We start from the raw sequence: 54,632 nt of genomic DNA, 5'->3' as shown, positions 1-54,632 counted from the left end.
ATCAGCCCCGGGGCGAGGCCAGCGAGCGTGTGGGGTTCCGCCGCATCCGACAGCAGCCAGTCCCGCAAGCCGCCGACGGTGAGATGAGCGATGGCCGCGAAGACCGCCGCGTCGTGCCCGTCCTGGATCAGCCGCGTCACCTCGTCCGCCTCGTATGGAACGACGGCTTCCGAGAGGAAGGTCTTGAGCGGCAGATCGGCGAGCGCAGATTGCGCGGCAGTCCGCTCCGCCATGCTGCGGGCGGCGACCCCGGCCAGGACATCGCCGGAGCGGAGCGGCGTCGCCGCGGCCAGCAGCCGCTTGAGATCGGGAAAGGCATAGCGCGTCCCGCCAATCGCATGCGCATACATGGCAGTTCTCCTCTGTCAGCCCGCCGGCCGCATCACCCGCCGCATCATTTCCTACCGGCGCGGCATAAGGCAACAGCGAGGGCGTTACCGGCCGCTCGGGATCATGCTATGCGGGCGTCCCGACTTCCTAAAGGCTTTCGTTAGCGCGCATGGCCAAGCCACGGCGGACACCGTCTCTTTCCCCCGCCGGGGCTCGGCCGAGCCCGAGCCGCGTGCCGATGGTCCGCCGCAGGCGGCACAGCCCGGCCGCCAACCGGCTGGCAATCGCAGCGACAATCTCCGCCGCCCTGCACGCCATGGCGATCGCCGCGCTGATCATCACCTTTCCGAACAAGACCCCACCGGAGGCGGCGAGCCCCACCGGCGTGCAGGTGGTCTTCGAGCCGGGCAGCCAGAAGGCGACCGGCGGCAGGATCAAGACCCCCTTCACGCAAAAGGCGCGTGAGGCTGCACCGCGCGGCCAACGGAGCCCGACGCCGGTGCATCAGGCGGAAGCGCAGCCGAGGCCGAATACCTCGCCGCATCCCGCAACGTCCAAGCCGCCCGAGCCACCGAGGCTGCCGCATCCGCCTCTGCCGCCGCACCCCAAACCCGTGCCGACACCGCCCAAGCCCGCGCTGCCGAGGGCAGCGGCGCCCACCCCCAGGCTGGTGCCCGCGAAGCCGCCGGCTCCCCGCCCGCCCGCGCCGAAGCCCACCCCGCCGCTGCCCCTGGTGCATCTGCCGCCACCACCGCCCAAGGCACCCAGCCTGCCGAAGGCCCCACCCGCGCCGCCCGCGGCGCCGCCCGCCGCCATCACCGAGACCAGCCCAGCCGAGGTCAATCTCAACCTGCCGCCGATGCCCGAATTCGCGCCGATCCAACTGCCGCCACCGCCGCCCCTGCCGCCTGCGCCGCCCTCACCGCGCCACGCCGGCGGCGCCTCCGGCCATGGGCGGAGCAACGCCTTCCGCCATGCGCTCAGCATGAACGGCATGTCCTATACCGGCGGTGGCGGCACGGGCGGCCAGAGCCGCGGCCTCAACCTCGCCTTGCCCTCCTCATCCACGCCCGCGAGCGGCAGCGATGTCTCGATCAAGGGCAATCCGGGCAAGGATTGGGGCGCGGAACTGCAGCAATGGGTCGATCAGCGGGCGGAATATCCGGAAATGGCCGGGGAGCAGGGGCAGCAAGGCTCGGTGACGGTTCGCTTCTCGGTGGACCGCGCCGGCCACGTCTCGCATCTCGAGATGGTCACGCCGACCGGCTATGTCCTGCTCGACCAGGCCTGGCTTGGGCTGTTCCGCGATGCCGACCTGCCGCCGCTCGGCCCCGACGCGACATCGAAGAGCGTGACGGTCACGGCGACGATGCATTACCAGATCGTCCGCTGAAGCGGCTATGCGCGGGCGCCTACGTGCGCCATCCGGCGGCGAGGGTGCCGCCCCGCTTCAGCTCTTGGCGGCGGCAGGCTCGCTGGGCGCGGAAATGGCCGGCGCGCCATAAATATCCCGCGCGCGCTTGAGGAAGGCATAGACCATCCGCCGCACCGCCTCGGCAAAGACGGAGCCGATGGCGATCTGCAGGACTTTGCTGCGAAACTCGAAATCGACGAAGAAATCGATCATGCAACCTTGCGGATCGGGCTTGAAGATCCAGCGGTTGTTCAGATACTTGAAAGGACCGTTTTCGTAATGAACGATGATCGTGTCCGGCTTTTGCAGCTTCACGCGACTGGTGAAGCTTTCGCGGAACGGCCCGAAGCCGATCGTCAGATCCGCGACCAGTTCCGTTTCGGTGGCGGTGCGGATGCGCGCGCCAACGCACCAGGGGAGGAACTGGGGGTATTTCCCGACATCGGCCACCAGATCGAACATCTGGCCCGGCTGGTAGGGAACCCGCTTCTTTTCCGCATAGCGCGGCATCAATCGGCCGCGGCGATCTGGGCCAGCTGCGCATCGCGCGCCGCCCGCAGTTGCGCGAAATCCGCGTCGGCATGATAGGAGCTGCGGGTCAGCGGGGTCGCCGAGACCATCAGGAAGCCTTTGGCCCGCGCCATGGAGGCGTAATCGGCGAATTCATCCGGCGTCACGAACTGCGCGACCGCGGCGTGCTTCGCCGTTGGCTGCAGATATTGGCCGAGGGTGATGAAATCCACATCGGCGATGCGCAGATCGTCCATCACCTGCCCCACTTCCGGGCGTGCCTCGCCCAAACCCACCATGAGGCCGGACTTGGTGAAGATCGCCGGGTTCAGCATCTTTACCTGATCGAGCAGGCGGAGAGACTGGTAGTAGCGCGCGCCGGGCCGGATGCTCGGATAGAGGCGCGGCACGGTTTCGAGATTGTGGTTGAAGACATCGGGGGCCGCTTCCGCGACGATCTCGACGGCGCCTGGCTTGCGCAGAAAATCGGGCGTCAGCACCTCGATCGTGGTCCCCGGCGCCGCGCCCCGGATGGCGCCGATCACGGCAGCGAAATGCCGTGCCCCGCCATCAGCCAGATCGTCCCGATCGACCGAGGTGATGACGACGTGCTGGAGGCCGAGCTTGGCGACCGCATCGGCCACACGGTTCGGCTCGTCGCTATCGAGCGCATCGGGCAGCCCCGTCCGCACATTGCAGAAGGAACAGGCCCGCGTGCAGGTATCGCCCATGATCATCATGGTGGCGTGGCGCTGAGACCAGCACTCCCCGATATTCGGGCAGGCGGCTTCCTCGCAGACGGTCACCAGCTTGTGGTCGCGCATCAGCGCCCGCGTCTCGTGGTAGACGGGGTGCTGCGGCGCGCGCACCCGGATCCAGTCCGGCTTGCCGCGCACGACCGGATTATCGGGCCGGTGGGCCTTTTCGGGATGACGGTGGTCGATAACCAGTCGGGTGGCCATGATCCCTATCCATGACGAGAAGGCAGGCGCCGGGCAACGGCTCCGGCCGCAGCCCAGACGGCTAATGTGCTGGGATTTAAAGTTCGCATATCTTTCGCGGCACCCCCAGAGCGAACTTCAAATCCTAAAAGCACATTAGAATCATATATTTGCTAGTGCGGCTTTGATTTGGAAATTCGCGCCCCATGCGCCGCATGCAATGGCGAATTTCCAAATCGCCACACTAGAAGTGTATGGCGCGGCCGTAAGCGTCAAGCACCGCCTCGTGCATGGTCTCGCTCACCGTCGGATGGGGGAAGACGGTCTCCATGAGTTCGGCCTCCGTCGTCTCCAGCGTCCGGCCGATGACATAGCCCTGGATCATCTCCGTCACCTCCGCGCCCACCATATGCGCGCCGAGCAGTTCGCCGGTCTTGGCGTCAAAGACGGTCTTCACCATCCCCTCGGGCTCGCCCATGGCGATCGCCTTGCCATTGCCGATGAAGGGGAAGCGGCCGACCTTGACCTCGTGCCCGGCAGCCTTGGCCTTGGCCTCGGTGAGGCCGACGGAGGCGACCTGCGGCCGGCAATAGGTGCAGCCCGGGATATTGCCGGTATCGAGCGGATGCGGGTTCTTGCCCGCAATCGCCTCGACGCAGACGATCCCCTCATGGCTCGCCTTATGCGCGAGCCAGGGCGCGCCCGCGAGATCGCCGATGGCGTAGATCCCTTCGACGCCGGTACGGCCATAGCCATCGACCACGACATGCGTCCGCTCGACCTTCACGCCCGCTTCTTCCAGGCCGAGATTCTCGACATTGCCGACGATGCCGACCGCGGAGATGACCCGATCGACTGTGATCTCCTGCGCCTTACCCGCGACCTCGATGGTGACGGTGACATTATCCGCCCCCTTCTTGAGCCCCTTCACCGCGACGCCGGTATGGATGACCATGCCCTGCTTCTCGAACTGCTTGCGGGCGAAGGCGCTGATCTCCTCATCCTCCACCGGCAGCACTCGGTCCATCACTTCGACGACCGTCACCTTGGCGCCCATGTTGAGGTAGAAGCTCGCAAACTCGATGCCGATCGCGCCCGAGCCGATGACGAGCAGGCTCTTCGGCATCATCGTCGGCACCATGGCGTGCTTGTAGTTCCAGACGAGCTTGCCGTCCGCCTCCATGCCCGGCAGGTCGCGCGCCCGCGCGCCAGTCGCGAGGATGATGTGCGGGGCTTTGAGCGTCGTGACCGGCTTGCCGTCCTTCTCGACGCTCAGCGTGTTCTTGCCGGCGAGCTTGGCCTGCCCGTCGATCACCGTCACCTTGTTCTTCTTGAGCAGGAAGCCGACGCCGGTCGCCAACTGCTTGGCAACGCCCCGCGAACGCTTGACGACCTTCTCCAGATCGAAGCGGATATTGTCCGCCGCGAAGCCGAACTCATCGAGATGGGCGAGGAGATGCGAAATCTCGGCGCTCCGCAGCAGCGCCTTGGTCGGGATGCAGCCCCAGTTGAGGCAGATGCCGCCGAGATGCTCGCGCTCCACCACCGCGGTCTTCATCCCGAGCTGGGCCGCGCGGATGGCCGCGACGTAGCCGCCCGGCCCCCCGCCCACGACCACGAGATCGAAAGATTGCTCGGCCATGACCTTGCTCCTCCTCGGAAAGACCCTTCTTTCTCCGGGGAAAAAGAAGAAAAAAAGTGGAAACCCGTCGTCTCAGCCCTCGGCGAGGGCGTGCAGCGCCGGCCCCGCCAAGCGGTGGCGCGTCCATCCATCGCGCGGCACCGAGCCCAGGGAGCGATAGAAGGCAACCGCCTTGCTGTTCCAGTTCAGTACCTCCCAATCCATGCGCGCGCAGCCTTGCGCGACCGCGTGGCGGGCGAGGAAGTGAAAGATCGCCCGCCCGAGGCCCGCGCCGCGATGGGCGGGATCGATGTAGATATCTTCGAGGTAGAGGCCGTGCCGCCCCTCGAAGGTGCTGAAATTATAGAACCAGAGCGCGAAGCCCGCCGGCACGCCGGCCACCTCGGCGATCAGCGCCTCCGCGCGCGGCGCCGGCCCGAAGAGGGAGCGCGCGAAATCCTCCTCCGTCGCCGCCACCTCGTCGCTCAGATGCTCGAAGGCGGCCAGCGCCTTCACATAGCCGAGGATCGTCGGCACATCCGCCACTGTCGCGAGGCGCAGGAGATGCTCGGCCATGCGCTGCCTCCTGCCCTCAGAGCATCAGGTTGAGCGGTTCCTGAATGATCGCCTTGAAGGCTTGCAGCCATTCCGCGCCGAGCGCGCCATCCACCACGCGGTGATCGACGCTGAGGGTCGCGCTCATCACCGTCGCCACCGCCAGCTGCCCATCCTTGACCACCGGCCGCTGCTCGCCCGCGCCAATCGCCAGGATGGCGGCCTGCGGCGGGTTGATGATGGCCTGGAAGTCCTTCACCCCGAACATGCCGAGGTTGGAGATGGAGAAGCCGCCACCCTGGAATTCCTCGGGCTTCAGCTTGCCGGCCTTGGCGCGGGCGGCGAGATCCTTCATTTCGTTGGAAATCGTCGCCAGGCCCTTCTGGTCCGCCCGGCGGATGATGGGCGTGATGAGCCCATCGGGGATAGCGACGGCGACCGAGATATCGACATCCTTGTAGAGCGCCACCCCCTCGTCGAGGAAGCTCGCATTGACCTTGGGCACGCGCCGCAAGGCCACTGCCGCCGCCTTGATGATCATATCGTTGACGGAAAGCTTGAACGCGCCCGCGCCCTCCTTGGCGGAGCGGGCGTTCAGCTCGCCCCGCAGCTTGAGCAGCGCATCAAGCTCGATATCCATCGTCAGGTAGAAATGCGGCACGCTCTGCTTGCTCTCGGTCAGCCGCTTGGCGATGACCTTGCGCATGGTGCTGTGCGGAATGAGCTCGTGCGGCGCGGTGATCGTCGCGGCCTTGGGCGCGGCAGCCGCAGGGGCGGCCGCCGGCGCCATGGCGGCAGCGCTCGGCGATGCCGCGGCAGAAGGCGCCGCGGCAGGCGCTGCCTTGGCGCCTTCGAGATCGGCGCGCACGATCCGGCCATTCGGGCCGGAGCCCTTGATGGCGGCGAGGTCGATCCCGTTTTCCGTCGCGATGCGGCGGGCGAGGGGCGAGGCGAAGATGCGGCCGGCCGCGCCCGTGGCCGGTGCGCCAGCCGGAGCGGCCGGTGCCTTCTGCGGAGCTGTGGCCGGCTGAGGCGCGGCCGGCTGGGGTGCAGCCGGCTGAGCTGCGGCCGGCTGAGGTGCTGCTGCGGCGGCGGGCACTGCCTCGCCTTCCGCCACCAGAATGGCGATCGGCGCATTCACCGCCACCGCCTCGGTGCCCTCGGCCACCAGGATCTTGCCCAACAGGCCCTCATCCACGGCTTCCACTTCCATGGTCGCCTTATCGGTCTCGATCTCGGCGATCACGTCGCCGGCCTTGACCGCCTCGCCTTCCTTCTTCAGCCAGCGCGCGAGCTTGCCCTCCGTCATGGTGGGGGAGAGCGCGGGCATCAGGATATTGGTGGCCATGGCCTCTCTCCCTCAGACGATCTTGCGAACCGCGTCCACAACCCAGGCCGGCTGCGGCAAAGCCAATTTCTCGAGATTGGCGGCATAGGGCAGCGGCACATCGAGCCCATGGACCCGCACCGGCGGCGCATCGAGCCAATCGAAGCAGTTTTCCATGATCTGCATGGCGACTTCGGCGCCGATCCCGGCGAAGGGCCAGCCCTCTTCCACCGTCACCAGCCGGCTCGTCTTCTTCACGCTCTCCACGATCGTCGCGGTATCGAGCGGGCGGAGCGAGCGGAGATTGATGACCTCAGCGCTGATCCCCTGCTCGGCGAGCGCTTCCGCCGCCTGAAGTGCCACGCCCACCATGATCGAGAAGGCGACGATGGTGACATGCTCGCCCTGCCGCTCCACCTTGGCGCGGCCGATGGGCAGGATGAAATCCTCATCCGTCGGGCATTCGAAGGTGTGGCCGTAGAGGATTTCGTTTTCGAGCACGATGACCGGGTTGGGGTCGCGGATCGCGGCGCGCAGCAGGCCCTTGGCATCGGCCGCCGAATAGGGCGCCACCACCTTCAGGCCCGGGCAATGCGCATACCAGGAGGCGTAGCACTGGCTATGCTGGGCAGCGACGCGGCTGGCCGCGCCGTTCGGCCCACGGAAGGTGATGGGCGCGCCCATCTGGCCGCCCGACATATAGAGCGTCTTGGCCGCCGAATTGATGATCTGGTCGATCGCCTGCATGGCGAAGTTGAAGGTCATGAACTCGACGATGGGCTTCAGCCCGCTCATCGCCGCGCCCACCGCCATGCCGGTGAAGCCGTGCTCGGTAATCGGCGTGTCGATCACCCGGCGGGGCCCGAACTCGTCGAGCAGGCCCTGGCTGATCTTGTAGGCGCCCTGATATTGGGCGACTTCCTCGCCCATCAGGAAAACATCCGCATCCGCCCGCATCTCGGCCGCCATCGCATCGCGCAGCGCCTCGCGCACGGTGATCGGCTTGGTCGGGCCCCATTCCTTCTCCGCCGCGGGGGCCGCGGCCGCCGGGGCGGCGCCCGGCTGCGGCGCGACCGCTGCCGGCTGCGGCTGGGGTGCCACCGCCTCGGGCGCCTTGGCCGCGGCGGGAGCCGGCGCCTCCGCAGCGCCGCCGCCGATCTCGGCGATCGGGGTATTCACGGCCACGCCCTCGGTGCCTTCCGGCACCAGGATGGAGGAGAGCTTGCCCTCGTCCACCGCTTCCACTTCCATCGTCGCCTTGTCGGTCTCGATCTCGGCAATCACGTCGCCCGCCTTGATCTCGTCGCCCACGCCCTTCAGCCAGCGCGCGAGCTTGCCCTCCGTCATCGTCGGCGAAAGGGCAGGCATCAGAATCTGGGTCGCCATAAGGCTCAAGCCTCCACCAGGATATCGGTCCAGAGTTCTTTCGGGTCCGGCTCCGGGCTCGATTGCGCGAAATCCGCCGCATCCTGGACCACGGCCTTCACCGCCTCGTCGATCTTCTTGATCTCGGCTTCGTCCACCCCCTGCTCGGTCAGCAGGTGATGCACGGCCTCGATGCAGTCGCGCTCGCTGCGCATTTTCTGCACCTCCTCGCGCGTACGGTATTTCGCCGGATCGGACATCGAGTGACCGCGATAGCGATAGGTCTTCATCTCGAGCAGGAAGGGCCCGTTGCCCGCGCGGCAATGGGCGATCGCCTTCTCCGCCGCTTCCTTCACGGCGATGACGTTCATGCCGTCCACCTGCATGCCCGGAATGCCCCAGGGCGCGCCGTTCTTGGAAAGATCGCGCGAGGCGGACGCGCGTTCCACGCTGGTGCCCATGCCGTAGCGGTTGTTCTCGATGACGAAGACGACCGGCAGCTTCATGAGCGCGGCGAGGTTGAAGCTCTCATAGACCTGGCCTTGGTTGGAGGCGCCTTCGCCGAAATAGGTGACCGACACATGGTCGTTGCCGCGATACCAGTTGGCAAAGCCGAGGCCGGCGCCGATCGAGACCTGGGCGCCGACGATGCCGTGGCCGCCGTAGAAGCCCTTCGCCTTGCTGAACATGTGCATCGAGCCGCCCTTGCCGCGGGAATAGCCCGTGGCGCGGCCGGTGAGTTCGGCCATCACGCCGCGCGCTTCCATGCCGGTCGCCAGCATATGGCCATGGTCGCGATAGCTGGTGATGACCTGATCGCCCGGCTTGAGCGCCGCCTGCACGCCCACGACCACCGCTTCCTGGCCGATGTAGAGGTGGCAGAAGCCACCGATCAGCCCCATGCCATAGAGCTGCCCCGCCTTTTCCTCGAAGCGCCGTATCAGCAGCATATCGTGGTAGAAGCGGAGGAGGTCGTCTTTGCCCATTGATCCCTCGGTTGTCTTGGTCCGTTTGCGGGTCGCCGCTGCCTGGGCCATGCCATGCTCCGTGTCGGCGGCATCTGAGCCGCTGCATCGAAAAACAACTCTGCCGCACACCTAGCGACTTCGCCCCTTCCGGGCAAGCCGAGGGGGAAAAAACCCTTCTGTTGCAACGCAATATCAGATGTTAACCGGATATCGGTTAAGTTGCTGATTGGCTTGGCGGTAGGCCGGCTGCCGCGCGGCCCCATTGCCGAGGCTCGCGTGACTTCGATCGGTTATTGCGGCAAGCGCCCGGGTCGCTTCACAACTCTTGCGCCCGGGGCTGGGTGGAGGCCGAGCCGGACGACCCGGGCAGCCGGGCACAGGCCAAACGCAAGGAGATCGTTGCTATCCTCGCTGCAATTAGTTAGTTTTACTAACCACATGCCAGGCGCCAACTGATGCCCCCCATCCTGCCCGCCCCGCTTCAGCTACCGGCCGCGACAGCGCCGGAACTCACGCTTCCCTTCGTCTTCGTGCCGCAGGGTGCGACCGCGCCGTCCGACTGGCTGGCCGCGCATCCGCATTATCTGCGTCTCCCCGCGCAGCTTCGCCTGAACGAAGCGGCCGAACCGGCCGAAGCCGGCGGGCAAGAGGACGTGCCACGGCCTTGAGACCCCCAGGCTGCCGAGGCTGCCGGGCAGGCGAAGGCCGCGGCGCGCTGCCTCTTAATACATCCGCACGACCTCGAAGCTCGCCACGTCGATCATGAAGCTGCCATCCGGCTCGATCGCGAAATGGCGACGCACGGGTTCCGAAACCGCGCCCTGCAGCGCGCGGATGGCGGAAGCCATCACCTCGGGCGTGCGCATCCGCGCGATCCAGCTCGCGAATTCCATGCGCAGCCGATGGCGGCGGGTCGCATGCACCAGGAAGCCGGCGCCGGCGAGCGCGGCCTCCCACTCCCCGGGGGTATAATCCCGCACATGGGAGGTATCGCGCAGCACCTCGACCGTTTGCAGGTAGGTGTCGAGCAAGCCGAGCGCGGGAGAGACAACATCGATGAACAGGCCGCGCCCGCCGGGGCGGAGCACACGATGCGCCTCCTGCAGGCCAAGCCGCCAATCGGCCCAATGATGGGCGCTGAAGCGGGAGACCACCCACTCGAAGCTCTGATCCTCGAAGGGCAGCGCCTCCGCCTCCCCCTGCTCGGTCAGCAGATTGACAAGGCCGCGATCGCCGGCCGCGCGGGCCACCACCGCCAGCATCTCCGGCGACAGATCATAGGCGACGACCTCGCGCACCAGCGGCGCGGCGGTAAAGGACATGTGCCCGCCGCCGCAGCCGAGATCGAGCAGCCGCGCCCCCTGGCCTTCTTCCGCCAGCAGGGCTGCGAAATGGGCGAGATCCTCGCCCTGGGCATGCACCGCGCTGGCGAGGTAGGATTCGGCACGCGGCCCGAACTGGCTTTCCACGCTTTCAGCCTGGCTGATCTTGCTCATTTCACCACTCCCGCGCCTGACAGCGCATTGTTCGCGCAGCTGAGAACCGCGCGGATCGACGCCTCCCCGCTATCGACATCGATCCCGACCCCGAAGACCGAAACCCCGCCCGGCTGGACGCATTCCACATAGGCCGCCGCCTGGGTGCCCGATCCGGTGCCGATCGCATGCTCGTCGTAATTGACGATATCGAGGGCGAGCCCGAATTCCTTGTTGAGCGCATCAACGAAGCTCGACATCGGACCATTGCCCTCGCCCCGGATGGTCCGGCTCTGCCCGTCCAGTTCGACGCGGCCGACGAAGCTGCGCGGCGCGCCGGAGCGGTCCGCGCCCGAGACGCTGTAATCCACGAGGGCGAGGCGGCCGGAACCATCGAGCCCATAGGTCTGGCGGAAGCTCTGCACGATATCCGCCGTCGTCGTCTCCCGCCCGGTGCGATCGGCAATTTCCTGCACCACGCGGCTGAAGGCGATCTGCAGCCGGCGCGGCAGCCGCAGGCCCTGATCCTGCTCCAGCACCCAGGCGACGCCGCCCTTGCCGGACTGGCTATTGACGCGGATCACCGCCTCGTAGGAACAGCCGATGTCGCGCGGGTCGATCGGCAGATAGGGCACTTCCCAGATATCGTCGTTCTGCTTCTGCCGCGCGGCGAAGCCCTTCTTGATCGCATCCTGATGCGAGCCAGAGAAGGCTGTGAAAACCAGCTCCCCCGCATAAGGGTGGCGCGGATGCACAGGGATCTGGTTGCAGTGCTCGACCGTGCCGACGATCTTCTTCAGATCGGAGAAATCAAGGCCCGGATTGATGCCCTGGGTATAGAGGTTGAGCGCCATCGTCACGATATCGACATTGCCGGTGCGCTCCCCATTGCCGAAGAGGCAGCCCTCCACCCGATCGGCGCCGGCCATCAGCCCAAGCTCGGCGGCGGCGATGCCGGTTCCACGATCATTATGCGGATGCAAGGAGATGATCGCCGAGGAGCGGCGGCTCAACTTGCGGCAGAACCACTCGATCTGATCGGCATGGACATTGGGCGGCGCCACTTCCACGGTTGCCGGCAGGTTCAGGATGATCGGACGCTCCGGCGTCGGCTGCCAGACATCCATCACCGCCTCGCAGACCTCGAGCGCGAATTCCGGCTCGGTGAAGGAGAAGGTTTCGGGTGAATACTGGTAGGTCCAGATCGTCTCGGGGTGCTCGTCGGTCAACTGCTTGATGAGGCGCGTGCCGGAGACGGCGAGCGCGATGGTGCCCGCGCGGTCCTGGTTGAAGACCAGGCGGCGGAACACTTCGGATGTCGCGTTATAGAGATGGACGATGGCGCGATGCGCCCCGGCCAGGCTTTCGATCGTCCGCCGGATCAGTTCCTCCCGGCTCTGCGTCAGCACCTGAATTGCCACATCCTCGGGGATGCGCCCCCCCTCGATGAGGCTGCGCACGAAATCGTAGTCGGTCTGCGAAGCGGAGGGAAAGGCGACCTCGATCTCCTTGAAGCCGCTGCGGATCAGGAGGTCGAAGAAGCGGCGTTTGCGCTCGCCATCCATCGGATCGATGAGGGACTGGTTGCCGTCTCGCAGATCGACGGAGCACCAACGTGGCGGCTCGGTCACGCGCCGGTTCGGCCATTGCCGGTCCGGCAGGTCGACCGCCGCATAGGGGCGATATTTGGTCTCGGGCGCGCTCAACATCATGGGGCCGCTCTCACAATCAAAGGTCGTCACATGGGGGGATGCGTTTGGGGCGGCGCGTTACGGCCGAGGGCTCGCCGCAAGCCCCCGGCCGCCGCGAAGTCGTGCAAGCCAGAGCGGGCGCCAGGGGTGATACGGGCGGGGCATGAAGCGGGAGATCATCGGAGATACTCGGTGACGGGCGGGAAGCACGGTGCGCCGATTGGGCGCACGAAAGGCGGCACGGCCTCTTTCAGAGAGCCGTGGTGGTAAGTCGCCGCCCAAGCGCCGCGAGGCGCGCATTGTTGCCCTGGATCTTCATCGCGAAAGGAGCCTGCCCGCATCGGCCCCCCGCCGCAACCGGAAGCGGCGCAACCCGCCCATGCCGGCACCGCGGCCTCAGCGCTTCGGGTTCGGCAAGCTCTCCGCCATGCGGGAGAGGGCTTCTTCCTCGCTATCGAGTTCCGCGATGAGGATCCGCACCGCCTCGTCGTTGATGGCGTGGCGCTGGCGCAAGGCGCGCATCTCCGCCCGCTCCGCCCGCAGAGCGCGCAGCCGCAGCGCGAGTTCGCTGCGCTGGTCCTCGCGCGCACGCTCGTGGTTTTCGGCATCGCCGTCCCGGCCCTCGAGCTTGAGACGGTAATCGGCGAGAACCTTGACCGCCGCCTGCTCATAAGCGTTGCGCTGCGCCGCGGTCTGCCGGCGGCGAGCGCCGGTATCGACCCGCTCCTCGAGATCGCGGATGGCGCTTTCCGCCATCTGGCGGCGCGCGGCGGCAAGCTCTCCCTCGAACTCGTCCATCACTGGCAGGCGCATGCGGGGCAGCAGCAGCGGCAGGCCGATCACGGCGATGAGCAGCGACAGGACGATGACGCCGGAGGCGAGGCTGATGAGGAGCCCGCGCGTCGGCACCGGCTCGCCGTTGGGCAGGTAGAGCGGAAGCGAGAGGATGCCTGCGAGCGTCACCGCGCCGCGCACGCCTGCGATCGCCGTCACCATGAGCGGGACCACGCCGAGGAACGGCAGGCCGGAGCGCTGGCCGCGGGCACGCCGCAGCCCGCTTCGCAGCAAGAGCGCGAGCAATACCCAGACGAAGCGCAGTGCGATTAGCGCGACGGTGACGATGACCATCAGCATCAGCAGGGACCAGGGCGAGTAGCCAGCGCGGATGGTGCGCTGCACACCATCGCCCAGAATGCCCGGCAGTTGCAGGCCGAGCAGCAGGAAGATGAGGCCGTTGAAGGTGAATTCGAGGATCTGCCAGAGGGCGAAGGTCTGCCGCCGCAAGGCGCCATGGCTGCCGCCGAAGGGATCGAGCAGGTTGAGGCTGAGGCCGGCGGCGACGGCGGCGAGGATTCCCGAAACGCCGAGATGATCGGCCGCCAGATAGGCGGCGAAGGGCACCAGCAGCAGCATGACGCCGTAGATTGACGCCTCTTCCGGCCGCTTCGACAGGACGCGCTGATCGAGCAGAAAGAAGCCCCAGCCGAGCGCACCGCCAACCGCCACCCCGCCGAGCGCGACGACGGCGAAATTCACCGTCGCCGCAGCGAGCGAAAAGGAGCCGGCGACCATCGCGAGCACGGCGAATTTGAAGGAAACGAGGCCGGAGGCATCGTTCAGCAGCGCCTCGCCTTGCAGGATATGCAGGAAGCGGCGCGGCAGGGCGCGGCCGTTGAGAATGCCGGCGAGCGCCACCGCATCGGTCGGCGAAAGCACCGCCGCCAGCGCGAAGGCGGCGGCGAGCGGCACGAAGGGCAGCAGTCCATGGATGAAGAAGCCGATGCTGACCACCGTGAAGATGACGAGGCCGAAGGCCAGCGCCAGCACCGGAACGCCCGATTCGCTCAGCTCCCGCTTCGGGATGCGATAGGCATCGGCGAAGAGCAGCGGCGGGATGAAGAGCAGGAGGAAGAGATCCGGATCGAAGCTGACGTGAAAACCCACGACATCGCAGAGCGCGCCGACCGCGATCTGCAGCAGCGGCAGCGGCACGCGCACGATGGTCACGACGAGATTGGTCAGCGCCGTGATCAGCAGCAGGAGGAGGATCGTCGTCGTCAGATGCATGCGCGCCGCCTTGAGGGATGGCCGGAAGCAAGGGAAGGGCGAGAGCGGAGGCAGAGCGCCAACTGTCGGCAACCCCGGCATTCGCTCGGGCCCTGCCCCGCGAAGCCGGGGCCGTCAAAGGGCCGTCGCGGACGCCGGGGCAAGGGGGATGGACCGGCGCCGGCCGCGGAGCCGGGATCGCTCCGTCAGCCGCGCCGCGCCACTCCTGCTTCCTTCAGCCGGCGGAGAGCATGCGCCCGGCCACCGCATCGAGCTTGGCGAGCACCGCCGGATCCCGCGCCGCGGGTGCGGTGATGAGGCTATGCGTCAAAGCCCGGTCGCACCCGGCCACGCAAAGGCCGCGCTGCTGCCCGACGACCGGCAGGATCGCCTTGACCAGGGCGCGCGCGTGGTCGGCATTGGCGAGCAGAACCTTCACCACCTGATCGACGGTGACATGGCCATGATCCTCGTGCCAGCAGTCGTAATCCGTCACCATCGCCACGGTCGCGTAGCAAAGCTCAGCCTCGCGGGCGAGTTTCGCCTCCGGCATATTGGTCATCCCGATCACGCTGCATCCCCAGGAACGATAGAGGACGCTCTCGGCATAGGTGGAGAATTGCGGGCCTTCCATGGTGAGGTAGGTGCCCCCGCGCGTGACGGAGAGGCCGATGTCCCGCGCCGCCGTCTCAAGCGCTGCGCCAAGGCGCGAGCAGACGGGATGCGCCATCGAGACATGCGCCACGCAGCCGGTGCCGAAGAAGGACTTCTGGCGCGCGAAGGTGCGATCGATGAATTGATCAACGATGACGAAATGCCCCGGCGGCAGTTCCTCCTTGAGGCTGCCGACGGCGGAGAGCGAGAGCACATCGGTGCAGCCGACACGCTTCAGCGCATCGATATTGGCGCGGTAGTTCAGTTCCGAGGGCGGGATCTTATGCCCGCGCCCGTGGCGGGGAAGGAAGACGCAGCGCAGCCCGTGCAGCCGCCCGAACAGCAACTCGTCCGAAGGCATGCCCCAGGGCGTCTCGACCCGGCGCCATTCCTTTTCCTCAAGCCCATCGATGTCGTACAAGCCGGAGCCGCCGATGATGCCGACCAGCGGTTCCACGCTCTCCATTGTGCCCTCTGGCATGATCAACTTCCTTCACTGTGATGCCCGGCTGGGCGACGAGGATAAGGGCATCAACAACAACCCACGGGGACAAGCAAGTTAAGCCCTTGATAAAGAGCAATGCCCGCGCCGTCTCTTCGCGGCAAGACGCGCAGGCTCTATCGCGGCAGGCGGCATGGCCGCCGCCCTCGCCGCCCCCCGACCGCGAAAGGATGACAGACGATGCCCAACCCCGCCATGACCGACCTGACCGGCGCACCGGATGCGGCGGCCGCGCATCTGGCGCTCTGCAATACGGCGGAAGCCTGGTTCCATTCCCTGCGGGACCGTATCTGCGCCGCCTTCGAGGCGATCGAGGATGCGCAGGACGCCGGCCCCCTCGCCGACCGGCCCGCCGGCCGTTTCGAGCGCCGCGAATGGGAGCGCCCGGGCGGCGGCGGCGGGTTAATGAGCGTGATGCGCGGCCGCGTATTCGAGAAGGTCGGGGTCAACTGCTCCACTGTGCATGGCGAATTCAGCCCCGAATTCCGGCGCGCGATCCCGGGAGCCGAGGAGGATCCGCGCTTCTGGGCCTCGGGCATCAGCCTCGTCGCTCATATGCAGAGCCCGCTGGTGCCCGCCGTCCATATGAACACCCGTATGATCGTGACGAGCCACGGCTGGTTCGCGGGCGGCGCCGATCTCACGCCCATGCGGCTCGAAACCCCGCAAGCCCAGGAGGACGCAGCCGATTTCCATGCCGCGCTGAAAACCGCCTGCGATGCGCATGGCGCGGATTTCTACCCCCGCTTCAAGGCTTGGTGCGACGAGTATTTCTACCTCCCGCACCGCGACGAGCCGCGCGGCGCCGGCGGCATCTTCTACGATCAGCATCGCTCGGGCGATGTCGATGCCGATTTCGCCTTCACCCGCGCCGTGGGGCTTGCCTTCCTCGATGTCTATCCGCGGATCGTCCGCCGCCGCATGGCCGAGCCCTGGAGCGAAGCCGAGCGCGAGCATCAGCTGATCCGTCGCGGACGCTACGTGGAGTTCAACCTGCTCTACGACCGCGGCACGCTGTTCGGCCTCAAGACCGGCGGCAATACCGAGGCGATCCTCATGAGCATGCCGCCTGAGGTGCGCTGGCCGTAAGCCGCTCTCAGAGGATCTTGCCGTCGAAGGGCGGCAGCAGATCGGGCGCGTCGAATTCGATGACCCAGAGATCCGGATCGAAGCGAAGCTGACGATCCACATAGGCATCGGCGCGCGCCTGATCCACCGGTTCCGCGCCGGTGCCACGCAGCCAGGCGAGTTCTCCGCCTTCGGTGCGTGTCTGCGACAGCACGACGACGGCGCCCTCCCGGTTGCGCAGGGCGACGAGGATGCCCCCCGCATCGGCATCGCCCCGGCGCAGCACCATGCCGGGCCGGCCGTCCCGGTCTCCCAGACGGAGTGCCATCTGCACCCAGAGCTGGGCCTTCACCCGCGGTTCCATGCCGCTCTCCTTCATCCGCCACTCGACTCCGGCCGCGTCCCCTGCCAGATGAGCGCGGAGACGAGGAGGAGTTCGATGGATCGTAAATTGACCGAATCGCAGCGCGCCTACGAAGCCAAGCGCGCTGCCAAGGCGGGCATGAGCCTCGATAAATGGCTCGCTGCCAAGGAGCAGGAAAAGAAGGCGGCGAGCGTCGCCAAGCAGCCGCCGGCAGCGGCCAAGCCGCCGGGCTTCTTTAGCAAATTGCTCGATCGCGCGCATAAGCCGCTGAAATCGAAATCCGGCTGAGCGGCCGGCGGCTCACTCCTCGCCATTGTCCTGCGCGGCGACCTTGAGCAGGCATTCCAGTACCTCCGGCTCCTGAGCCCCGGCAATGGCATGGCGGCGCCCAAGGATGAAGCAGGGCGCACCGTTGATGCCGAGGCGATGCGCCCGCAGGTTCTCGGCATAGACATGATCCACCCCCCGGTCCCCGGCCAGCAACTCCCGCAGTTCGAGCAGCGGGAGGCCGATCTGACGGCCGAGATCGAGAAGCTCGCCACGATGGCCGAGATCCCGCCCTTCGACGAAATGCGCGGTGAAGAGCACGTCCGCCATCTGATCGGCGCAGCCGAATTCCGCGGCGAAAGCCACCAGGCGGTGGGCGTCCACGCTGCTCGGCATGGTGAGGATGCGGTCGAAACGGAAGGCGATGCCTTCCAACCGGCCGATTTCGGTGATCGAGGCCTGCAGCCGCCGGGCGCGCTCATGCGAGCCGAATTTGCGGAGCACGTAATCAGCCCATGGCATGCCGGCGCGCGGCATGTCCGGATTGAGGAGGAACGGCCGCCACTGCGTTGCCAAGCTCAGCTCCGGGCGGCGGCGGCCAGCGCGCAACAGGCGGCGCGTGCCGATGAAGCACCACGGGCACACGATGTCATAGACGATTTCGACGGAGATCGGCGGCCGTGAAAAAGCCAGCATGTTCATTGCGCTTACGCCCGATCTGCCTTGTGCCGGCTGCTTCTGCCTTTTAGACGCTGCTGCATTCACGGAAGATTAGCATGGCGCGCGTCGCCGATCATCCATCGCTTGCGCTAGATAGCGGTGTAGTCCGAGACCATCGGGTCTAGGCGGAACTCGTTGACGAAAAAGTCAATCACCGCCCGCACACGCGGCGCGAGATGGCGGCGGGAGGGGTAGACCGCGTGGATCGGCACCCGCGGCTGCTGCCAGCCCTTGAGGATGACGCGCACCCGCCCGGCGGCGAGATCGTCGTTGAACATCCAGGTCGGCGCCCGGGTGATGCCGAGGCCGGCCCGCACCGCCTCGCAAATTCCTTCGATGCTGTCGGAGCGGAAGCGCCCCTGCACGGCGACGGAGATCTGCCCCTCCGGCCCCTCGAAGTCCCAGAGATGCGCGGAGGCGCGGGAGGCGCCCCCGGTATAGACAAGGCAGGCATGATCGGCGAGTTCGGCCGGCGTCTTAGGTTCGCCATGCTTTTCGAGATAATCCGTCGAGGCGAGCATGCCGCGGCTGGTGGAGCCGAGATGACGGGCGACGAGCGAGGAATCCGCGATCTGCCCGGCGCGGATGGCAATGTCGATATTTTCGGCGACAAGATCCTGCACCTGCTCCGAAATACTGACATCGACTTCGAGTTGCGGATAGCGGTTCATTAGGCGCGGCAGCCGCGGAATGATGTGGATGCGGGCGATGGAGGAAGAGGAGGCGATGCGGATCATGCCAGTTGGCGAGGCGCGACGCTTACCGAGCACTTCCTCCGTCTCATCCACGGTATCGAGGATGCGGCGGGCATGCGCCAGAAGATCCTGGCCGTCTTGGGTGAAGGTCAGGCTGCGCGTCGTGCGGTGGATGAGGCGGACGTCGAAATGCGCCTCCAAGGCCGCGATCTGCCGGGAGATCGCCGGCTGCGTCGACCCGACCTCGCGCGCGACGGCGGAGAAGGATCCCGTCTCGGCGACGCGGACGAAACAGCGAAATGCAGCCAGCAGATCCATAGCCCATACTCGGTTGTATGAATGTTATCTTAGCCCTGGTGGTTTCATGTCAGCAAGACATGAACCATTTATCGGAACAGCGATGGACAATTACGCCCCAGCCCTGCAATAAATGCAGGGAATGAGAGTTTGCGGATCATCAAATGAAGTCACTGAACGCTCAGCTCTTGGCTTTTAAGTCCTCGGCCTTCGACCGGGCGGATGCTCAGACCGTGAGCGCCCTCCGGCAGGCAGAGGCGGATGCGCGCAGCGATGCGCTCAAGGCATCGCCCCTTAGCGTCGGGCAGAAGGCGCCGGACTTCACGCTCAAGGATGCCGAGGGCAAGAGCCATACGCTCTCGCAGATGATCGCGGACGGCCCCGTCCTGCTGCTGTTTTTCAAGGGCGGCTGGTGCCCCTACAGCATGCTCACCTTGCGTGCATGGGAAGATGTGGCGGCCGAGATCAGGGCAGCCGGCGGCCGTCTGATTGCGCTTTCACCGCAGAAGGCCTCGCGTGCCGAACAGGTGCGGGACAATAACGGCGTGAGCTTCCCGATCTTGAGCGACAGCCACAACCACGTGGCCCGCGCCTTCGGCGTGTTGGGCGAATGCCGGCAGCTGACGCGGGAGATCCTCACCAAGCTCGGCTGCGATCTGACCGAGGAGAATGACGACGGCAGCTGGTCCCTCCCCCGGGCCGCCGAGTTTCTCATCGGCACTGACGGCATCATCCGCCTTGCCCACGTATCCCCCGTGCATTTCGAGCGATTGGAACCGAAAGAGGGCCTGGCCGCGATGCGGGCACTGACCGCAGCGCTCACTGAAGCCTGAGCGCGGCGGCGGCCGGCGCAAGACGGCGAGAGTGGATCGCGGCCGGAAAAGATCATTCTCCGGCCGCGCCGCGCAAGCCTCAGGCAAAGACCGATCGTGGGAAGTAGAGGGATACCAGCCAGTTCGGCTGATCCACGATGCAGCTGATGCGTAAGTCAGCCGCCACCGAGCACAGCATATAGGCATCGATCGCGGTGAGCCCGTGCTCGCGGCCCAGCAGATCGATCATGCGGGAAACCGCGCCCCGCGCCCCTTCCATCAGATCGGGGCCGATCCCGGTCGTCACCTCGTAGCCCGCCGCGTCGAGATGCCGGGTGACGGGGCCGGGCGTGGTGAAGCGGGGGGTTGCGAGCGGCGTCTGCTTGATGAGATCGAGCGTCAGCACCACCGACATGGGGCTTTCGATGGCCGTGCCGCATACCTCGCCATCACCCTGGGCGGCATGGGTATCGCCGATCGAAAAGAGCGCGCCTTTCACCTCGACCGGCAGGTAGAGCGTCGTGCCGGCGGCGAGATCGCGGATATCCATGTTGCCGCCGACCCGCCGGGGCGGAACGATCGAATGCAGGCCAGCCTCGGCGAGTGCCACGCCGATGGTGCCGGCAAAAGGTTTCAGCGGTACGCGCGCGGTATCGGAGAAGAGCGCCGGGGCGAGACTTCCCCGATCATAGGACCAGAGCTTGAGCGCGGGCTCAGTGAACTGGTCCGCGAGCAGGCCGAAGCCCGGGATATTCGCCGTCCATCCGAAGCCCGAGGCGGCAAATTCGTGCAGGCTGATCTTCAGGACGTCGCCCGGCTCGGCCCCCTCGACATAGACCGGCCCCGAGACGGGGTTGATGCGGCTGAAATCGAGCCCCGCCACATCCGCGACGCTGCTTTCCGGGCCGAGCTGTCCGGCGGAAGCGTCGTTGCATTCGAAGCCGATCGTGGCGCCGGGCTCGGCCCGCAGGACGGGCGGGAGGCTGTTATCCCAGCCGAAATGGTGCTGGGCCGCGTGGATCGTAAAACCGCAGGTGACGCACATGGGAAGGCTGCCTTTCTCGTGATCGTCGGGCCGAGGACACGCCGGAGGGACGCGGACCCGCGCCGGCCGGGAACTTGCCCGCGCTGCGTCCTTCCAGTAAGGGGTAGAGGCTATGTCCGCGTAGCTCAGCAGGATAGAGCACAGGATTCCTTGTTGCAGAACTGGGCGTCGCGAGGGGAAACCGCGCGGCGGAACCGCTCAAAGTCGGGGAAAGCTTGGCGGCCATACGCGGCAGCCGTGCCGATCCCGAGCCAAGCCCGGGGAAACCCTCCGGGAAGGTGTAGAGACTGGATGGGTGGCACCTAAGGGTCTTGGCCTAAGGTGAAGGGACAGTCCAGACCACGAACCGCCGGCCTTGCGGGGCCGCCGGGCGGCGAAAGCCGAAGTGGTATGAATCCTGGGGCCGTGGGTTCGAATCCCGCCGCGGACATGCCTCCCCCTCCCTGAGCAATTCGCGCAGGGCGCCTTCGCGATCGCCGCTTGATGCGGCCGCCCAAAAATTAATTTTTCCTTGCTGGACAGAATTCCCAGCACGACCGTATTTCGTTGCTATCATGAAATGACTATGCCCGCCGGCCTCGCCGCGCGGGCTTTTTGTTTTTGATGGCCACGAGCCTCGCGCCCGCCTCTCCAGCCCGCGCGCTGGCCAGGCCCGGCACCGCCGCCGCCCTTCCCGATCCCCAAGCCCCCTCCCCGCCGCATAGAGAAGGATACCCGACGCCGATGCGCGCCGACCTTTTGCACGTGATCACCGTCATCGCCAATCCGATCCGCTGGCAAAGCCGCGACCTGCTCTACGAGGCTTTCGAGCAGCATATGCTGGAAAGCGGCGTTCACCTGACCGTCGCCGAACTCGCCTATGGCGAGCGGCCCTTCCGCCTCGCCAACCGGCCGGGGGTCAACCATGTCGGCCTCCGCGCCCGCACGCTCACCTGGAGCAAGGAGAATCTGATCAACCTGGCGCTCGCCCGCCTGCCCGATGATTGGCGCTACGTCGCCTGGATCGATGCCGACATCCGGTTCCGCCGGGCGGATTGGGCTGCCGAAACGGTCCACGCCCTGCAGCAATATGATGTCGTGCAGCCCTGGTCCGATTGCTATGACCTTGGCCCGAAGGACGACCACCTGCAGGCGCATCGCAGCTTCTGCCGGCTATGGCATGACGGCAGGCCGATCCATCCGGGCGGCGGGCCGTACGAATTCGCCCATCCCGGCTATGCCTGGGCGGCGAGACGGCAGGCGCTGGAGCAAACCGGCGGCCTGATCGAAACGGCCATGCTCGGGGCGGCGGATCACCACATGGCGCTCGGTCTCGTTGGGCGGGTGCGTGAAAGCGTCCATAAGGATATCGGCCCTGGCTACCTCAAGCCGCTGCTGGCCTGGCAGGAGCGGGCAAGCGCCTTCGGCGGCAACATCTCCTATGTCCCCGGCACGATCGAACATACCTGGCACGGGGCGAAGAACAAGCGCGCCTATGTCGATCGGTGGTCGATCCTGACGCGGCATGCCTTCGATCCGGAGCGGGATATCAAGCGCAACACCTGGGGTGTGTGGGAGTTGGCCGGCAACAAGCCGCAGCTCGCGATCGATATCGACCGCTACTTCAGAAGCAGGGATGAGGATAGCAACAGCCTCGGCTGAACTGAGACCGGCAGCGCGGGGCGAAGGCGCCCTACGCTGCCGGTCTCAGCCTACTCGGATGCCGCGATGAGACGGCGGCGCTGTCAGATAAGATCCGCGCTGCCTGCCGTATCGCTCATCCGCGCCATGACGCGCGCCGTCTCTTCGGCGACGAGCGCGCAGCGAAGCGCGATCACGATGACGATAAGGCTCCACACCACGGTGAGGATGACGGCTGGCCAGAAGGATAGCCAGCCGAGCCCACCGCCGACATTGGAGAGCGCCGAAATCACCCACATGCCGCCGAACCAAGGCAGCAGCCAGAGGATTTCACGCCAGCCAAAATCCCCGGCGGGGCGGCGCAGCACGAAGTGGTACCACCCCGCATAGACCAAGAAGCCGATGCCGACGATCAGCATCAGCACCGTATTCGTCATGAAGCCTGTCCAGAGCACGATGAGGTTGCTGCAGACGAACGCCGCCCGGGCGATGATGCCGGCCGCCGGCAGGTAGAACTTGCGATTCGCCCCCGGCATGTTTCGCCGCAGAACCAAGAGCGTCACCGGGCCGAGGCCGTAGGTCAGCACGGTGATCGAGGTGATGTAGTTGACGAGCAACTGCCAGGCGGGAAAGGGCAGCAGGAAGATCACACCCACTACCCACATGACACCGACCGCGAGCCAAGGCACGCCGGCACTGTTGAGGTAGGTGAGCCAGGCGGGGCCGCCCCGCATCTCGCCCAAGGCATAAAGGATGCGCGAGCCGCCGGTGACATACATGAGCCCCGTGCCACCCGGTGAGACATAGGCATCGACATAGAGAATGAAGGCAAGCCAGGACATGCCGAGCACCGCCGCGAGACCCGCGAAAGGTCCCATTGAACCAGGGAAGTTCAGATTGGCCCAGCCATGGGCGAGATCGGAGGGACGAAGCGCGGCCAGGAAGCCGACCTGCAACAGGATATAGACGATGGCAGCCAGCACGACCGAGCCTATGACGGCAAGCGGAATGTGCCGCCCGGGATTGCTGCTTTCCCCGCCGAGATCGATCGCCGTGCGGAAGCCGAGATAGCTGAATACGATACCTGCCGCGGGGAGAGCGAGAAAGATGCCGCTCGCTCGGTAGCCCGTCGGATCCGCGCCCATGGCGCTCGGATGCCCACTCGCCGAGAAGATCAGCACCACCGCGGTAACGAGCGGGACCGCGATCTTCCACCACGTCACCGTCGAATTCACGCGCAGCAGCAGCCGGATGGCAAGCAGGTTGAGCGCCACCATGACGAGCAGCAGCATGGCGCAGACAACGAAGCCCATCGGGGTGAGCACACCACTGCCGCCTTTGGCAATGAGGCCGGGAATGTAGTTGTTCGCGTAAGTCACGATGCCTTCCGCCTCGACCGGGGGCACCGGAACATAGGCCAGAAACAGCATCCAACCCCAGATGCGGCCGAGCCCGTCACCATGGCTTGCATGGCTCATATGGACAAGCGCGCCGCTCTTGGGGAAAAGCGAAGCGAGCTCCGCGAAGCAGAGCGCGATGAGCATGATGATCACCGCGCCGACCACCCAACTCCAAATCGCGAGGGGGCCGGCGATTTTCGCCGCATGGAAACTTCCGAACAGCCAGCCTGATCCGATCATGCTGGTGACGCTCGCGAAGAGAAGGCCGATGATCTTGGCGTCCCTTCGCAACGTTGATGATGCCGCAGATGCAGCACCGGATGAGGAATGATCCATCATGTAAATCCCGTCATCTGAATGCAATATGGCAGCTATGAGCCAGTTACCCTTCAGTTGCAAGATCTTGCCGGAAACCTCGCTTGCGCACAATTTTCGCTCACGCGAACAAGCGCCTGGAGAAGATACTCATCCAACGGGCCGATCTGATCAAGTTAAGACGTTCTACAAAAACAACCAGCGAGAGTGGCGCACGCCCCGACGGCCGACGCCCCCGCCCTAGCCCGTTCCGCGCCGCAGCAAGGAGCAGAGAGCCGAGACGATGACGCCGGTGAGAGCCCCGATAGCGACCCCCGCGAGGCGGGCGAAGGCCGTTTGCTCGGCTGACCCGGCATGTGGCACAAGCAGGATGATGGTGGCCGTTATCCCGGCGAGTTGCCCTGAATCGCTGCGGCCGATGAGCGCGCAAACCGCGATCGCCACCAAAACCGCGGCGGCATAAACCCAGAGGCCGGTGCCGAAGAGCAGCACGGCCAGGATGCCGGCGCAGCCGCCCACCGCGGCGCCGATCAACTGCCTCTGGCCGAGTTGCTCCGAATCGTGAAAGCGCGTCTGCGTCACGGCGATCGCGGTGATGCTCGACCAAAACCCGTCCACGAGATGCAGCTGAGCCGCCACCTCATAGGCGATGACCGCCGCAGCGACGGAGACGGCCGCTTGGGCGATACCGGTACCGGCGCGGCCTATCCAGCCCGGGGGATGGTCCGCCTCGGCCATGGGGTCAGGTCAGCGCTCTCTGCGACGATGTTGCAGCGCCAAAACGCACCAGCCAAAAGCCGGAATAGCGATATCCATATAGAAGATGACCCCGGCATTGCCGGCGGCGAAATCATGCATGACGATCATCTGCCGGATATGGCCGATCGCGGCGCCGAGCGTGAAGATCCCTGGCCCGGTGACGGCAGCCAGCCGCAGATCGAAACTGCGAAAGGCGGCCAGGAAGCCCACCGCCGCGAAGCCGAGGCTCGCGGTGCCAACCTCGAATTGAAAGGGGCTGTCGGCCCAGCCGATGAAGGCCGCCGCCATGCGGCCGAAGGCGATGTGGACGACGGCATTATAGAGAAACGAAACGCCGATGGCCCAAAAGACATGCCAGGCAATAAGCTTTTCGAGAACCATCCCGCCGTCCGGCCGGCCGGCGCGCCACAAGCCAATGACGGCGGCGAGCAGCCCGATCACAAAGAAGGTGAGCGGGAAATTAGACAAGACAAACACGAGAATTGCCTTGATCAAGAGCGCCATCGGCCTCTACCTCGCCCGTTGTCTTCAGACGCCCGCTCAGTGAGCGATCAGGACTGCACCTTTGTCAAAGCAAGAGAAGGCGGACAGGGCGATGCGGGCCCAAAGGGTGGTCGAGCCGGGCCCGGCCACCCCTGCTGGCCTGTCCTGCCAGGAAGCGCGTGAGGCCAAAGCGCGCTAGGCAACCGATGCCTGGTAGATCTCATCGATCGCAGCGGCGATCGCGGCGTTGAACACCGCATCCGGCATGTCTTTCGTGAGCCCCTCCGTCAAGGCGCGCGAAAAGCTCGCGATCATGCCGTGATTCTGCGCAAGCAGCTGGCAGGCCTCGCTCCGCGAATAGCCGCCGGAGAGGGCAACGACACGCTCGACCTTCGGGTGTTCGATGAGCGGCCGGTAGAGACCGGCCTCACTCGGGATGGTGAGTTTGAGCATGACCTTGCGGTCTGCCGGCAGTTGATCGAGCGCACCGAGGATCTGGCTCCGGAGCTGCGTTTCAGCCCCCGGCTTGTCGGGGCTCTTGATGAGCACCTCAGGCTCGATGATCGGCATCAGGCCATGGGCGGCGATCTGGTCGGCGATCTGGAATTGCTGGCGCACGATGGCGGCGATCCCGCTTTCCGAAGCGAGCCGGATCGTCGAGCGCATCTTGGTGCCGTAAACGCCGAGCTTGGCTGCCCGTTCCAAGAGCGCATCGAGCCCCGGAATGGGCTTCATGAGGCTGACGCCATCTTCCTCGCTTTCGAGCCCCTTATCGACCTTGAGGAAAGGGACGACGCCGCGCTCCTCCCAAAGGAAACTCGGGACTGGCCGCCCTTCGGCCTGCCCATCCATCGTCTTCTCGAAGAGGATGGCGCCGATCACCTTCTCGCCGGTGAAAGCCGGGGCGCTCATGATGCGCACGCGCATCTCGTGCATCAGCTGGAACATCTCCGCCTCGCCGCTATAAGCGGTCTCCGGAATGCCATATTGGCGAAGCGCGCCGGGGGTGGATCCGCCGCTTTGATCGAGCGCGGCGATGAACCCTCCCCTCTCAGACATCTGCGCATTCATCTGAGCCTTCATCGTCTCACTGGCCATGGTCAGTTTCCTTGACAGCCGGTCAATCCTGGCGCGCCCCTGCGCAACACGAGCGGAACGACCGAGTTTTTGCATGAGCCCCTGGGCAAAGCAATCGAGACCCGAAGCCTCGCCGCGGCGGGCCGGGTGACGATAACGCGCGGCCGCGCGGCATGAGAGCCGTTGCGCAGGGATTTGCGCGACAACACGGCGATTTGTGCAGAGCAAAAACTCACCACCCGCTCAGACGTTCAGCGCACCCTGGGGGCAAGAGCGAGCAGATACCGCCATCATCCGCCGTTTTTCTTGGAAATAAGCGCTCCGCGGCCGTTCCGCCGGGCTTCTTCACCCATGCAAACCCCACTATTGGATCTTTAGCTCTGCGCATGTGCTCCACATAGTTGACATTTGCGCGACCCTGCAGGATGATCCGGTGCAACGAACAGCACGCATTGGCTGCCAGGGAGGTTTCACCATGCACCCGCATCATCGCCGGCGAGCGGAGCCGCGGCTGTGAATTCCAGCGTCAGCCAGGAACAAGCGGCGCCGATCCTGTTCGATCTCGTCGCCATCATCGTGCAGGAGCAGGGACGCTTGAGCGAGATCGACGGGCAGACCGGCGATGGCGACCACGGCGTCAACATGGGCAAGGGCTTTCGTCTCGCGGGCGAAAAGCTCCGCACCGCCGGCTCCTTCACCTTCGCTGAGGGGCTCAAAATCCTTGGCGACACCTTGCTGAGCGACATCGGCGGCTCGATGGGCCCGCTCTACGGCACTTTCTTTACGGATATGGGCGAGGCCGCCGAAAGCAGCGCCACGATCGACGGGCCGCGCTTCTCCGCCATGCTGCACGCGGGCCTTGCCGCAGTGCAGGGCCTCGGCGACGCCAAACCCGGCGACAAAACCCTGGTCGATGTGCTCGTGCCGGCACAGCAAAACTTCGATGCGGCGCAGCGCGCGGGCAAAAGCTTCGCCGAATCGCTCGCCGCGCTGCGCGAGGCATCCGCCGCCGGGCTTGAGGCGACGCGCCTGATGGTCGCCCGGATCGGGCGGGCGAGCCGGCTCGGCGAGCGTTCACGCGGGACGCTCGATGCCGGCGCCGCCTCCTGCGAGATGATCCTGCGAACCATCGCGCATGGGCTGGAGAGCCGGTTGGCGGGGTGAACCCCCGCCCCGCGCCGGCGACGGACTTGGGCGAGGATGCAGCCGCTCCGCGCTTCGGGGAGCGATGCAGGCGCGGGTTTCTTTGTTCTATTCCCTTTTCACGATGGGTCGCCTCATGAGTGCCAGCTTAGCCAAACGCTCTCCTGCTTCCGCACGGCGGCTTCGGCGCGGGCTCATCGGCGGCGGCGCCTTGATCGTGCTGCTCGTCGCGATGGGCTTGAATGTGAGGGTCGTCAGAATCGGCTCGCAGGCAGCGGCGACGCCAGGCGCCTTCAACCCAGCGGCCTATGGCGCGCGGGAATTCCCCAAGATCCGCGCCGAGATCGAGAAGCGCGCGGTGGATGCCGCGACGCTGGCCGCCGCGATCGCCAAGAACCCGGATGATGCAGCCAAGCGCTATGGCGTGCCGGGCATGATCGGCCCCGAATATGCCGTCAAATTCACGGGCGTGGCCGGGCAGGATACCTACGGCGTCTATACCGTCTCCATCCCGGGCGTGCCGCCATCGCTGACCGTGCGGGTGCAGATGGGCCCGGCGATCAACGGCACCGCGGTGCGCGATGCGACCGGCACCATCACCTTCGGCCAGTTCACCAATCAGATCGACTACCAGAATGCCGGTTCCGCGCTGAACAACGAGATCAAGAAGCAGGTTCTGGCCAAAATCGCCACGCAGAAGCTGACAGGCAAGACTATCTCGATCGTCGGCGCCTTTCAGTATGTCGTGCCGAACAGCTGGCTGATCACCCCGGTCGCAGCGGAAGTCCATTGAGATGAGCGGAGGCTGGGCCATCCCGCCGGATGCCATCCTGTCGGCACGCGGGGTCTCCAAATCCTACGGCAATACCCACGCGCTGAAAGCGGTGAATTTCGACATCCACCGCGGCAAGGTGACGACCCTCTTCGGGGAGAATGGGGCCGGCAAATCGACTCTCATGAAAATCCTCTCGGGGATCGTGCCGCCGAGTGCTGGGACCATCCTGCTGGACGGCGAGGAGGTGCGCTTCACCGATACCAACCACGCTCGGGACTGCGGCATTTCCATCATCCATCAGGAATTAAGCCTCGCACCCAATCTCTCCGTGCGGGACAATATCTTCATGGGCCGCGAGATCATGACCCGCACCGGGGTCGATTTCGCCGAGGAGGCGCGACAGGCGCAGGTCCTGATGCGGGAACTGGAAGAGGATATCGACCCGCTGACCCCGGTTGAGGATCTCCGCCTCGGCCAGCAGCAGATCGTGGAAATCGCCCGCGCGCTCTCAGTCAATTCGCGCATCCTGATCATGGATGAGCCGACATCGGCGCTCAGCGCCAGTGAAGTCGAGGTGCTCTTCAAGGTCATCCGCGATCTGACGAGCCGCGGCGTCTCGATCGTCTATATCTCCCACCATCTCGAAGAGGCCTTGCAGATCACCGATTACGCCGTGGTGCTGCGCGATGGGCATCTGACTGCGACCGCCGAACGGCGCGATATCGACCTCGAATGGATCGTCCGCAACATGGTGGGCGAGAATTTCGACCTCGGCTCGCCGCCCGCCGGCTATGCCTTCGGCGAGGTGGCGCTCTCCATCCGCAACCTCAGCGTGCCGGGATCGACCGGCGATGGCGGGCTCGCCGTGGATCACCTCTCGCTCGATCTGCGTGCGGGCGAAATCGTTTGTATCTATGGGCTGATGGGCGCCGGGCGCACCGAGCTTCTGGAATGCGTCGCCGGCCGCGTGCCGCCGGCGGAGGGCGCAATCCTGCTCAGGGGCGAGGATGTCTCGCATCTCACCATCGCCGAACGGATCGCCGCCGGCCTCGCCCTCGTGCCTGAGGACAGGCAGCGCGACGGCCTGGTGCAGACCATGTCGGTCGGCGAAAACCTCTCGCTCGCCAGCATCGCGCGCTTCGCCCGCGGGCTGTTCCTGTCCACGCCTGCCGAACGGCGGATCATCCAGCAGTCGATCAACACGGTCACCATCAAGACCGCCGGCGGCGAGGCGCCGATCGGCTCCCTTTCGGGCGGCAATCAGCAGAAGGTGGTGATCGGCAAGATGCTGGCGACCGAGCCGCAGGTGATCATGCTGGACGAGCCGAGCCGCGGCATCGACATCGGCGCCAAGGCAGAGGTCTTCCGCCTCTTGGCGGAGCGGGCGAAGGCCGGCCTCGCCGTCCTCTATTCCACGTCGGAAGTCGGCGAATGTCTGAGCATCGCCCATCGGATCATCGTCATGAGCCGGGGCCGCATCGCCGCCGAATTCGGCGCCGACGCCACCAAGGAAGAGATCATGGCCGCCTCCGGCGAAGCCGTGGTCGCCTGATCGCAGAGGAAGCGAAACGCCATTATGACGCAATCCAGCCAGACGCTTCAGCGCAGCCGTTCGAGCCTCCTTGGCGAGAAGCCCGATCTCGTCCAGATGCTGCTGAAGGGGCGCGCCTTCTTCGCCCTCATCGCGATCATCGTCGTGTTCTCCTTCCTGTCGCCCTACTATTTCTCGGTGAGCAATTTCCTCACCATGGCCTCGCATGTGGCGATTTTTGGCATCCTCGCCCTCGGCATGCTGCTCGTCATCCTCAATGGCGGGATCGACCTGTCGGTCGGCTCGACACTCGGCCTCTCGGGTATCGTCGCTGGCTTCCTGATGCAGGGCGTGCCGCTGCACATGCTCGGGGTCAAGCTCTATCCGGCGGTCTGGGTCGTGGTCGTCATCGCCTGCGCGGTCGGCGCTTTCATCGGCTTCATCAACGGCATTCTCATCGCCCGCTTCAAGGTTCCGGCCTTCGTCGCCACACTCGGCATGATGTATGTGGTGCGCGGCATCGCGCTGCTCATCACCAATGGCCTCACCTACAACAACCTCAGTGGCGAGGCCGATCTCGGTAATACCGGGTTCAACTGGCTCGGCTTCAACCACCTGCTCGGCGTGCCCATCGGCGTGCTGGTGATGGTGGTTCTCGCCGTGCTCGGCAGCCTGATGCTGAACCGCACCGCTTTTGGCCGCTGGCTCTATGCGTCCGGCGGGAACGAGCGGGCGGCCGAGCTTTCCGGCGTCCCCACCAAGCGCGTGCAGATCACCGTCTATGTGCTGGCAGGCATCTGCGCCGCGATCGCCGGGCTGATCCTGACCTCGCAATTGACCTCCGCCGGCCCGACCGCCGGGACGTCCTATGAGCTGACGGCGATCGCCGCCGTCGTCATCGGTGGCGCGGCGCTGACGGGCGGCCGCGGGACGATCCGCGGCACGCTGCTCGGCGCCTTCGTCATCGGCTTTCTCTCCGATGGTCTCGTCATCATCGGCATCTCTTCCTACTGGCAGACGGTCTTCACCGGCGGGGTCATCGTCCTCGCGGTGCTGCTGAACGCCGTGCAATACCGGCGGCGGGTCAAGCCTCAACCAGCAGCCGGCACCGCAACGCCTCAGCCGACCGGCAAGGCGGCCTGAGGCGCGCATATCTCCCCCGTCGGGGATCACAACCCGGCATTCACAAAAGAGAGAAGGAAACGACCATGTCCAAATTTCGCAAGACCCTGATGGCGGGCGCTTTCGCGCTGGCAGCCCCGATGATCGCCGGGGCGGTGATGGCGCCGACCGCCGCGGAGGCCGCCGGCGGCCTCATCTCCATCATCGTCAACAATCCGGCGAACCCGTACTGGCTCACCGAAGGCAAGGTTGCCGCCGCCGAAGCCCAGCATCTCGGCTATTCGGCCAATGTCTCGGCCTCGATGGGTGATACTAACACCGAGAGCAAGCTCATCGACACGGCGATCACCAACAAGTCGGTCGCCATCATCCTCGACCCCGCCAATGCCTCGGGCTCGATCGGCGCCGTGAAGAAGGCGGTAGCGGCGCATATCCCGGTCTTTCTGGTCAACGCCGAGATTAACCAGCAAGGGCTCGCCAAGGCGCAGCTCGTTTCCAATAACGCCCAAGGGGCGGCCCTCGGCGCGATGGAGTGGGTGAAGGACGTCGGCCAGAAGGGAGATTACGTCGAACTGCTCGGCAACCCGGCGGATAACAACGCGGCCACGCGCTCCAACGGCTACGAGACGGTGCTCAGCCAGTATCCCGGCCTCGTCAAGGTCGGCCAGCAGGTAGCGAACTGGGACCGTACGCAAGGCTTCAACGCGATGCAGAGCCTGCTGCAGGCGCATCCGGAAATCATCGGCGTCATCAGCGGCAATGATGAAATGGCGCTCGGCGCGGTCGCAGCACTCAAGGAGGCCGGCAAGCTCGGCCAGGTCAAGGTCGGCGGTTTCGATGGCTCACCCGATGCGGTCGCCGCCATCAAGGCGGGCGAGCTGCAATATACCGTGCTGCAACCGGTCGCCGTCTTCTCCAAGAAAGCGGTGGACGAGGCAGACGAATACATTCGTACCGGCAAGACCGGCGCTTCCGCCGAGAAGCAGCTCTTCGATTGCGTGCTCATTACCAAGGCGAATATCGCGAACTATATCGCGCCCTTCACCTTGAAGCAGTAAGCAAGACCCAAGGGCTCCCCCGGAGCGGCGCGGCTGGCGCCGCCCCGGGCAAGCTGCCAGATGCCGAGACCGCGCAATGACCCATCTTTGTGACGCAGCCGAGAGTTTCGCCAGGACGGCGCTGGAAGGCTTCTGCGACCTGCATGGCCGGCTCGTCCACGCCGTGCCAGGCGGCGTGCTGCGAAGGGCCGCGCGGAAGCCGGGCAAGGTCGCCCTGGTGATCGGCGGTGGCAGCGGGCACTACCCGGCCTTCGCGGGCTATGTCGGGCCAGGGCTTGCCGATGCGGCGGTGGCGGGGGATGTCTTCGCCTCGCCCTCCGCACGCCGGGTGCGCGATGTCGCGGCAGAGGCCTCCTGCGGCGGCGGCATCCTCCTCGGTTTCGGCAATTATGCCGGGGACGTGCTGAATTTCGGCGCGGCCGCTGAACGCCTGCGGGCCGAGGGGTTCGACGCCCGCACGCTCGCGGTCACTGATGATATTGCAAGCGCGCCAGCGGCTGAGCATGCGAAGCGGCGCGGCGTCGCTGGAGACGTTGCGGTTTTCAAGATTCTGGGCGCGGCGGCGGAAGCGGGGCTCGATCTCGATGCGGTCGAGGCGATCGGCCGACGCGCCAATGCGCGCACGCGCTCCTTCGGCGTGGCCTTCGGCGGCTGCACACTGCCCGGCGCGGCAGCTCCCCTCTTCACTGTGCCCGCAGGCCGCATGGCGATCGGCCTTGGCATTCACGGCGAACCCGGTATCGCCGAGGCTGCCATTCTCCCGGCCGCGGCGCTGGCCGAACTGCTGGTTCGCCGCCTGCTGGCCGAAGCGCCGGCGGATGGCGGCAGACGTGTTGCCGTATTGCTCAATGGCCTCGGCAGCACCAAGCAGGAAGAGCTGTTCGTGCTCTGGGCCAGCATCGCCCGCTTGCTGCGCGCGGCGGGGCTCGCGATCGTCGCCCCGCTCGTTGGAGAATATGTGACGAGCCTCGATATGGAAGGCTGCTCGCTGACCCTCACCTGGCTCGATGAGGAGTTGGAGCGTTTCTGGTGCGCGCCCTGCGAAAGTGCCGTGCTCTCGATCGGCTCGGCGTCAGGCGGCGCCCCTCCCCCCCAGCCGGCGGCGAGCTTGAATGAACCGGGCGCGGTGTCTGCCGCGGCGGCTTTGCCTGCGGCGAGCCCAGCCTCGCGCGCGGCGGCGAAGCACGCCGCGGCGGCCTTCGCTCGGCTTGCAGCCGCGCTGCGCGATGCCGAGGCGGAACTCGGCCGTATCGATGCCGAGGCAGGGGATGGCGATCACGGTCAAGGCATGGCGCGCGGTGCCGCGGCAGCGGCGGCGGCGGCGGCCGAGGCAGCCAAGGCCGGCGCCGGGCTCGCCAGCCTGCTGGCCCGCTCGGGGGATGCCTGGGCGGATCGCGCCGGCGGCACCTCCGGCGCACTCTGGGGGCTCGGCCTCGTCAGCGCCAGCCGCGCCCTGAACGACGACACCATCCCGACCGCGGCGGAGGTGGCGCAGGCCGCGCGGCTCGCCTGCGAGGCGGTGATGCGGCTGGGTGGCGCCCAGCCTGGGGACAAGACGCTGGTGGACGCGCTGCATCCCTTTGCCGCGATGCTCGCCAGCGCCGTCTCTTCCGGGGCGGATGGGCGCACCGCCTGGCGGCGGGCGTCCGCCGCCGCGGAAGCCGGGGCGGAAGCCACCGCCTCTATGCTTCCGCGCCTCGGGCGGGCAAGGCCGCTCGCCGAGCGGAGCCTTGGCCATCGCGACGCGGGTGCGGTTTCCTTCGCGCTCTGCAGCCGCGTCGTCATCGAAACTTTTGGAGAAAGCCATGTCTGACCAGCGCTTCACCATCGTCATCGGATGCGATGACGCCGGAATCCGGTTCCGCGACGTGCTGGCGGCGGATCTGCGCAAGGATGAGCGGGTTGCCGCCGTCATCGATATCGGCGTCGCCGCGAACGAAACGACCGCATACCCGCATATCGCCGTCACCGCCGGGCGTCTCGTCGCCGAAGGCAAGGCGGACCGCGCGCTGCTGATCTGCGGCACCGGCCTCGGCGTCGCCATCAGCGCCAATAAGGTGCCTGGCATCCGTGCCGTCACCGCGCATGACGTGTATTCCGTGCAGCGCGCCATCCTCAGCAACAACGCGCAGGTTCTCTGCCTCGGCGAGCGTGTCATCGGGCTCGAACTTGCGCGCGCGCTGGTCAAGGAATGGCTTGCCCATCGGTTTGACGAGGCCTCCGCCTCGGCCGCGAAGGTCTCGGCAATCTCCGCCTACGAGGCGGAGGCAGCGGTGCGCTGAGGCTCGCAGGACTGGCGCCGAGCGGGCATGCGAAGGCGCCTGCGGCTGGGCGCGCGGTGGCCGATCGCCGCGACGACGCAACCCGGCAATGTCTGTGCAGGAGGCTTGCGAAAAGCCGTAATCTGCATTAGGGCCGGCGTCCATCGAATACAGGACGAGATACATGAGCAAAGCCTTTCTTGCCGCCGTTCTTCAGGATTCGCTCGACTGCACCGGCGTTGCCGCCAATCGGGCGGCGACCGCCCTGATGGATGCGATCGTGCATGAGCTGAAATCCACCGGCGGTTTCACCCTGCCCTCTTTCGGCACGTTCACCGTGAAGAAGACCAAGGCGCGGAAGGCGCTCAACCCCCGCACTGGGGAGCCTGTCAAGGTGAAGGCGGGCAAGACCGTGCGCTTCAAGGCGAGCCCCTCGCTCAAGAAGGAAGTCTGAGCAGCAGGCGGGAGAGAAGCGGCGCAGGGGCAGGCCGAGGGGCTTGCTCCAGCGCCCTGCCCCGCCTCGCAATGCGGCCGCCGGAGCCGCGATGATATCCGGGATCATTCGCCGGTCAACGCCAAGCCTCCAGCGCCATCAAGCAGCTTGCGTGCCTGGCCGATTGGGGCGCCAGCCTCGCGCTTCTTCCCCTCCGCCGACACCGCAACCGATGGCCGCCGATATTTTGATCCTGCTTCCGGCAATTGCAGGCTAAAAGATCCGGAATGGGGACGAAGGATCATGCGGGCAGCCCGCGGCTGGAGGATCGCCAGCGTGAAGCCGCGCCGGCGCATCCGCAGCCGCCCGCGGTTCTGAGCGACCTGACCGAAGCGGCGCCCTACTACCTCCTGCATTTCCAATCCGTTCTCGCCGAGGTGCAGCAGCATTACGGCTTCCTGCTCGCCCCAGCCGAGATCGCCTATATCGAGCGGCTTGGCGCTCTGCCCCTCCCGGCCCGCATGCTTTACGCGCGGCTGGCGAATCGCAAAGGCCCGCTCTTCCGCCTTGATAGGCTGCGCTATCCCGAAATCCCCGACCTCGCACCCGCCTTGCGCGCGCTGAGCGCGGCGGGGTTCATCGAGTATGCGGATGACCGCACGGAGCCGACGCAGCTGCTCGGCTGCTTTACCCTCGGGGAAATCGCGGCCGAGCTTCCCGCCAGCCTGCGCAGAGGCCGCCGGCCAGACCTCATCGCCGCCTTGCTGGTCTGGGAAGGGCTCGGCCCCCTGCTCGCGCGCTTGCGCCTGCGCCACCCGCTGGTGCGCCTCTCGCCCGGCGATCCCTGGCCCTTTCTCCGCTATCTCTTCTTCGGCGAATTGCGCGACAATCTCTCGGATTTCGTGGTGCGCGATCTCGGCTACGTCCGGCCGGAAGAGATTGCGGCGGAACACAGGATCGCCCGTTTCGCGAGCCGCGAAGAGGCGGAGGATGCCTATCGTATGGCCTGCCGCTACGATCGCTTCCGCGCGATCCGCGATCGCCTGCCGGCGATCGAGGTTTTGCGTTGGTGGCAGGGCGAAGCGGTAGAGCGGAACCGGCTGCAAGCCGGAACCGCTCTGCACGACCGGCTGATCGAAAGGCTCGGCCAGCGTCTCGAAAAGGCAGGCGAACAAGCGGCCGCGATCGCGCTCTACCGCTGCAGCCCAGAGCCGGGCGCGCAGGAAAGGCTGGTGCGCCTCCTGCTCAAGCAAGGTGAGCGCGCGGAGGCGGAGCGGCTGTTGCGGCGCCTGGCCGATGGCGCGCAGGCGGCGGAAGCGCGCTACCGGGCGGGCGAAATGCTCGCTCGCCTTGATGGGGCCAGGCGGGCGAGCACTGCCTGGGCATGGCAGAAATCCGCCGGACGCCTCACCCTCCCCGCCTATGAGGGCGCGGTGGAACTGGCCGTGCTTGCCCATTACCGCACGCTCGGCTGGTCCGGCCTGCATGCTGAGAACTGGCTCTGGGCCGCCGCCTTCGGCCTCCTCTTTTGGGATATCGTCTATGACGGGCGCAGCGGGGCCTTTCATTCGCCCCTGCAATGCGCCCCGTCCGACCTCTACGAGCCGAGCTTCTACGCGCGGCGCCAGGCGGCGATCGAAGCGCGGCTCGCCGCCCTCGCCGATCCGGCCTTCGGGCAGCGCCGCTGTGCCGAGACGTTTGCCGCCAAGGCAGGCCTCGCCAATCCTTTCCTCGCCTGGGAAACGGAGAGCCTGGCGACCGTCAGCATCCTCCTCGCCCGGCTTCCCGCATCCGGCCTGCAGAGGGTACTGCGCCGGATGGCCGAGGATCTGCGCCATCACATGAGCGGCTTTCCCGATCTCTTCTTATGGAGCAAGAACGACTATGCATTCGTTGAAGTAAAATCGGAGCGTGATCGCCTTTCACCCAAGCAATACCAGTGGCTTGGCGTGTTTTCTGAGGCGGGATTGAAGGTTCGTCTTGAGAATATTCGCGTCTTGCCGGCGCCTCTCAGCCCGGAGCGATTTGCCGAAAGCGCACGTCACCCCTAAATAGGCACCGGTCTTCCGGGCGAGAAAGAGTGTCATGCGGCGAGAGCGGTTTGTGGTTACGGGTGGAGCGGGTTTCGTCGGCAGTCATCTCGTCGCGGCTCTGCTCGACCGCGATGCCGATGTCGTCGTGATCGACAATCTCTCGCTCGGCCATCGTGGAGCGGTGCTGCCCGGCGCCCGACTCGTCGTCGCCGATCTCGCCGACCGGGCGGCGATCGATGCCGTGCTGGCGGATGGGCCCTGGGATGCGGTCTTTCACTTCGCGTCCCTCTCCCTCGTCGGCGAGAGCATGCGCCAACCCTTCCGCTACCTTGAGGAAAACGGCCTCAACGGCATCCGGCTGATCGAGGCATGCGCGAAGCAAGGCATCAAGAGATTTGTCCTATCATCGACCGCCAACCTCTTCGGCACCCCGGACCGGATGCCGATCGATGAGGAAACACGGATCGAGCCCTCCTCTCCCTATGGCGAAAGCAAGCTGATGATCGAACGCGCGCTGCGCTGGGCGAGCGAGATCCACGGTCTGCGCGGCGCTTGCCTGCGCTACTTCAATGCCGCCGGGGCCGATGCGCAAGGCCGTCTCGGCGAGGATCATACGCCCGAGACACATCTCGTGCCCCTCGCCATCGACGCGGTGCTCGGCAGGCGTCCGGCGCTTTCCGTCTTCGGCAATGATTACGAGACGCCAGACGGCACCTGCATCCGCGATTATGTGCATGTCGAGGATCTCGCGGATGCGCATCTACGCGTGCTCGGGCTGCTGGAACATCGGAGCGTCGCCTATAACATCGGGACCGGCCGGGGGCATTCGGTTCAGGAAATCATCGCCGCCGTCTCGCGCATCGCCGGCCGCCCGGTGCCCGCGGTGATGGCGGCGCGCAGGCCCGGCGATCCGCCCGTCTTGATCGCCGGCTCGACGGCACTCCGCGCCGACACGGGATGGCGCCCGCGCTATACCGAGCTCGACCGCCTCGTCGAGACGGCCTATCGCTGGCGTGAGGAACACCCTGGCGGCTATGCCACGGCAGGAGTAAGCTCTTGACGGTGACCGGCAACCCAGGGCCGTCGCGACTGACTGCGTTTGACCGATCGCCGCCATAGCGCCCCCCTTGACCTCGGCCTTGTCCTAACGGCGTTTATCCTCATGATGGCACGACAGTCTCAAATCGGGCGTACTCTGAACCTCAACTGGATCAGAACCTTCGAGGCTTCGGCCCGCCTGCTCAGCTTCACGCGGGCGGCGGAGGAGCTTTCGCTAACCCAGGCGGGCGTTAGCCAGCACATTCGCATGTTGGAAGAACAAGTGGGCGAGCGCCTCTTCGTCCGGCTCCCCCGCGCGGTACGCCTTACCGAAGCTGGCGAAGCCTATCTGCGTGTCGTGCGCGAAAGCCTCGATCGTTTGCGCCTCGGCACGAGCGATATATTCGGCCCCGGCGATGAGGGGGAGATCCGCCTGCGGATCGACGCGGCTTTCCTCAACCATTGGCTGGCGCCCCGCCTCGGCCGCTTCCTCAACACCTATCCGGATATCGGCTTGCATATCTCACCAACCTCACCCGGTATCGACACGGATTGGGATGAGTTCGACCTCGAAATAAGCCAGGAGAGCGAGCGGATCGCCGGGATCGATGCGGTCGCGCTCATCGGCGATGCGGTCTTTCCGGTCTGCCATCCACGCCTGGCGACGGAATTACGCCAGCCGGAGGATATTCTACGCCAGCGCCTCGTGCATGTGCATCCGAATGGCCGTGCCTGGTCCGAATGGTTCTCTGTCGCCGGCCTGTTCAAAAGGTCATATACCCCGCCACTGATCGTCGATTGCTCGTCGGCGGCGATTTCCTGCGCCGAGGAAGGGATCGGCGTCGCACTCGGTTCCGGCTCGCTCGTCGCGTCCCACCTTGCCATGGGCCGGTTGGTGAGGCCATTCCCGCCTTCCCTCGAAACCATTGGTATCTTCTATCTGCTGACCCCGAGCACGCACCGTCTGCGGCGCCAGGCGCGGGTATTTCGGGACTGGCTGCTGGCCGAGGGGCCAGAGAGCCACGAGGCGACGGAATAGGTAACAAGGGGGATCAGCGCGCCCCCGGGCGGCCGATCAGAAGCCTTCGAAGCTCTGGCGCGCTATTGAGTAAACCATGGCCGCCGCGGCATTGACCGTCTCGCCTGGGTTGGCAGTGCATTGCTGCACGAGCGCATCCATGACGGCGGGGGTCTGCACCATGCGCCCGGTAATCGGTGGGTGGCCCGCCGCCTCGGTCTGCTGGTCGAGGCTCTGCCATTGCCCGACGACCGAGGCAAGCAGGCTGCTCGCGGCGATGTTAGGGTGATAATGGATCGACTCCATCGCCTGGGCACAGGTCGTCATCGTCTCCGCATGGGCGGCTCCTGGCGCCATGGCATGCGCGAGCCCGAGCGCCATGATGCTGGAGAAGAGGCTTAGCAAAGACGCTCTGCGCATCGCGTTTTCCCGCTCAGTTCCGGTCGCGTGACGGTGCACCGCGCGGCATTCGTCAACCGCGCACGGCCCTATTATGCGGAAAAAGCCTTGCGACTGTCTGAACGCGGGGAAGCTCCGGCGGCTGCCGCTACTTGTTCCACCGGTTGAGCTTGGGGACGGGAAAGCCATCCGCAGCCAGGGATCGCAGAATGATGTAGCGGATCGAGGCGCCCGTCTCGGCGGAACGCTGCCGCAGTGCTTCCCGGGTCTCTGCCGGCACCAGGATCTGCATCGGATATTGCTCGGTGGATTGGCGGCGCGGCCGTGCCTGTGCCGAACGCGCCGCTTCGGCCGCTACCGTCAGTACGGCGCTCGCTTCAGTTGGCGGGTCCACCCCGTCGTTCGGCTCCTCCCATTCGACCTGGCTTCTACGCATGGTGCCCTCCTTGCTCAGTCCATCACATGAAACTCCTTTCGAAAATTGACACAGAAGTTTACCTCAATGTCTTTGCGGAGACCTCATTCGCTTGCGATCGCCGCCAGCTCAGAATGGCCGCCCCATGTCGATTTCCGAGAGCTTGGGCATGGCAGGCTTGGCCGCACCGCCACCATGCATGCGCCAGCTCTGTAGGCGCCAAATATAGGCCAGAACCTCTGCACAGGCTTTGTAGAGGGCCACCGGAATGTAATCATCCGGCTCAACGAAGCGATAGATCGCCCGGGCCAAGGGCGGCGCCTCGATGATCGGGATGCCATGGGCGCGTGCCTTGGCAATAATCTCAAGCGCCATCAGCTCGGTCCCTTTGGCAAGCAACTTGGGTGCCGCATCAACGCCACGGCGGAAACGGAGGGCCACGGCAAAATGCGTCGGGTTGGTGACGACGACCGAAGCCTCAGGGATGCGGCGCATCTGGCGGCTCCGCGCCATCTTCCGCGCAATCGCCTTCTGCCTCTGCTTGACGTGAGGATTACCGACGACATCTTTCATCTCGTCCCGCAATTCCTGGTCCGACATGCGCAGCTTGTGCCGATGCAACCAGATCTGCAGCGCGATATCGGCGGCGGCGATCAGGCCGATCGCCACCGCCACATTGCGCAGCACCACGAGGCAAAGGGCGACAATGCCAAAGCCGGCCGCCTGCGGGGCCGCCAGCAGCGCTGGGAAGCTATCCTGCTCGGCGCTGATCGAAAGGGCCGCGGCACCGCCTATCACGCAGAGTTTGAGGAGAGACTTGCCGATCTCGCTATAGCCGCTGGCCGAGAAAATCTCCCCGAGCCCGGCCAGAGAGACGAGCTTGCCGAGTTGCGGCACCAAGGCGGCGAGTGACAGCACCCAACCGCCGACGGCGAGCCCCGCCAGCAGAGAGATCGCCGCGATCATCAGCATGAGCGGCAAAAGATGGCGCATGAGGTCTGTCGCCAAAAGCCCTGCGAGGTTCAACTTGCCACTGCCCGCCCCGGCAAGCGCCTGAACCAGGGCTGCCTGCAAAGTCTCGCCAATCATCAGAGCGAGTTTCAGCCCGACGAGGATCGCCATAACCATCGCGGCCGCGCGCTGAAGATCAAGGGAGCGGGCAAGGTTCCCCTGTTCTGCCGCTTGCCGCAGGCGCCGCTCGGTCGGCGCGTGCTTGCGCTCGCCGGAATCTCCCTCAGCCATGGCCGAGAATCAGCGCAACCGCCCGGGCGATCTCTTCCGACAGCCTGCGCATCGGCACCGGGTAGAGGCCGAGCGAGAGCACCAGCGTCGTTAGCCCGGCCAGGATGAGAATGGGGAAGCCGATGCTCAGAATATTGAGTTGGGGCGCGAAGACGGTCAGCAACCCGATCGTCAGATTGATGCAGAGGGCGAGTGCCAGAACGGGCGCCGCCAAGGTCACCGCGCTGGTGAGCAGCGTTCCGCAGAAGATCGAGAAGTCATGCCAGTTGGCGAAGCCGATTCCATCAAGGTTCCCGGGCTGGAAAGAGTGGGCCAAAGCGGCAAAGACCCAGACCGGTCCGCCGAGCGCGATATAACCCATCAGGCCGAGCCAGAAGAACATGTCGAACAAAGCTTGCGACTCGCCCGACGTATCCCGGAACTGCAGAACGGCGAAGCTGAATCCCATGGAAAGGCCTGCGATCTCCCCGGCGCCGGCAACCGCATAGACCAAAACCTGGTTGAGCAAGCCGATCGCCGCCCCAATGCTGATCTGCACGGCGGCTTGCAGCATCAGCGCCGGCACGAAGCTTGGAACGGGCGGAAGATGAGGCAGCCACAAGCTCAGGCAAAGCGAGAGGCAGAGGACGAGCACGGCCTTGACCGGCGCCGGGATCATCGTCGAACTGAAGAGCGGCGCGGTCAGGAACAAGCCCGTCACCCGCAGGAACGGCCAGACGAAGCTGCCCAGCCAGGCGAGGATCTGATGTTCGCTTAAGACCATGACTGATGCACGAGCGGGCCCAGATGCCAGAGCCAATCCTGCGTGAGTTGGCGGAGGCCGGTAAGGGCTGCGAAACCCCCGCTCGCCACGGTCGCGAGGAGCGCCACCAGTCGCACCAACAGGCCGAGCGCCATATCCTCGATCTGGAAGGTCGCCTGGATCAGCGTGGTCACCAGCGTCACGGCAAGAAGCAGGAGAATGATCGGAGTGAGGCCCGCCACCACCAGCGACAGAGCCCGATCGAAAAGCGCGAGATAGAGTGGCACCTCACCCCCCCGCCCCGATAAAGCTATGGGTGACGGAGCCGAGCAGCAAGGCCCAGCCGTTGATCGAGACGAACATAAGAAGCTTGATCGGCAAGGAAATGAGGGTCGGAGACACCATGATCATGCCGAGCGACATGAGGATCGATGCGACTGCCAGATCGATGAGGACGAAGGGAATATAGACGAGAAAGCCGATCTGAAAGGCCGTCTCCAATTCCGAGGTGGCATAGGCCGGCACCAGGATGGAGAGCGGAACATCCTTCGGTGCCGCAAACTTCTCACCACTGAGATCGACGAAAAGATGAAGCGGCTCTTTGCGCGTCTGGCGCAGCATGAAAGCGCGGATCGGCGGCTGGGCAGCTGCCACCGCATCCTGGAAATTGATCTTGCCGGCAAGGTAGGGCTCGATCGCCTGCGTCTGCTCCTGGGCGATGACTCCGCGCATAATGAAGAAGGTGAGCGCGAGGGCGATCGCCGAGAGGATCATATTCGGCGGGGTGCTCTGCAGCCCCAGCGCCTGGCGAAAGATGGACAGCACAATGATGATGCGCGTGAACGCCGTCATCAGCAACAGGATACCCGGCAGGAAGGCCAGCGCGGTAATGAGCAGCAGGGTCTGGACGTTGAGCGAATAGACGTTGCCGGCCGCCCCAGGCATGGCAGAAAGCAACGGCACCGTGCTTGCCTCCTGCGCGAAGGCAATGCTCGGCGCCACAAGATCCGCCATGCAGACCACAGCGAGGCCGATCACGAGCCTCATCACGGCACGCGGCACCATCAGCCGCCACCAGCCGCCGCTCATCGCTCGCCCCGCGCATCCTGCTGCGCGCCCCAACTGCCGAGCCGCGTCAACCCGCTGCGTGTACTGCCGAGCAGAAAACGCCTGCCATCGACTTCGACCACCAGCAGCGCGGCCTGCAGACCGAGGCTGCGCGAGGCCACGACGTCGATCATGGAGCCGTCTTTTTTCAGCCGAAGCGGGCCGACCCGGCGCCGCGCCGCAAGCCAGGCGCCAAGGGCAAGGACGCAAAGGATGAAGGCGACGAGAAAAAGGGGCTGGCCTATGCTAAGCGCGGCGTCGCTCATCTCAATTCTGCGTCACGAGATTAGTGATATAGGCGGCAGAGAAAGCATTGTCTTGCGAGGGAAGATTACCGTCCTCATGGATGACCGTATTGGCGATCGTCAGCGCACCACGGATGAAATCGTTCCGGTTGGCTTGTCCTTGCAAACTTGCAGTGGTCTCGTTCATCAGGCGGGTGATGATATCAGCCTTGATGATCGGCTCCACTTCCGCGTAGCTCACCAGGACCGCCGGATTGTCGGTCTGGAACTTCATCGACAGGGTCACATATGACGTCGCGGGCGCGCCGCTCTCGGGCGGCAGACTTACGGTGACGTCCGCAAGCTCCGCGAATATGATCGGCTTGGGCTTGGGTTTGGCGGCCTGGACATGCGGCGCAGCGGCCGGGCCCGCGGGTGATTTCGGCGTACTATGAAGAAATGTCATGACCCCGAAAGTGGCCCCCGCGCCGATCAGCAGGGAGATCACCACCACGCCGCCAAGCAGCAATATTTTCTTCATAGAGACTCATGCGCTTTCTAAGGAACGGAACCCAGACAGTGCATAAGCTTATACGCTTCAAACGTTACTAAACTGCCTGTAGCAGACTTTGAAACATCGCCCGCGCGCTGGTGATGACCTGGGCGCTTGCCTGGAATGCCTGCTGATACTCGGTCAGCAGTACCGCCTGCTGATTGAGGTCGACCCCCGCCACGCTCTGCAGATTGGTGGTCGCCGTGGTCACTTGCGCCGCAGTCTGGGTTTGCGTGGTCGTCGCCTGCTGCGCTTGGCTGCCGAGCCCAGTGGTGAGGCTGAGGAAGGCCTGCTGCATGCTGCCCGATCCGCTGCTACTGGTTGCATTTGTCCAGAGCGTCTGCATGCGCTGCGCATTGTTGCCATTCCCGGATCCACTCTGCGACAGGGTCAGAACATCGCCCGCCACCGCGGTTCCCGAGATAGGCACCTGCCAGTAGCTGCCGGAGGCCGCCGAGCTGCTCGCATAGGGAATGGCGATCGTGGCGCTTCCATTCGTCCCAGAGAGGCTACCGCTCGCCACGGTCGTGCTCGGCGTCGTCGCCGTCGTCACATTGAAGTTGGTCGCGCTGGTGAAGACGATTTGCAGCGTCTGCCCGACCGCGCTCTGCGGAAGGGTGACTGCGCCGGTGGCCGGGCTGGTGGTCACGCTCGGGCTGCCTCCCGTCACGGTACCGCCATTGCTGTTGATCACGGATCCGTCCGACTGGATCTGACCAGGGGTGACGACATAGGGATCCGCGGCCGCAATCGCGCTCGGCTGCGCAGTTGCCACTGCAATGCTACCAGCCGCCGCAGGGCTTGCATCGACCGTGAAACTGTCGTTTGCCGCAGGCGTACCGGAAACGGCGAGGGTGAGGCCGGGCAGCTTCAAACTGGTACCGGTGCCGAGACTATAGCTCGTGCCGGTGGCCTGATTGGTCGCGGACCAGCCCGCAGTCCCGGAAAACGTCACGCTGTAGCGGCTTCCCGCCGTGTCGAGCGCCGCCGGATCCGAAACGCTCGCCGCAAGCGTCGCCGTTCCCGTATTGGCGGCATTCGCCGTCGCGGCCGGCGCCGGCACGGTGAAGAGCGCAGCGCCAGCAGCCCCGGTACTGGTCACTCCCTGCGCCTGGGCAAGATTGATCTGACCGGCAAACCGTGCGGCAAGCGCGTTGAGGCTCTGCTGCGCGGCATCGCTCTGCGCCCAGCTCGCGGCATGCGCACCGATCGTGCCGTCGGTCGGAGTCAGCGCGAGCGGATTGGCGGACGCCCCGACCGTCACTGTGGGCGCGGCGCCATTCGCGCCCGCCGCCACGCTCAGGGCCTGCGCGCCCGCCTGGTTGAGCAGGACTGATCCGCCCGCCGCAACCATCACCTGCCCGCTGCCGCCGATCGGAATGGTATTGAACTGCACGAGTGACGAAAGGGATTGCAGCGCCGCCTGTTGCTGATCCAGTAGCGTCGGGTCATTCGGGCTTTGCGTCAGATGCGTATTGATCGCAGCCAGTTGCGTGAGAAGGCTGTTCGCCTGGGTGACATCGTTGCCGAGCGAGGTCATCGAGCTTTGCTGCACCGAGGCGATCGCCCCTGCAGCACTATGAAAGGCGCCGGTCGCCACCTGCGCGTCCGATAGCACCGTCTGCCGCTGCGCCGCGCTGGTGGGGGCGCTCGCCAAGCTCCCGACATCAAGCATGAACTGATTGATGGCCGATTCGACATTGCCGTTGTTCGCCACTGCCGAGGACAAGGTGCCCGTCGATGTCTGAAGCACGCCGGCCGCAGCATTGGCGCTGGTGGCGGTTCGGAGCAAGCCCGCCACGAACCCATCCGCCGCCCTACTCACCGATGACTGGACGCCATCACCGGCCGGGCTGCCGCCGCTGACGATGGGTGTGGTGACCACTTGCTCGGCGGCATATCCCGCGGTCGTCTGGTTGGCGATGTTCTGAGAGACGGTCGCAATGCCTTGCTCGAAGGCCTGCGTGCCGCTCGCAGCAATGTCGATCGCGCCTGTCAAGCCACTCATGGGCATCCTTTCGTACTGCTCGGCCTGCTCTATTCGTCAGGCAACAGCATTTCTTTCCAATGCCTCGACGAATACCGCGCCGCTGCGCCCTCACCTCACGGCGACGGGCTGGGCTCAGGCTGCATCGCCGCGCCATCGCTCGCCGACAACATGCTCATGATGCTGCCCATCATCGGCGAGCGCGCGATGCTCAGGATCTTCGCCGCGTAGCTGCTATCCGTTGCATAGCCCCCGCTCTGCAGGGCATTCGCGAAGCCTTCGACGGAACCTTGCCCGACGACGCCCGGGAAGTTCGATCTGATCAGGGAGACGTAATCCTCGAGGCTCGCACCGGCGGAGGTATAATCCCTGAAAGAATCCACCGTGGGCACGAGCTGGCCCATGATCATCTCATGGGTCGAACGGAAGGACGAAGCCTCGCCGCCCGCAGACTTGATGCCAAAGTAGTTGTTTCCAGGAGCGGCGGCTCCCCAGGCGCTTTCCAGCGCCGCTTGCGCGAGCAAACCCACTGGGGGAATTCCGAGCATGGACGCAGCTACCTTGATACCCGGCCACAGCCGCCGCGCGAAGCCAAGTGCATCGCTGCTGGCCCCCGCATTCGCATCGGCAGCAACAAACTCCATCTGATCCAGGCTGCTGACACTTGCAGATGCTGGTGCTGAGGCTGGCGCTGGCGCTCGGGGCGGCGCGGCTGCGGCAGGCCCGCCCCTCCCCGAGCCTGCGGCGGCTTGGCGCTCGATCGCGGAGACCAGCGTGCTGCCATATTTGCCGAAGTCGTTCTGAGCGATGTTCCACAGAAACATACTGCGAAAGGCGCTCTGCCCAGACCCTCGCGTCTCTGAACTCATACTGGTCGCCGAGAGGTCGGACAGCACATCGTACCACAGCGTGCCCACCAGCCGCTTCGCCTGCTGGGCGAGCGGCCCGTTCTGAGCCGCCTGCTCAACGCCGCGCGACGCGGTGCCCGCGGAGGCTGGTCCCGCCAGCTTCATCAGAGCACCTTCACCTTGCCGTTGATTGCCCCTGCAACCTTCAGTGCTTGAATGATGGCGATCAAATCCGCAGGTGTAGCCCCCACGGCGTTCAGAGCCTGCGCCACTTCCGCAAGCGTCGCCCGCCGCGGCAGATAGACCACACTTGCCTTACCCTGGCTTGCACGGACGATGGAATTCTGCACCGCCTGGGTCGTACCCTGGCTGAAGGGGGCAGGCTGGCTCACCGAATTCTGCGTCTGGATGCTCACCGTCAAATCGCCATGAGAGACGACGGCCGGCCCAAGCTCGATACCGGCATTCATCACGATCGTGCCGCTCTGCGCATCAACCACGATAGTCGGCTCTTCGTTGTTCGGTTGAATGCTGAGCGCCAGCACCTTGGCGATGAAGCCTACATCGGTCGTATCTGAATTGCGCAGATCGACCTCGCCTGGCGAGGTCGGCACTGCTGTGCCATAGCCGAAACTGCGATTGATCACGTCGGCAATCTTGGCTGACATCTGATAGTCTGGCGCATTGAGCATCAGCTGGGTCATACCGTTCTGACCGTAGCTCGCGGGAATGCCGACGGACATGATGGCGCCTCCGGGCACGGAGCCCACGGTCGGCACATTCGTCGTTGTGCTGCTGCCATTCGCGCTGGCCGCGAAGCCGCTCACCAGCAGCGGCCCCTGGGCCTGGGCATAGACCTCGCCATTGCCACCGCGGAGTGGCGTCGGGAGCAAGACGCCGCCGGCCAGCGAAGCCGCGTTTCCGACGGCAGAGACGATCACATTGACGTGCTGGCCCGCCGCTGTGAACGGAGGTACTTCGGCGGTGACCATGACCGAGGCGACATCATTCGGCTGCATGAAGTTCACATTGGTCAAGGTGATGCCCATGTTGCGCAGCATGTTCAGGATCGTCTGCTGCGTATAGGGCACCTGCGTTGTCTGATCGCCTGATCCAGCGAGCCCGACGACGAGGCCATAGCCATAGAGCTGGTTCGCTGGCGATCCCGCGACCGAGACCAGAGTCCCGATCGTCGTGATCGGCGCGGCATCAGCTGCCGGCGGCACTCCCAGGATCCAGGCCAGAAAGCCGAGGATCAGAACGGCCAGAATTTGTCGAGCACTTGTTGTAATAGCGGCACCTGATGAGAATCGTTGACCGGACCATTGCCCACGTATTGAACGTTCATGCCGGCAACATTGTTGGAACTGATCGTCGCATTCGCCGTGATGTCTTGCGGACTCGCATAGCCCGTTACTACGATAGCCGTGACATTTCCGTTTACATTGACGTTGGTTCGTCCTTCGAGGGCCAGAATGCCATTTGGATCGACATGCGTGACGACGGCCTCGATCGATCCACTGATCGTATTCGAGGCTGCCTCCGATCCACTTCCCGCGTATTGATTGCTCGATGAGGTGGTGATCGTCGGTGAAAACGGCGTGCCGTTGAGACTACCAAAGTTGAGTGGAACGCCGAAAAAGCTCGTGACGGAATTGGCGACGGATCCTGAGCGCTTCAACGCCGTCGCATCATTGTTGGAGGCAGAGGTGCTGGTGACGATGTCGATCGCCACCAAGTCCCCGGGCCGCCAGTCTCGCTTCGGCTCATATATCGAACCAGAACTTGTGACCGGAAAAACCGAGCCGTTTTCGGCGAGAGGCGCCCGCGCCGCCGCTATGGGAAATTCGGTCGCGGGCACCAGAGCGCGGTCGCTTGGCGCGTTGGTGGCACAACCCACCAGCCCGCATGCCAGCACCATGGCTAGACCCGCGGCCGCTCGCCCTCGCGGCAGATCGCACTGCATCAGGCGCCCTGGGCTGCTTGCGCGAGATAGTTCAGCTGATTGTCGATCGCGCCCACCACCTGGGTTCCCAACTGATACGAGCGCTCCGCGGAAATCATGCTGACCATCGACTGCACGACATCCACATTTGATGATTCGAGATAATCCTGGTTGATCGAGCCAAGCCCGTTCGACTGCGGTGCGCCTGCAACTGCTGCCCCGCTCGAGGTCGTGCTAGCAAGAAGGTTATTGCCCAGTGGCTGTAAGCCTTGCGGATTAACGAAGCTCGCGAGCTGTAGCTGCCCGATCTGCCGCGCATTCTGCGAGCCCGGCAGCGTTACCGAGACGGTTCCGTCCGTCCCGATCGTAACGCTCGTCGCATTGGCGGGCACGGTGACGTTCGGCAGAACCTGATAGCCGCTGGAGGTCACCAGCTGGCCCGTCTGATTGAGCTGAAAACTGCCATCACGCGTATAGGCGGTCTGCCCGTTCGGCAAGATGATCTGAAAATAGCCACTGCCATTGATCGCAACGTTAAGCGGATTGCCGGTATTCGTCAGCGCGCCCTGGGTGAGCAGAGTCGTCACCGCCGCGGCCTTGACGCCGGTGCCGAGTTCAAGCCCAGAAGGATAGATGGTCTGACCGGTGGATTGCGCACCAGGCTGAATCCCGTTCTGGTAGAGGAGCGTCTGAAATGTCGGGATCTCCGCCTTGAAACCCGTAGTGTTCACGTTGGAGAGGTTGTCGGCGATCGTATCCATCATGGTTTGGCTCGCCTGGAGCCCCGTCGCCATCGTATCGAGCGCGTGGTTCATCGACTTATCCCTGCGCAAGAACGGCGTTGAGCGAGGTGCTCGCCACCGACTGCGTCTTCAAGAGCTGTGTTTGAATCTGGTAGGATCGGCTGGCGCTGATCAGTTGGACCATGCCCTGCACCGAATCCACATTGCTGCCGTTCAGGTAGCCCTGCGATAGTGAGCCGCTGGTCGAGGGCTGGATCTGATTGGCGTTCGCCGGCACATAAAGCGAATTGCCGATGCTCGTCAACGCGGAAGCGGGAGTGGCGGCCAGCCCGATCTGCCCAAAATTCTGCGACTGTCCAGGCTGTGACACCGAAATGCCGGATAGCGTGCCATCTGAGCCGATGGTCAGGCTAGAAAGCTGCGGCAGGCTGATCGGCGCACCGGAGACGCTGAGGACCGGATTGCCGCTGCTATCAGCCAGGATCCCGTTCGGCAGGATCTGTAAGGCGCCATTTCGCGTCAAGGCAAGGCCGGTCGGACCCTGCACCTGCAGCCAGGCATCTCCGTTCAACCCGACATCGAGGAGATTCCCCGTATGCTTGAGCGCACCCGCGGTGGTATTCGGGCCCGGGGAAAGCGCCACCACATCGGCGCCGGGCGGCGCACTCGCGCCACCGAAAGGCGCCGCCTCCGTCATCACCTGCACCGCCTGATAGCCGGTCGTCTGAGTATTCGCGAGGTTAGCCGACAGCGCCTCCATCTGGGCGTCAATCGACTGCAGCCCCGTCATCGACGTGTAGAAGGCGCTGGTACTCATGGATTAGATCTGCGCCAGCTTGGTGAAGTTCTGCTGCTCCGCCTGCAACTCGCTGGCATTCGCCTGGTAGGCCTGCTGAAACTGGATAAGCTGCACCAGCGAGTTAGAGGTTGAGACGTTCGATTGTTCGAGATTGCCCGCAAGCAGAGTGCCCGCCTGAGCAACGCCCGGCAGATTGATGGTAGCGGTACCCGAGGTATTGGTGGCTGCATAAAAATTGCCGCTGATATTCTGCAGGCCCTGCGGATTGATGAAGTTCGCGATCGCCACCGTGCCGACCGATTTCGTCTGCCCGTTGCTGTATTTCGCCTCGATCGAGCCATCGGAGGCAATCGAGGTGCCGGTGTAACTGCCGGGAGCATAGCCGTTGTTACTGGTGCCGGCGATGGCGAAGCTCTGCGCGCCGAGCGTGGTGCCGGTAAAATTCATAGCAACCGAGGATGCCGCCGAGCCATTCCCCCAATTGACATTGAGGTTGGCCGGGCTCCCTGACGTCAACACGCCGCTCGAGTTGAAGGCGAGTGTCGTCAGCAGGCTCGGGGCAGAGACGGTGGTACCGCCCGACGTCACCGGCTGCGAATAGACGTTCCAGGTCGGCGTGCCACCCGCTGTCGTCGGCGCTTCCTGCTGGAAATAGAGGTTAACCGTATTGGCGTTGCCGAGAGAATCATAGGCCACCACCGAGGTTTGCTCATTGTAGGTGGTGGCGTCCCCCGGCACCGGCGTCACCGGCGCCGCGAACTGGCTATCGCCAGAGTTGAGATTGACCGCGAGGCCGATCTTGGAACTCGCCGTCGCCGGAAGGGAGGCAGTGTTGACGGTGAGCGGCGTGATCCCGCCGGCCAGGCCGCCGCTCGCGCTCGTCGCATAACCCAGGACCTGCTGCCCGCTTGCGGTTACCAACTGTCCGGTGGAGCTCAGCTGGAAGGCACCATCACGAGTATACTGCGTCGCCCCGCCATTGTTGACCAGGAAATAGCCGCTGCCACTGATTGCCGCATCGAGTGGATTTCCGGTCGCGTAGGTCGCCCCTGCCGAGGCATTCGTGTCGATCCCGCCAGGCTGCACGCCGTCGCCCGGCACGCCGGTCTCGCCACTCGGATAAACATTGTTGAACAGCGCCAGTTGGCTCTTGAACCCGGCGGTATCCGCGTTGGCAAGGTTGTTGGAGACGACATCGAGGGCCGTCTGTGCCGCCTGCAGACCCGTTGCGGCCGTATTCACGCTCATGACGACTTAGCTCCCAAGGACCGATTGAATGGAGGAGATGGAGACGGGCGTCGCCGAGCCGAGAACGTTGACCGTTTGATCGGTCCCCCCTGCATTGACGCCGACGACGGTATCAACCGAATAGGGCGTGACCGATGGCGGCGCCCCGGAGGCGGATTTGGCGGAGACGGAATAGGTGTAGCTCGTTCCTGGCGTGCCGCCGGACCAGGAGAAGGTGTTCTGTCCGGCTGGCAACTGGCCGAGGGACAACGTGCCGGCAACCGTTCCGTTCGGCGCCGCAATCGTCACCGAGGCAGCGCTGGCCGCGGCCGAAAGGTTGAAAGCGCCGGTCGCCACACCCGACGCATTCGGGGTCAGCGTATTGCCATTGAGTGCAATCTGCTTGCCCACCAAACCAGCCGCCTGGGTCAGCTGGGACGCCGCCTGGCTCGTCTGCATGGAGCTCAGCGTTGCGTTGATCTGATTGACGCCGGTGACGGTCGATATCTGCGCGAATTCCGAAGCCAGCTGCGTCGGATCCGAAGGCGACGTCGGTGATTGATATTGCAGCTGCGCTGTCAACAGTTGGAGGAAATCCGACTGCGTGAGGCCGGTGGCGGAACCGGCGCCCGCCTTGTTCGAGCCGGTCGCGGTTGTCGATCCGGCGGCGAGGGCCGAATTCGCGGAAGGCGTGTTCGATTGAACGGCGAGATTCGTCATTATGTCACCTGAAATCCGCTGAGCATCTGCTGATCGACATGCATGGATTCCTGCAGAACGGCGACCGACGCCGCGTAGCTGCTGGACGTGTTGATGAGGTCAACCATCTGACCGACGCGTGAGACGTTGGAGCCGGAGACGTAGCCGTTAGCGTCGGCATAGGGGCTGCCGGGATCGTAGGTCCGGCTGATCGGCGCATTGCTTTGCACCGTCCCGAGATAGCGGACGCCAAGCGCGGAAGAATCCGCCCCGCTGCCGGTTGCATCCGAACCGATCATACCGCTGTCGGCGGCAGCACCGCTGGTGACCGGCGCCGCCTCAAAGACCACTTCCTGCGCACGATAGGGTGTGGTTCCTGGTGCTGCGATGGAATCCGCATTGGCAAGATTGGAGGCGATTGCGTTCAGCCTCTGGTCCTGGGCAAACAGGGCCGAGCCGACGATCGAAAATATCTGCGCCACGCTCAGATCCCTCCAGGGTTCGGCCGCAGGGCCGTTATGAGATTGGCCGTGTCTTGATGGAGAAAGATAGAGGCGCCCATCATCTGCTGGCCGTTCTGCAACGCCTCCAGGCGCTCCTTGTCGAGCGAGACGTCGTTTCCATCCAACGTCACCGGATCGCCCGCTCGGTAGAGTGCGGCATTGCTCGCGCCCATATCCGGCGCGCCCGAAAGCTCCGATTGCAGAGCGGCCGAGAAATCCACGTCCCGCGCCTTGAAGCCAGGCGTGTCGGCATTGGCGATGTTATTTGCGATCAGCGAGGCACGACGATCCCCGACATCCAGCACCGAACCGTAGTAATCTGTGAAGCTCGCCTGCATCTCCACCCCTGACGCTCTGCTATCCACACTGCGCGACACGCGCTTCGTCACTTAGGCGCCTGCGACAGCCGCTCCGACCATGCCGTTGCGAGGCAGCCGCGCTACCTCCTCATGCATATGGGATATTGCTTAACGGAAAGTAGAAATCATGCAGATTCATGGACGCGATCGACGTGATCTCGTGAGAATAGTTTACACGGAGACCCCAGCTCCCATGCGAATGATTGGGCTTTCATGGTTTACCATTTCTTAGGGCGCGAGCGCTAGAACGTTACGGCAACGATGCACCATTGGATTGACGCACGGCATCCTCCTCTTTTTCGTACTTTTGCCACACACTCTATCGCCACTACAGCGGATATAGTTCATGCTTTCTAGCGGCTTTCCCATCGCTCCTTCGGTCGCGGCCGCCATCGCCGCCGGCCCCGACCCTACAGCCGCTACGTCGCAGCCAGACGGCAGTTTTCTCGGAATGGTCGATTCTGCCTTGCGCAACGTCAGTTCGACGCAGAACGCAGCCGCGGTCGCTGAGTCCGGGTTTTCGGCCGGTGCCCCGGGCGCGAGCCTCGGCCAGGCCTTGGTTGCCAGCGATCGGGCGGAGATCGCTTGGAACGCCACGGTTTCTGTCAGAAATGAGGTCGTCGCTGCTTATCAGTCCGTCATGAATATGACGTTCTGATGTTTTCGCCGCGCCAGTCTTTGGATGCCGTCCGCTCTTTTGCGGCTCGCGCACCCGCCATCGCCTGGATTGCCGCAGGCACCATCGGCGTTGCACTCGCGGCCGCCATGTATCTTGAGATGAGCGGACCGCGCTATGTCCCGCTCTTCGACGGCCTGACGCCGGCGCAGGGTGGACAGGTCATCGCCGGTCTCCAGAAGCTCGGGATTCCCTACCAGCTCTCTGCCGCTGGCAATCTTATCCAGGTGCCTGCCGATCAGCTCGCGCTCGCCCGCCTTCAGCTCGGAGCGCAACAGCTGCCGGCGAGCGACACCCGGTCCGCTTGGAGCAAGCTGGAAAGCGCTCCGCTGACCACATCGGACCTGGCGCAGAGCGCGATGGCGACGCAGGCGCTGGAAGCTTCGCTCGAGCAGTCGATCGAGGCGCTGAATGGGGTGCGTTCGGCGCAGGTCTTCATCGCCCTGCCGAAGGAGACGCCGTTTCTTGCCGACCAGCCGAAGCCCACGGCCTCGGTGATGATCGACGCGACGGGTGGCGCCGAAGCCTCTCTCGGCCCCACCATCGCGCATCTGGTGGCAGGCGCGGTGCCGGGGCTCGCGCCCGATCAGATCAACGTATCGACCACCTCGGGCACGCAGCTCTTTCCGGCGGATGAGAGCCACTCGACCATCACGAGCCAGATGCAGACGATTTCCCGCATCGAGGATGCCGCCGCTGCCCGGCTCTCGAACCTTCTGACGCCGATCATTGGCCGCGATCATTTCCGCATCGCGGTGGCCGCGAATGTCGATTTCACGCGCATGCAGACGCATGAGACGCTGTTCGGGCCGAAGCAGATGCTGAATACCGAGGAACAGCACACGTTGCGGCAGATCGGCTCCGAGACCGCAGCGCTCGGGATTCCAGGCGCACTGTCAAACGCGCCGCCCGCCGCGACCACGGCGAACCCCGCGCCGATCCCTCCGCCCGCCAATGCCAATCAGGCGGCGCCCGCCAATGGCCAAACGCCGGCGGCCGCCAATGCCGCATCGGCGGGTGCCAATTCCTCCACGCAAGCCGCTTCCTCCAGCCAAAGCACGACGGCGCCGCCGCAGCCGGTCAGGAGCAGCGAAAGCAGTACGCGTAGTTACCTGACTGACCGGCAGGAGAGCGATATCACGCCCCCGGCCTGGCAGATCAAGGCGATCTCGACCTCCGTGGTGCTTGACAAAACCGCGCTGAAAGCCGTGTCACCGGCTCAGATACAGAAATTGATCGCCGCCGCCTTTTCACTGCCCAATGTCTCGGTGACCGTGACCACCGCTCCCTTCCTGCCGGTTTCGACGCTTGCCCGGCCGTTCCAGTTGCAGAATGCGATCGGTCCGGTCTCGCAGGCGATCCTTGAAGTGGTCGCTGCGCTGGCACTGTTGTTCGGTCTCGCTCTGCCGCTTGGCCGCCGCATCGGCGCGG

At 65.1% G+C, this 54,632-nt stretch carries 58 protein-coding genes (2 of these 58 only partly in view); 20 read left to right on the top strand and 38 right to left on the bottom strand.

Features of this window, described 5'->3' with window-relative positions; genetic code table 11:
• A protein-coding gene (locus tag ACYQ7X_RS10075) for an ethanolamine ammonia-lyase subunit EutB (RefSeq protein ID WP_459696882.1) crosses the window boundary here: on the bottom strand, positions 1-350 show its 5' portion. Its footprint begins 1,030 nt before the window's first position; only the first 350 of its 1,380 coding nucleotides appear in the window; its start codon is at positions 348-350; its stop codon lies beyond the left edge, outside the window.
• A 149-nt stretch (positions 351-499) separates the two neighbouring features.
• Here ACYQ7X_RS10075 and ACYQ7X_RS10070 point away from each other — a divergent pair, with 149 nt between their 5' ends.
• A complete protein-coding gene (locus ACYQ7X_RS10070) occupies positions 500-1,723 on the top strand; it encodes an energy transducer TonB (RefSeq protein ID WP_459696881.1) in 1,224 nt (407 codons plus the stop codon).
• Between the two features lie 57 nt (positions 1,724-1,780).
• On the opposite strand, the gene ACYQ7X_RS10065 is transcribed toward ACYQ7X_RS10070, so the two are convergent.
• The 7 genes from ACYQ7X_RS10065 to pdhA form a co-directional block, all read right to left on the bottom strand.
• Complete coding sequence (locus ACYQ7X_RS10065) at positions 1,781-2,254, bottom strand: type II toxin-antitoxin system RatA family toxin (protein WP_459696880.1); 474 nt, start codon at positions 2,252-2,254, stop codon at positions 1,781-1,783.
• Positions 2,254-3,216, bottom strand: a complete 963-nt coding sequence (lipA, locus tag ACYQ7X_RS10060; RefSeq protein ID WP_459696879.1) for a lipoyl synthase — start codon at positions 3,214-3,216, stop codon at positions 2,254-2,256. Before lipA ends, ACYQ7X_RS10065 begins: the two co-directional genes overlap by 1 nt.
• Positions 3,217-3,439: 223 nt before the next feature.
• Complete coding sequence (lpdA, locus tag ACYQ7X_RS10055) at positions 3,440-4,837, bottom strand: dihydrolipoyl dehydrogenase (protein WP_459696878.1); 1,398 nt, start codon at positions 4,835-4,837, stop codon at positions 3,440-3,442.
• Positions 4,838-4,909: 72 nt separating this feature from the next.
• Complete coding sequence (locus tag ACYQ7X_RS10050) at positions 4,910-5,392, bottom strand: N-acetyltransferase family protein (protein WP_459696877.1); 483 nt, start codon at positions 5,390-5,392, stop codon at positions 4,910-4,912.
• 16 nt (positions 5,393-5,408) lie between these two features.
• On the bottom strand, positions 5,409-6,719 hold the full coding sequence (locus ACYQ7X_RS10045; protein ID WP_459696876.1) for a pyruvate dehydrogenase complex dihydrolipoamide acetyltransferase: 1,311 nt from the start codon (positions 6,717-6,719) through the stop codon (positions 5,409-5,411).
• Between the two features lie 12 nt (positions 6,720-6,731).
• Positions 6,732-8,084 carry a pyruvate dehydrogenase complex E1 component subunit beta gene (locus tag ACYQ7X_RS10040; protein ID WP_459696875.1) on the bottom strand — a complete coding sequence of 451 codons (1,353 nt, stop codon included), beginning with the start codon at positions 8,082-8,084 and terminating at the stop codon, positions 6,732-6,734.
• 5 nt (positions 8,085-8,089) lie between these two features.
• Positions 8,090-9,049 (bottom strand): pyruvate dehydrogenase (acetyl-transferring) E1 component subunit alpha, encoded by a 960-nt coding sequence (gene pdhA, locus ACYQ7X_RS10035; protein WP_459696874.1) that lies wholly within the window; start codon positions 9,047-9,049, stop codon positions 8,090-8,092.
• 437 nt (positions 9,050-9,486) lie between these two features.
• Here pdhA and ACYQ7X_RS10030 point away from each other — a divergent pair, with 437 nt between their 5' ends.
• A complete protein-coding gene (locus tag ACYQ7X_RS10030) occupies positions 9,487-9,699 on the top strand; it encodes a hypothetical protein (protein ID WP_459696873.1) in 213 nt (70 codons plus the stop codon).
• A gap of 54 nt (positions 9,700-9,753) precedes the next feature.
• Here the strand turns inward: ACYQ7X_RS10030 and ACYQ7X_RS10025 are convergent, their stop codons facing one another.
• The 4 genes from ACYQ7X_RS10025 to ACYQ7X_RS10010 all read right to left on the bottom strand — a co-directional run bounded on the left by ACYQ7X_RS10025 (position 9,754) and on the right by ACYQ7X_RS10010 (position 15,378).
• Positions 9,754-10,527, bottom strand: coding sequence for a class I SAM-dependent methyltransferase (locus ACYQ7X_RS10025; RefSeq protein ID WP_459696872.1), 774 nt, complete (start codon positions 10,525-10,527; stop codon positions 9,754-9,756).
• Positions 10,524-12,218: a 2-isopropylmalate synthase gene (leuA, locus tag ACYQ7X_RS10020; protein WP_459696871.1), complete on the bottom strand. Its 1,695-nt coding sequence runs from the start codon at positions 12,216-12,218 to the stop codon at positions 10,524-10,526. Before leuA ends, ACYQ7X_RS10025 begins: the two co-directional genes overlap by 4 nt.
• A 375-nt stretch (positions 12,219-12,593) precedes the next feature.
• Entirely contained in the window at positions 12,594-14,264 is a 1,671-nt protein-coding gene (locus tag ACYQ7X_RS10015) for a Na+/H+ antiporter (protein ID WP_459696870.1), read from the bottom strand.
• A 214-nt stretch (positions 14,265-14,478) separates the two neighbouring features.
• A complete protein-coding gene (locus ACYQ7X_RS10010; RefSeq protein ID WP_459696869.1) occupies positions 14,479-15,378 on the bottom strand; it encodes an S-methyl-5'-thioadenosine phosphorylase in 900 nt (299 codons plus the stop codon).
• 216 nt (positions 15,379-15,594) lie between these two features.
• On the opposite strand from ACYQ7X_RS10010, the gene hemF reads away from it, so the two are divergent.
• Entirely contained in the window at positions 15,595-16,488 is an 894-nt protein-coding gene (gene hemF / locus ACYQ7X_RS10005; protein WP_459696961.1) for an oxygen-dependent coproporphyrinogen oxidase, read from the top strand.
• Positions 16,489-16,495: 7 nt separating this feature from the next.
• Here the strand turns inward: hemF and ACYQ7X_RS10000 are convergent, their stop codons facing one another.
• Positions 16,496-16,831, bottom strand: coding sequence for a DUF1491 family protein (locus ACYQ7X_RS10000; protein ID WP_459696868.1), 336 nt, complete (start codon positions 16,829-16,831; stop codon positions 16,496-16,498).
• 75 nt (positions 16,832-16,906) lie between these two features.
• On the opposite strand from ACYQ7X_RS10000, the gene ACYQ7X_RS09995 reads away from it, so the two are divergent.
• Entirely contained in the window at positions 16,907-17,119 is a 213-nt protein-coding gene (locus tag ACYQ7X_RS09995) for a hypothetical protein (RefSeq protein WP_459696867.1), read from the top strand.
• A gap of 12 nt (positions 17,120-17,131) precedes the next feature.
• Here ACYQ7X_RS09995 and ACYQ7X_RS09990 read toward each other — a convergent pair whose 3' ends face one another.
• Together ACYQ7X_RS09990 and ACYQ7X_RS09985 are read right to left on the bottom strand one after the other, a co-directional pair.
• Positions 17,132-17,794 carry a DsbA family oxidoreductase gene (locus ACYQ7X_RS09990; protein WP_459696866.1) on the bottom strand — a complete coding sequence of 221 codons (663 nt, stop codon included), beginning with the start codon at positions 17,792-17,794 and terminating at the stop codon, positions 17,132-17,134.
• A gap of 113 nt (positions 17,795-17,907) precedes the next feature.
• A complete protein-coding gene (locus ACYQ7X_RS09985) occupies positions 17,908-18,831 on the bottom strand; it encodes a LysR family transcriptional regulator (RefSeq protein WP_459696865.1) in 924 nt (307 codons plus the stop codon).
• Between the two features lie 212 nt (positions 18,832-19,043).
• Between ACYQ7X_RS09985 and ACYQ7X_RS09980 the strand changes: the two genes are divergently transcribed.
• The gene (locus ACYQ7X_RS09980) at positions 19,044-19,643 is read left to right on the top strand and encodes a peroxiredoxin-like family protein (protein WP_459696864.1); all 600 of its coding nucleotides are present in this window, start codon (positions 19,044-19,046) and stop codon (positions 19,641-19,643) included.
• A 79-nt stretch (positions 19,644-19,722) separates the two neighbouring features.
• Here ACYQ7X_RS09980 and ACYQ7X_RS09975 read toward each other — a convergent pair whose 3' ends face one another.
• Positions 19,723-20,667 carry an acetamidase/formamidase family protein gene (locus ACYQ7X_RS09975; RefSeq protein ID WP_459696863.1) on the bottom strand — a complete coding sequence of 315 codons (945 nt, stop codon included), beginning with the start codon at positions 20,665-20,667 and terminating at the stop codon, positions 19,723-19,725.
• A 723-nt stretch (positions 20,668-21,390) separates the two neighbouring features.
• Between ACYQ7X_RS09975 and ACYQ7X_RS09970 the strand changes: the two genes are divergently transcribed.
• The gene (locus ACYQ7X_RS09970) at positions 21,391-22,308 is read left to right on the top strand and encodes a hypothetical protein (protein WP_459696862.1); all 918 of its coding nucleotides are present in this window, start codon (positions 21,391-21,393) and stop codon (positions 22,306-22,308) included.
• Positions 22,309-22,391: 83 nt separating this feature from the next.
• Here ACYQ7X_RS09970 and ACYQ7X_RS09965 read toward each other — a convergent pair whose 3' ends face one another.
• The gene (locus tag ACYQ7X_RS09965; protein WP_459696960.1) at positions 22,392-23,909 is read right to left on the bottom strand and encodes an APC family permease; all 1,518 of its coding nucleotides are present in this window, start codon (positions 23,907-23,909) and stop codon (positions 22,392-22,394) included.
• Between ACYQ7X_RS09965 and ACYQ7X_RS09960 the strand changes: the two genes are divergently transcribed.
• Positions 23,824-24,018, top strand: a complete 195-nt coding sequence (locus ACYQ7X_RS09960) for a hypothetical protein (protein WP_459696965.1) — start codon at positions 23,824-23,826, stop codon at positions 24,016-24,018. The two genes, ACYQ7X_RS09965 and ACYQ7X_RS09960, sit on opposite strands and share 86 nt — an antisense overlap.
• 224 nt (positions 24,019-24,242) lie before the next feature.
• On the opposite strand, the gene ACYQ7X_RS09955 is transcribed toward ACYQ7X_RS09960, so the two are convergent.
• The 3 genes from ACYQ7X_RS09955 to ACYQ7X_RS09945 form a co-directional block, all read right to left on the bottom strand.
• Complete coding sequence (locus ACYQ7X_RS09955) at positions 24,243-24,740, bottom strand: FUSC family protein (protein WP_459696861.1); 498 nt, start codon at positions 24,738-24,740, stop codon at positions 24,243-24,245.
• A 9-nt stretch (positions 24,741-24,749) separates the two neighbouring features.
• The gene (locus tag ACYQ7X_RS09950; protein ID WP_459696860.1) at positions 24,750-25,238 is read right to left on the bottom strand and encodes a DUF6790 family protein; all 489 of its coding nucleotides are present in this window, start codon (positions 25,236-25,238) and stop codon (positions 24,750-24,752) included.
• A gap of 201 nt (positions 25,239-25,439) precedes the next feature.
• Entirely contained in the window at positions 25,440-26,342 is a 903-nt protein-coding gene (locus tag ACYQ7X_RS09945; RefSeq protein ID WP_459696859.1) for a fructose bisphosphate aldolase, read from the bottom strand.
• Between the two features lie 492 nt (positions 26,343-26,834).
• Here ACYQ7X_RS09945 and dhaL point away from each other — a divergent pair, with 492 nt between their 5' ends.
• The 11 genes from dhaL to ACYQ7X_RS09890 all read left to right on the top strand — a co-directional run bounded on the left by dhaL (position 26,835) and on the right by ACYQ7X_RS09890 (position 38,754).
• Positions 26,835-27,485, top strand: a complete 651-nt coding sequence (gene dhaL, locus ACYQ7X_RS09940; RefSeq protein WP_459696858.1) for a dihydroxyacetone kinase subunit DhaL — start codon at positions 26,835-26,837, stop codon at positions 27,483-27,485.
• Positions 27,486-27,600: 115 nt separating this feature from the next.
• Positions 27,601-28,257, top strand: a complete 657-nt coding sequence (locus ACYQ7X_RS09935) for a DUF2291 family protein (protein ID WP_459696857.1) — start codon at positions 27,601-27,603, stop codon at positions 28,255-28,257.
• A 1-nt stretch (position 28,258) separates the two neighbouring features.
• Entirely contained in the window at positions 28,259-29,791 is a 1,533-nt protein-coding gene (locus ACYQ7X_RS09930) for a sugar ABC transporter ATP-binding protein (protein ID WP_459696856.1), read from the top strand.
• A gap of 24 nt (positions 29,792-29,815) precedes the next feature.
• Entirely contained in the window at positions 29,816-30,913 is a 1,098-nt protein-coding gene (locus tag ACYQ7X_RS09925) for an ABC transporter permease (RefSeq protein WP_459696855.1), read from the top strand.
• 65 nt (positions 30,914-30,978) lie between these two features.
• Positions 30,979-31,950, top strand: a complete 972-nt coding sequence (locus ACYQ7X_RS09920; protein ID WP_459696854.1) for a substrate-binding domain-containing protein — start codon at positions 30,979-30,981, stop codon at positions 31,948-31,950.
• Positions 31,951-32,026: 76 nt separating this feature from the next.
• Positions 32,027-33,763, top strand: coding sequence for a dihydroxyacetone kinase family protein (locus ACYQ7X_RS09915; protein WP_459696853.1), 1,737 nt, complete (start codon positions 32,027-32,029; stop codon positions 33,761-33,763).
• Entirely contained in the window at positions 33,756-34,232 is a 477-nt protein-coding gene (locus tag ACYQ7X_RS09910; protein ID WP_459696852.1) for a ribose-5-phosphate isomerase, read from the top strand. Before ACYQ7X_RS09915 ends, ACYQ7X_RS09910 begins: the two co-directional genes overlap by 8 nt.
• Before the next feature lie 163 nt (positions 34,233-34,395).
• Positions 34,396-34,665 carry an HU family DNA-binding protein gene (locus ACYQ7X_RS09905; RefSeq protein ID WP_459696851.1) on the top strand — a complete coding sequence of 90 codons (270 nt, stop codon included), beginning with the start codon at positions 34,396-34,398 and terminating at the stop codon, positions 34,663-34,665.
• A gap of 266 nt (positions 34,666-34,931) precedes the next feature.
• Entirely contained in the window at positions 34,932-36,695 is a 1,764-nt protein-coding gene (locus ACYQ7X_RS09900) for a VRR-NUC domain-containing protein (RefSeq protein WP_459696850.1), read from the top strand.
• A 34-nt stretch (positions 36,696-36,729) separates the two neighbouring features.
• Positions 36,730-37,737, top strand: a complete 1,008-nt coding sequence (gene galE, locus ACYQ7X_RS09895; protein ID WP_459696849.1) for a UDP-glucose 4-epimerase GalE — start codon at positions 36,730-36,732, stop codon at positions 37,735-37,737.
• 102 nt (positions 37,738-37,839) lie between these two features.
• On the top strand, positions 37,840-38,754 hold the full coding sequence (locus ACYQ7X_RS09890) for a LysR substrate-binding domain-containing protein (protein ID WP_459696848.1): 915 nt from the start codon (positions 37,840-37,842) through the stop codon (positions 38,752-38,754).
• Between the two features lie 36 nt (positions 38,755-38,790).
• On the opposite strand, the gene ACYQ7X_RS09885 is transcribed toward ACYQ7X_RS09890, so the two are convergent.
• The 18 genes from ACYQ7X_RS09885 to ACYQ7X_RS09800 all read right to left on the bottom strand — a co-directional run bounded on the left by ACYQ7X_RS09885 (position 38,791) and on the right by ACYQ7X_RS09800 (position 52,504).
• On the bottom strand, positions 38,791-39,153 hold the full coding sequence (locus ACYQ7X_RS09885) for a hypothetical protein (RefSeq protein WP_459696847.1): 363 nt from the start codon (positions 39,151-39,153) through the stop codon (positions 38,791-38,793).
• A 127-nt stretch (positions 39,154-39,280) separates the two neighbouring features.
• Positions 39,281-39,568 (bottom strand): hypothetical protein, encoded by a 288-nt coding sequence (locus ACYQ7X_RS09880; RefSeq protein WP_459696846.1) that lies wholly within the window; start codon positions 39,566-39,568, stop codon positions 39,281-39,283.
• 108 nt (positions 39,569-39,676) lie between these two features.
• Positions 39,677-40,789 carry an EscU/YscU/HrcU family type III secretion system export apparatus switch protein gene (locus tag ACYQ7X_RS09875; protein WP_459696845.1) on the bottom strand — a complete coding sequence of 371 codons (1,113 nt, stop codon included), beginning with the start codon at positions 40,787-40,789 and terminating at the stop codon, positions 39,677-39,679.
• On the bottom strand, positions 40,782-41,552 hold the full coding sequence (locus tag ACYQ7X_RS09870) for a flagellar biosynthetic protein FliR (RefSeq protein WP_459696844.1): 771 nt from the start codon (positions 41,550-41,552) through the stop codon (positions 40,782-40,784). The genes ACYQ7X_RS09875 and ACYQ7X_RS09870 overlap by 8 nt, the downstream gene beginning before the upstream one ends.
• Positions 41,543-41,818 carry a flagellar biosynthetic protein FliQ gene (locus ACYQ7X_RS09865; protein ID WP_459696843.1) on the bottom strand — a complete coding sequence of 92 codons (276 nt, stop codon included), beginning with the start codon at positions 41,816-41,818 and terminating at the stop codon, positions 41,543-41,545. Before ACYQ7X_RS09865 ends, ACYQ7X_RS09870 begins: the two co-directional genes overlap by 10 nt.
• A gap of 1 nt (position 41,819) precedes the next feature.
• Positions 41,820-42,620, bottom strand: a complete 801-nt coding sequence (fliP, locus tag ACYQ7X_RS09860; RefSeq protein ID WP_459696842.1) for a flagellar type III secretion system pore protein FliP — start codon at positions 42,618-42,620, stop codon at positions 41,820-41,822.
• Entirely contained in the window at positions 42,617-42,904 is a 288-nt protein-coding gene (locus tag ACYQ7X_RS09855) for a flagellar biosynthetic protein FliO (RefSeq protein ID WP_459696841.1), read from the bottom strand. The genes fliP and ACYQ7X_RS09855 overlap by 4 nt, the downstream gene beginning before the upstream one ends.
• Before the next feature lies 1 nt (position 42,905).
• Complete coding sequence (locus ACYQ7X_RS09850; RefSeq protein ID WP_459696840.1) at positions 42,906-43,403, bottom strand: flagellar basal body-associated FliL family protein; 498 nt, start codon at positions 43,401-43,403, stop codon at positions 42,906-42,908.
• Between the two features lie 67 nt (positions 43,404-43,470).
• A complete protein-coding gene (locus ACYQ7X_RS09845; RefSeq protein ID WP_459696839.1) occupies positions 43,471-45,423 on the bottom strand; it encodes a FlgK family flagellar hook-associated protein in 1,953 nt (650 codons plus the stop codon).
• A 95-nt stretch (positions 45,424-45,518) separates the two neighbouring features.
• Positions 45,519-46,415 carry a glycoside hydrolase family 73 protein gene (locus tag ACYQ7X_RS09840; protein WP_459696838.1) on the bottom strand — a complete coding sequence of 299 codons (897 nt, stop codon included), beginning with the start codon at positions 46,413-46,415 and terminating at the stop codon, positions 45,519-45,521.
• Positions 46,415-47,476: a flagellar basal body P-ring protein FlgI gene (flgI, locus tag ACYQ7X_RS09835; RefSeq protein ID WP_459696837.1), complete on the bottom strand. Its 1,062-nt coding sequence runs from the start codon at positions 47,474-47,476 to the stop codon at positions 46,415-46,417. Before flgI ends, ACYQ7X_RS09840 begins: the two co-directional genes overlap by 1 nt.
• 29 nt (positions 47,477-47,505) lie before the next feature.
• The gene (locus ACYQ7X_RS09830) at positions 47,506-48,171 is read right to left on the bottom strand and encodes a flagellar basal body L-ring protein FlgH (protein ID WP_459696836.1); all 666 of its coding nucleotides are present in this window, start codon (positions 48,169-48,171) and stop codon (positions 47,506-47,508) included.
• 44 nt (positions 48,172-48,215) lie between these two features.
• Positions 48,216-49,010, bottom strand: a complete 795-nt coding sequence (gene flgG, locus ACYQ7X_RS09825; RefSeq protein ID WP_459696835.1) for a flagellar basal-body rod protein FlgG — start codon at positions 49,008-49,010, stop codon at positions 48,216-48,218.
• 4 nt (positions 49,011-49,014) lie between these two features.
• Positions 49,015-49,755 (bottom strand): flagellar hook-basal body complex protein, encoded by a 741-nt coding sequence (locus ACYQ7X_RS09820; RefSeq protein ID WP_459696834.1) that lies wholly within the window; start codon positions 49,753-49,755, stop codon positions 49,015-49,017.
• A 3-nt stretch (positions 49,756-49,758) separates the two neighbouring features.
• Positions 49,759-50,985, bottom strand: a complete 1,227-nt coding sequence (locus tag ACYQ7X_RS09815; RefSeq protein WP_459696833.1) for a flagellar hook protein FlgE — start codon at positions 50,983-50,985, stop codon at positions 49,759-49,761.
• A gap of 6 nt (positions 50,986-50,991) precedes the next feature.
• On the bottom strand, positions 50,992-51,684 hold the full coding sequence (locus ACYQ7X_RS09810; protein ID WP_459696832.1) for a flagellar hook assembly protein FlgD: 693 nt from the start codon (positions 51,682-51,684) through the stop codon (positions 50,992-50,994).
• Positions 51,684-52,145, bottom strand: a complete 462-nt coding sequence (flgC, locus tag ACYQ7X_RS09805; protein ID WP_459696831.1) for a flagellar basal body rod protein FlgC — start codon at positions 52,143-52,145, stop codon at positions 51,684-51,686. Before flgC ends, ACYQ7X_RS09810 begins: the two co-directional genes overlap by 1 nt.
• Positions 52,146-52,147: 2 nt before the next feature.
• Positions 52,148-52,504: a flagellar basal body rod protein FlgB gene (locus ACYQ7X_RS09800; protein WP_459696959.1), complete on the bottom strand. Its 357-nt coding sequence runs from the start codon at positions 52,502-52,504 to the stop codon at positions 52,148-52,150.
• Positions 52,505-52,871: 367 nt separating this feature from the next.
• Between ACYQ7X_RS09800 and ACYQ7X_RS09795 the strand changes: the two genes are divergently transcribed.
• Positions 52,872-53,183, top strand: coding sequence for a flagellar hook-basal body complex protein FliE (locus tag ACYQ7X_RS09795; RefSeq protein ID WP_459696829.1), 312 nt, complete (start codon positions 52,872-52,874; stop codon positions 53,181-53,183).
• A protein-coding gene (fliF, locus tag ACYQ7X_RS09790; RefSeq protein ID WP_459696827.1) for a flagellar basal-body MS-ring/collar protein FliF crosses the window boundary here: on the top strand, positions 53,183-54,632 show its 5' portion. 197 nt of this gene lie beyond the right edge of the window; the window shows 1,450 of its 1,647 coding nt (coding positions 1-1,450); the start codon lies at positions 53,183-53,185; its stop codon lies beyond the right edge, outside the window. The genes ACYQ7X_RS09795 and fliF overlap by 1 nt, the downstream gene beginning before the upstream one ends.

It is taken from the genome of Acidisoma sp. C75, from assembly GCF_054665095.1.
The sequence above is the reverse complement of the archived record's forward strand: the minus strand, read 5'-3'. Positions and strand labels throughout refer to the sequence as shown.

Excerpts from the sequence above, each read along its gene's own strand:
- ACYQ7X_RS10070 (WP_459696881.1), top strand. The coding sequence starts at position 500 with ATGGCCAAGCCACGGCGGACACCGTCTCTTTCCCCCGCCGGGGCTCGG.
- ACYQ7X_RS10065 (WP_459696880.1), bottom strand. The coding sequence starts at position 2,254 with ATGCCGCGCTATGCGGAAAAGAAGCGGGTTCCCTACCAGCCGGGCCAG.
- lipA (WP_459696879.1), bottom strand. The coding sequence starts at position 3,216 with ATGGCCACCCGACTGGTTATCGACCACCGTCATCCCGAAAAGGCCCAC.
- lpdA (WP_459696878.1), bottom strand. The coding sequence starts at position 4,837 with ATGGCCGAGCAATCTTTCGATCTCGTGGTCGTGGGCGGGGGGCCGGGC.
- ACYQ7X_RS10050 (WP_459696877.1), bottom strand. The coding sequence starts at position 5,392 with ATGGCCGAGCATCTCCTGCGCCTCGCGACAGTGGCGGATGTGCCGACG.
- ACYQ7X_RS10045 (WP_459696876.1), bottom strand. The coding sequence starts at position 6,719 with ATGGCCACCAATATCCTGATGCCCGCGCTCTCCCCCACCATGACGGAG.
- ACYQ7X_RS10040 (WP_459696875.1), bottom strand. The coding sequence starts at position 8,084 with ATGGCGACCCAGATTCTGATGCCTGCCCTTTCGCCGACGATGACGGAG.
- pdhA (WP_459696874.1), bottom strand. The coding sequence starts at position 9,049 with ATGGGCAAAGACGACCTCCTCCGCTTCTACCACGATATGCTGCTGATA.
- ACYQ7X_RS10030 (WP_459696873.1), top strand. The coding sequence starts at position 9,487 with ATGCCCCCCATCCTGCCCGCCCCGCTTCAGCTACCGGCCGCGACAGCG.
- ACYQ7X_RS10025 (WP_459696872.1), bottom strand. The coding sequence starts at position 10,527 with ATGAGCAAGATCAGCCAGGCTGAAAGCGTGGAAAGCCAGTTCGGGCCG.
- leuA (WP_459696871.1), bottom strand. The coding sequence starts at position 12,218 with ATGATGTTGAGCGCGCCCGAGACCAAATATCGCCCCTATGCGGCGGTC.
- ACYQ7X_RS10015 (WP_459696870.1), bottom strand. The coding sequence starts at position 14,264 with ATGCATCTGACGACGACGATCCTCCTCCTGCTGCTGATCACGGCGCTG.
- ACYQ7X_RS10010 (WP_459696869.1), bottom strand. The coding sequence starts at position 15,378 with ATGCCAGAGGGCACAATGGAGAGCGTGGAACCGCTGGTCGGCATCATC.
- hemF (WP_459696961.1), top strand. The coding sequence starts at position 15,595 with ATGACCGACCTGACCGGCGCACCGGATGCGGCGGCCGCGCATCTGGCG.
- ACYQ7X_RS10000 (WP_459696868.1), bottom strand. The coding sequence starts at position 16,831 with ATGGAACCGCGGGTGAAGGCCCAGCTCTGGGTGCAGATGGCACTCCGT.
- ACYQ7X_RS09995 (WP_459696867.1), top strand. The coding sequence starts at position 16,907 with ATGGATCGTAAATTGACCGAATCGCAGCGCGCCTACGAAGCCAAGCGC.
- ACYQ7X_RS09990 (WP_459696866.1), bottom strand. The coding sequence starts at position 17,794 with ATGCTGGCTTTTTCACGGCCGCCGATCTCCGTCGAAATCGTCTATGAC.
- ACYQ7X_RS09985 (WP_459696865.1), bottom strand. The coding sequence starts at position 18,831 with ATGGATCTGCTGGCTGCATTTCGCTGTTTCGTCCGCGTCGCCGAGACG.
- ACYQ7X_RS09975 (WP_459696863.1), bottom strand. The coding sequence starts at position 20,667 with ATGTGCGTCACCTGCGGTTTTACGATCCACGCGGCCCAGCACCATTTC.
- ACYQ7X_RS09970 (WP_459696862.1), top strand. The coding sequence starts at position 21,391 with ATGCGCGCCGACCTTTTGCACGTGATCACCGTCATCGCCAATCCGATC.
- ACYQ7X_RS09960 (WP_459696965.1), top strand. The coding sequence starts at position 23,824 with ATGAGCATGATGATCACCGCGCCGACCACCCAACTCCAAATCGCGAGG.
- ACYQ7X_RS09955 (WP_459696861.1), bottom strand. The coding sequence starts at position 24,740 with ATGGCCGAGGCGGACCATCCCCCGGGCTGGATAGGCCGCGCCGGTACC.
- ACYQ7X_RS09945 (WP_459696859.1), bottom strand. The coding sequence starts at position 26,342 with ATGGCCAGTGAGACGATGAAGGCTCAGATGAATGCGCAGATGTCTGAG.
- ACYQ7X_RS09935 (WP_459696857.1), top strand. The coding sequence starts at position 27,601 with ATGAGTGCCAGCTTAGCCAAACGCTCTCCTGCTTCCGCACGGCGGCTT.
- ACYQ7X_RS09930 (WP_459696856.1), top strand. The coding sequence starts at position 28,259 with ATGAGCGGAGGCTGGGCCATCCCGCCGGATGCCATCCTGTCGGCACGC.
- ACYQ7X_RS09925 (WP_459696855.1), top strand. The coding sequence starts at position 29,816 with ATGACGCAATCCAGCCAGACGCTTCAGCGCAGCCGTTCGAGCCTCCTT.
- ACYQ7X_RS09920 (WP_459696854.1), top strand. The coding sequence starts at position 30,979 with ATGTCCAAATTTCGCAAGACCCTGATGGCGGGCGCTTTCGCGCTGGCA.
- ACYQ7X_RS09915 (WP_459696853.1), top strand. The coding sequence starts at position 32,027 with ATGACCCATCTTTGTGACGCAGCCGAGAGTTTCGCCAGGACGGCGCTG.
- ACYQ7X_RS09910 (WP_459696852.1), top strand. The coding sequence starts at position 33,756 with ATGTCTGACCAGCGCTTCACCATCGTCATCGGATGCGATGACGCCGGA.
- ACYQ7X_RS09905 (WP_459696851.1), top strand. The coding sequence starts at position 34,396 with ATGAGCAAAGCCTTTCTTGCCGCCGTTCTTCAGGATTCGCTCGACTGC.
- ACYQ7X_RS09900 (WP_459696850.1), top strand. The coding sequence starts at position 34,932 with ATGGGGACGAAGGATCATGCGGGCAGCCCGCGGCTGGAGGATCGCCAG.
- galE (WP_459696849.1), top strand. The coding sequence starts at position 36,730 with ATGCGGCGAGAGCGGTTTGTGGTTACGGGTGGAGCGGGTTTCGTCGGC.
- ACYQ7X_RS09890 (WP_459696848.1), top strand. The coding sequence starts at position 37,840 with ATGATGGCACGACAGTCTCAAATCGGGCGTACTCTGAACCTCAACTGG.
- ACYQ7X_RS09885 (WP_459696847.1), bottom strand. The coding sequence starts at position 39,153 with ATGCGCAGAGCGTCTTTGCTAAGCCTCTTCTCCAGCATCATGGCGCTC.
- ACYQ7X_RS09880 (WP_459696846.1), bottom strand. The coding sequence starts at position 39,568 with ATGCGTAGAAGCCAGGTCGAATGGGAGGAGCCGAACGACGGGGTGGAC.
- ACYQ7X_RS09875 (WP_459696845.1), bottom strand. The coding sequence starts at position 40,789 with ATGGCTGAGGGAGATTCCGGCGAGCGCAAGCACGCGCCGACCGAGCGG.
- ACYQ7X_RS09870 (WP_459696844.1), bottom strand. The coding sequence starts at position 41,552 with ATGGTCTTAAGCGAACATCAGATCCTCGCCTGGCTGGGCAGCTTCGTC.
- fliP (WP_459696842.1), bottom strand. The coding sequence starts at position 42,620 with ATGAGCGGCGGCTGGTGGCGGCTGATGGTGCCGCGTGCCGTGATGAGG.
- ACYQ7X_RS09855 (WP_459696841.1), bottom strand. The coding sequence starts at position 42,904 with ATGAGCGACGCCGCGCTTAGCATAGGCCAGCCCCTTTTTCTCGTCGCC.
- ACYQ7X_RS09850 (WP_459696840.1), bottom strand. The coding sequence starts at position 43,403 with ATGAAGAAAATATTGCTGCTTGGCGGCGTGGTGGTGATCTCCCTGCTG.
- ACYQ7X_RS09845 (WP_459696839.1), bottom strand. The coding sequence starts at position 45,423 with ATGAGTGGCTTGACAGGCGCGATCGACATTGCTGCGAGCGGCACGCAG.
- ACYQ7X_RS09840 (WP_459696838.1), bottom strand. The coding sequence starts at position 46,415 with ATGAAGCTGGCGGGACCAGCCTCCGCGGGCACCGCGTCGCGCGGCGTT.
- ACYQ7X_RS09830 (WP_459696836.1), bottom strand. The coding sequence starts at position 48,171 with ATGGTGCTGGCATGCGGGCTGGTGGGTTGTGCCACCAACGCGCCAAGC.
- flgG (WP_459696835.1), bottom strand. The coding sequence starts at position 49,010 with ATGAACCACGCGCTCGATACGATGGCGACGGGGCTCCAGGCGAGCCAA.
- ACYQ7X_RS09820 (WP_459696834.1), bottom strand. The coding sequence starts at position 49,755 with ATGAGTACCAGCGCCTTCTACACGTCGATGACGGGGCTGCAGTCGATT.
- ACYQ7X_RS09815 (WP_459696833.1), bottom strand. The coding sequence starts at position 50,985 with ATGAGCGTGAATACGGCCGCAACGGGTCTGCAGGCGGCACAGACGGCC.
- ACYQ7X_RS09810 (WP_459696832.1), bottom strand. The coding sequence starts at position 51,684 with ATGACGAATCTCGCCGTTCAATCGAACACGCCTTCCGCGAATTCGGCC.
- ACYQ7X_RS09800 (WP_459696959.1), bottom strand. The coding sequence starts at position 52,504 with ATGCAGGCGAGCTTCACAGATTACTACGGTTCGGTGCTGGATGTCGGG.
- ACYQ7X_RS09795 (WP_459696829.1), top strand. The coding sequence starts at position 52,872 with ATGCTTTCTAGCGGCTTTCCCATCGCTCCTTCGGTCGCGGCCGCCATC.